Origin of the sequence: Streptomyces sp. NBC_01451, from assembly GCF_036227485.1 — a bacterium.
In the GTDB taxonomy this organism is placed as follows: Bacteria; Actinomycetota; Actinomycetes; order Streptomycetales; family Streptomycetaceae; genus Streptomyces.
In genome coordinates this window covers 8,418,700-8,475,460 of record NZ_CP109479.1, presented here as the reverse complement: position 1 = coordinate 8,475,460, position 56,761 = coordinate 8,418,700, and the positions used below count along the sequence as shown (strand labels likewise).

General features: G+C 71.3%; 51 protein-coding genes and 1 pseudogene (2 of these 52 running past the window's edge). 22 read left to right on the top strand and 30 right to left on the bottom strand.

From position 1 onward, the window contains the following. On the top strand, nt 1–177 hold the 3' portion of the coding sequence (locus OG595_RS37310) for a hypothetical protein (RefSeq protein ID WP_329279946.1). It extends 903 nt beyond the left edge of the window; the window shows 177 of its 1,080 coding nt (coding positions 904–1,080); the start codon falls outside the window, past its left edge; it ends in the stop codon at nt 175–177. A 37-nt stretch (nt 178–214) separates the two neighbouring features. Here OG595_RS37310 and OG595_RS37305 read toward each other — a convergent pair whose 3' ends face one another. Then, nucleotides 215–649: a hypothetical protein gene (locus tag OG595_RS37305; protein ID WP_329279945.1), complete on the bottom strand. Its 435-nt coding sequence runs from the start codon at nt 647–649 to the stop codon at nt 215–217. A gap of 601 nt (nt 650–1,250) precedes the next feature. Here OG595_RS37305 and purB point away from each other — a divergent pair. Beyond that, nucleotides 1,251–2,693: an adenylosuccinate lyase gene (purB, locus tag OG595_RS37300; RefSeq protein WP_329279944.1), complete on the top strand. Its 1,443-nt coding sequence runs from the start codon at nt 1,251–1,253 to the stop codon at nt 2,691–2,693. Further along, the gene (mug, locus tag OG595_RS37295; RefSeq protein WP_329283499.1) at nt 2,690–3,232 is read left to right on the top strand and encodes a G/U mismatch-specific DNA glycosylase; all 543 of its coding nucleotides are present in this window, start codon (nt 2,690–2,692) and stop codon (nt 3,230–3,232) included. The genes purB and mug overlap by 4 nt, the downstream gene beginning before the upstream one ends. Before the next feature lie 27 nt (nt 3,233–3,259). Here the strand turns inward: mug and OG595_RS37290 are convergent, their stop codons facing one another. Both OG595_RS37290 and OG595_RS37285 read right to left on the bottom strand, forming a co-directional pair. Then, a complete protein-coding gene (locus tag OG595_RS37290) occupies nt 3,260–3,985 on the bottom strand; it encodes an ABC transporter permease (protein WP_329279943.1) in 726 nt (241 codons plus the stop codon). A gap of 2 nt (nt 3,986–3,987) precedes the next feature. Then, complete coding sequence (locus OG595_RS37285; RefSeq protein WP_329279941.1) at nt 3,988–4,923, bottom strand: ABC transporter ATP-binding protein; 936 nt, start codon at nt 4,921–4,923, stop codon at nt 3,988–3,990. Between the two features lie 108 nt (nt 4,924–5,031). On the opposite strand from OG595_RS37285, the gene OG595_RS37280 reads away from it, so the two are divergent. From OG595_RS37280 to OG595_RS37270, 3 genes are all read left to right on the top strand, one after another. Continuing rightward, nucleotides 5,032–6,255: a sensor histidine kinase gene (locus OG595_RS37280; protein WP_329279939.1), complete on the top strand. Its 1,224-nt coding sequence runs from the start codon at nt 5,032–5,034 to the stop codon at nt 6,253–6,255. Between the two features lie 14 nt (nt 6,256–6,269). Next, entirely contained in the window at nt 6,270–6,944 is a 675-nt protein-coding gene (locus OG595_RS37275) for a response regulator transcription factor (RefSeq protein WP_329279937.1), read from the top strand. A 100-nt stretch (nt 6,945–7,044) separates the two neighbouring features. Next, nucleotides 7,045–8,202, top strand: coding sequence for an ROK family transcriptional regulator (locus tag OG595_RS37270; RefSeq protein WP_329283497.1), 1,158 nt, complete (start codon nt 7,045–7,047; stop codon nt 8,200–8,202). Nucleotides 8,203–8,298: 96 nt separating this feature from the next. Here OG595_RS37270 and OG595_RS37265 read toward each other — a convergent pair whose 3' ends face one another. Then, a complete protein-coding gene (locus OG595_RS37265) occupies nt 8,299–9,060 on the bottom strand; it encodes a GntR family transcriptional regulator (RefSeq protein ID WP_329283495.1) in 762 nt (253 codons plus the stop codon). Between the two features lie 111 nt (nt 9,061–9,171). Then, nucleotides 9,172–10,074 carry an RNA polymerase sigma factor SigJ gene (gene sigJ / locus OG595_RS37260; protein WP_329279934.1) on the bottom strand — a complete coding sequence of 301 codons (903 nt, stop codon included), beginning with the start codon at nt 10,072–10,074 and terminating at the stop codon, nt 9,172–9,174. A 160-nt stretch (nt 10,075–10,234) separates the two neighbouring features. Between sigJ and OG595_RS37255 the strand changes: the two genes are divergently transcribed. Continuing rightward, nucleotides 10,235–11,077 (top strand): alpha/beta fold hydrolase, encoded by an 843-nt coding sequence (locus tag OG595_RS37255; RefSeq protein WP_329279932.1) that lies wholly within the window; start codon nt 10,235–10,237, stop codon nt 11,075–11,077. Nucleotides 11,078–11,167: 90 nt separating this feature from the next. Here the strand turns inward: OG595_RS37255 and OG595_RS37250 are convergent. Then, nucleotides 11,168–11,977: pseudogene (locus tag OG595_RS37250) on the bottom strand (EamA family transporter); the annotation flags it as partial. Between the two features lie 47 nt (nt 11,978–12,024). Between OG595_RS37250 and pdxR the strand changes: the two are divergent. The 5 genes from pdxR to OG595_RS37225 all read left to right on the top strand — a co-directional run bounded on the left by pdxR (nt 12,025) and on the right by OG595_RS37225 (nt 19,503). Next, on the top strand, nt 12,025–13,470 hold the full coding sequence (pdxR, locus tag OG595_RS37245; protein WP_329279930.1) for a MocR-like pyridoxine biosynthesis transcription factor PdxR: 1,446 nt from the start codon (nt 12,025–12,027) through the stop codon (nt 13,468–13,470). Between the two features lie 129 nt (nt 13,471–13,599). Next, on the top strand, nt 13,600–15,189 hold the full coding sequence (locus OG595_RS37240) for an alkaline phosphatase D family protein (RefSeq protein ID WP_329279928.1): 1,590 nt from the start codon (nt 13,600–13,602) through the stop codon (nt 15,187–15,189). A gap of 111 nt (nt 15,190–15,300) precedes the next feature. After that, nucleotides 15,301–16,620 carry a GNAT family N-acetyltransferase gene (locus tag OG595_RS37235; RefSeq protein ID WP_329279926.1) on the top strand — a complete coding sequence of 440 codons (1,320 nt, stop codon included), beginning with the start codon at nt 15,301–15,303 and terminating at the stop codon, nt 16,618–16,620. A 136-nt stretch (nt 16,621–16,756) separates the two neighbouring features. Continuing rightward, entirely contained in the window at nt 16,757–18,448 is a 1,692-nt protein-coding gene (locus OG595_RS37230; protein ID WP_329279924.1) for a DUF885 domain-containing protein, read from the top strand. Between the two features lie 236 nt (nt 18,449–18,684). Then, nucleotides 18,685–19,503 (top strand): ATP-grasp domain-containing protein, encoded by an 819-nt coding sequence (locus OG595_RS37225; RefSeq protein WP_329279922.1) that lies wholly within the window; start codon nt 18,685–18,687, stop codon nt 19,501–19,503. A gap of 22 nt (nt 19,504–19,525) precedes the next feature. On the opposite strand, the gene OG595_RS37220 is transcribed toward OG595_RS37225, so the two are convergent. Next, nucleotides 19,526–20,008 (bottom strand): rhodanese-like domain-containing protein, encoded by a 483-nt coding sequence (locus tag OG595_RS37220; protein ID WP_329279920.1) that lies wholly within the window; start codon nt 20,006–20,008, stop codon nt 19,526–19,528. A 139-nt stretch (nt 20,009–20,147) separates the two neighbouring features. Between OG595_RS37220 and OG595_RS37215 the strand changes: the two genes are divergently transcribed. Further along, the gene (locus OG595_RS37215) at nt 20,148–20,594 is read left to right on the top strand and encodes an Lrp/AsnC family transcriptional regulator (protein WP_329279918.1); all 447 of its coding nucleotides are present in this window, start codon (nt 20,148–20,150) and stop codon (nt 20,592–20,594) included. A gap of 46 nt (nt 20,595–20,640) precedes the next feature. On the opposite strand, the gene OG595_RS37210 is transcribed toward OG595_RS37215, so the two are convergent. The 5 genes from OG595_RS37210 to OG595_RS37190 all read right to left on the bottom strand — a co-directional run bounded on the left by OG595_RS37210 (nt 20,641) and on the right by OG595_RS37190 (nt 26,893). After that, nucleotides 20,641–23,625 (bottom strand): SMC family ATPase, encoded by a 2,985-nt coding sequence (locus tag OG595_RS37210; RefSeq protein WP_329279916.1) that lies wholly within the window; start codon nt 23,623–23,625, stop codon nt 20,641–20,643. Between the two features lie 37 nt (nt 23,626–23,662). Continuing rightward, entirely contained in the window at nt 23,663–24,826 is a 1,164-nt protein-coding gene (locus tag OG595_RS37205; RefSeq protein ID WP_329279913.1) for an exonuclease SbcCD subunit D, read from the bottom strand. An 88-nt stretch (nt 24,827–24,914) separates the two neighbouring features. Further along, on the bottom strand, nt 24,915–25,553 hold the full coding sequence (locus OG595_RS37200) for a YigZ family protein (protein WP_329279911.1): 639 nt from the start codon (nt 25,551–25,553) through the stop codon (nt 24,915–24,917). A 69-nt stretch (nt 25,554–25,622) separates the two neighbouring features. Then, nucleotides 25,623–26,168, bottom strand: coding sequence for a SixA phosphatase family protein (locus OG595_RS37195; RefSeq protein ID WP_329279910.1), 546 nt, complete (start codon nt 26,166–26,168; stop codon nt 25,623–25,625). Then, nucleotides 26,165–26,893, bottom strand: a complete 729-nt coding sequence (locus tag OG595_RS37190) for a hypothetical protein (protein ID WP_329279908.1) — start codon at nt 26,891–26,893, stop codon at nt 26,165–26,167. Before OG595_RS37190 ends, OG595_RS37195 begins: the two co-directional genes overlap by 4 nt. A gap of 344 nt (nt 26,894–27,237) precedes the next feature. Here OG595_RS37190 and OG595_RS37185 point away from each other — a divergent pair, with 344 nt between their 5' ends. Continuing rightward, on the top strand, nt 27,238–28,698 hold the full coding sequence (locus OG595_RS37185) for an MFS transporter (protein ID WP_329279906.1): 1,461 nt from the start codon (nt 27,238–27,240) through the stop codon (nt 28,696–28,698). Nucleotides 28,699–29,142: 444 nt separating this feature from the next. Here the strand turns inward: OG595_RS37185 and OG595_RS37180 are convergent, their stop codons facing one another. The 6 genes from OG595_RS37180 to OG595_RS37155 form a co-directional block, all read right to left on the bottom strand. Then, on the bottom strand, nt 29,143–30,060 hold the full coding sequence (locus OG595_RS37180) for an SDR family NAD(P)-dependent oxidoreductase (RefSeq protein ID WP_329279904.1): 918 nt from the start codon (nt 30,058–30,060) through the stop codon (nt 29,143–29,145). A gap of 69 nt (nt 30,061–30,129) precedes the next feature. Next, complete coding sequence (locus tag OG595_RS37175; RefSeq protein WP_329279903.1) at nt 30,130–31,368, bottom strand: cytochrome P450; 1,239 nt, start codon at nt 31,366–31,368, stop codon at nt 30,130–30,132. Between the two features lie 70 nt (nt 31,369–31,438). Continuing rightward, nucleotides 31,439–31,633: a ferredoxin gene (locus OG595_RS37170; RefSeq protein ID WP_164324347.1), complete on the bottom strand. Its 195-nt coding sequence runs from the start codon at nt 31,631–31,633 to the stop codon at nt 31,439–31,441. 19 nt (nt 31,634–31,652) lie between these two features. Continuing rightward, on the bottom strand, nt 31,653–32,873 hold the full coding sequence (locus OG595_RS37165) for an NAD(P)/FAD-dependent oxidoreductase (protein ID WP_329279900.1): 1,221 nt from the start codon (nt 32,871–32,873) through the stop codon (nt 31,653–31,655). Between the two features lie 157 nt (nt 32,874–33,030). Continuing rightward, complete coding sequence (locus tag OG595_RS37160; protein WP_329279897.1) at nt 33,031–33,771, bottom strand: SDR family NAD(P)-dependent oxidoreductase; 741 nt, start codon at nt 33,769–33,771, stop codon at nt 33,031–33,033. Between the two features lie 83 nt (nt 33,772–33,854). Then, nucleotides 33,855–34,247 carry a carboxymuconolactone decarboxylase family protein gene (locus OG595_RS37155; protein ID WP_329279895.1) on the bottom strand — a complete coding sequence of 131 codons (393 nt, stop codon included), beginning with the start codon at nt 34,245–34,247 and terminating at the stop codon, nt 33,855–33,857. Nucleotides 34,248–34,425: 178 nt separating this feature from the next. On the opposite strand from OG595_RS37155, the gene OG595_RS37150 reads away from it, so the two are divergent. Beyond that, entirely contained in the window at nt 34,426–36,084 is a 1,659-nt protein-coding gene (locus OG595_RS37150; protein ID WP_329279893.1) for a flavin-containing monooxygenase, read from the top strand. A 70-nt stretch (nt 36,085–36,154) separates the two neighbouring features. Here the strand turns inward: OG595_RS37150 and OG595_RS37145 are convergent, their stop codons facing one another. Together OG595_RS37145 and OG595_RS37140 are read right to left on the bottom strand one after the other, a co-directional pair. Then, a complete protein-coding gene (locus OG595_RS37145) occupies nt 36,155–36,562 on the bottom strand; it encodes a nuclear transport factor 2 family protein (protein ID WP_329279891.1) in 408 nt (135 codons plus the stop codon). A gap of 37 nt (nt 36,563–36,599) precedes the next feature. Continuing rightward, nucleotides 36,600–36,998, bottom strand: a complete 399-nt coding sequence (locus OG595_RS37140; RefSeq protein WP_329279888.1) for a nuclear transport factor 2 family protein — start codon at nt 36,996–36,998, stop codon at nt 36,600–36,602. 162 nt (nt 36,999–37,160) lie between these two features. On the opposite strand from OG595_RS37140, the gene OG595_RS37135 reads away from it, so the two are divergent. Together OG595_RS37135 and OG595_RS37130 are read left to right on the top strand one after the other, a co-directional pair. Next, entirely contained in the window at nt 37,161–38,207 is a 1,047-nt protein-coding gene (locus OG595_RS37135) for a cyclase family protein (protein WP_329279886.1), read from the top strand. A gap of 82 nt (nt 38,208–38,289) precedes the next feature. Continuing rightward, entirely contained in the window at nt 38,290–39,507 is a 1,218-nt protein-coding gene (locus tag OG595_RS37130) for an IS30 family transposase (protein WP_329279883.1), read from the top strand. Between the two features lie 95 nt (nt 39,508–39,602). On the opposite strand, the gene OG595_RS37125 is transcribed toward OG595_RS37130, so the two are convergent. Continuing rightward, nucleotides 39,603–41,615 carry an alpha-ketoacid dehydrogenase subunit alpha/beta gene (locus OG595_RS37125; RefSeq protein WP_329279880.1) on the bottom strand — a complete coding sequence of 671 codons (2,013 nt, stop codon included), beginning with the start codon at nt 41,613–41,615 and terminating at the stop codon, nt 39,603–39,605. 215 nt (nt 41,616–41,830) lie between these two features. On the opposite strand from OG595_RS37125, the gene OG595_RS37120 reads away from it, so the two are divergent. Then, nucleotides 41,831–42,538 (top strand): TetR/AcrR family transcriptional regulator, encoded by a 708-nt coding sequence (locus OG595_RS37120; RefSeq protein WP_329279878.1) that lies wholly within the window; start codon nt 41,831–41,833, stop codon nt 42,536–42,538. A 95-nt stretch (nt 42,539–42,633) separates the two neighbouring features. On the opposite strand, the gene OG595_RS37115 is transcribed toward OG595_RS37120, so the two are convergent. From OG595_RS37115 to OG595_RS37105, 3 genes are all read right to left on the bottom strand, one after another. Next, entirely contained in the window at nt 42,634–43,788 is a 1,155-nt protein-coding gene (locus OG595_RS37115) for an acyl-CoA dehydrogenase family protein (protein ID WP_329279875.1), read from the bottom strand. A 1-nt stretch (nt 43,789) separates the two neighbouring features. Beyond that, a complete protein-coding gene (locus OG595_RS37110) occupies nt 43,790–44,848 on the bottom strand; it encodes an alcohol dehydrogenase catalytic domain-containing protein (protein ID WP_329279873.1) in 1,059 nt (352 codons plus the stop codon). A gap of 105 nt (nt 44,849–44,953) precedes the next feature. After that, nucleotides 44,954–45,745, bottom strand: a complete 792-nt coding sequence (locus OG595_RS37105) for an enoyl-CoA hydratase/isomerase family protein (protein WP_329279871.1) — start codon at nt 45,743–45,745, stop codon at nt 44,954–44,956. 213 nt (nt 45,746–45,958) lie between these two features. Here OG595_RS37105 and OG595_RS37100 point away from each other — a divergent pair, with 213 nt between their 5' ends. Then, nucleotides 45,959–47,491, top strand: a complete 1,533-nt coding sequence (locus tag OG595_RS37100) for an acyl-CoA synthetase (protein WP_329279870.1) — start codon at nt 45,959–45,961, stop codon at nt 47,489–47,491. A gap of 2 nt (nt 47,492–47,493) precedes the next feature. After that, entirely contained in the window at nt 47,494–48,264 is a 771-nt protein-coding gene (locus OG595_RS37095) for an SDR family NAD(P)-dependent oxidoreductase (protein WP_329279868.1), read from the top strand. 137 nt (nt 48,265–48,401) lie between these two features. Here the strand turns inward: OG595_RS37095 and OG595_RS37090 are convergent, their stop codons facing one another. The 4 genes from OG595_RS37090 to OG595_RS37075 form a co-directional block, all read right to left on the bottom strand. Further along, entirely contained in the window at nt 48,402–49,190 is a 789-nt protein-coding gene (locus OG595_RS37090; RefSeq protein WP_443073282.1) for an IclR family transcriptional regulator, read from the bottom strand. A 188-nt stretch (nt 49,191–49,378) separates the two neighbouring features. After that, on the bottom strand, nt 49,379–50,392 hold the full coding sequence (dmpG, locus tag OG595_RS37085; protein WP_329279866.1) for a 4-hydroxy-2-oxovalerate aldolase: 1,014 nt from the start codon (nt 50,390–50,392) through the stop codon (nt 49,379–49,381). Then, nucleotides 50,389–51,348: an acetaldehyde dehydrogenase (acetylating) gene (locus OG595_RS37080; RefSeq protein ID WP_329279864.1), complete on the bottom strand. Its 960-nt coding sequence runs from the start codon at nt 51,346–51,348 to the stop codon at nt 50,389–50,391. The genes dmpG and OG595_RS37080 overlap by 4 nt, the downstream gene beginning before the upstream one ends. Next, complete coding sequence (locus tag OG595_RS37075) at nt 51,345–52,193, bottom strand: 2-keto-4-pentenoate hydratase (RefSeq protein WP_329279863.1); 849 nt, start codon at nt 52,191–52,193, stop codon at nt 51,345–51,347. The genes OG595_RS37080 and OG595_RS37075 overlap by 4 nt, the downstream gene beginning before the upstream one ends. Before the next feature lie 275 nt (nt 52,194–52,468). On the opposite strand from OG595_RS37075, the gene OG595_RS37070 reads away from it, so the two are divergent. Then, nucleotides 52,469–54,070 carry an FAD-dependent oxidoreductase gene (locus OG595_RS37070; RefSeq protein ID WP_329279861.1) on the top strand — a complete coding sequence of 534 codons (1,602 nt, stop codon included), beginning with the start codon at nt 52,469–52,471 and terminating at the stop codon, nt 54,068–54,070. A gap of 123 nt (nt 54,071–54,193) precedes the next feature. On the opposite strand, the gene OG595_RS37065 is transcribed toward OG595_RS37070, so the two are convergent. Together OG595_RS37065 and OG595_RS37060 are read right to left on the bottom strand one after the other, a co-directional pair. Next, complete coding sequence (locus OG595_RS37065) at nt 54,194–54,802, bottom strand: TetR/AcrR family transcriptional regulator (RefSeq protein WP_329279860.1); 609 nt, start codon at nt 54,800–54,802, stop codon at nt 54,194–54,196. A 58-nt stretch (nt 54,803–54,860) separates the two neighbouring features. Further along, nucleotides 54,861–55,730: an alpha/beta fold hydrolase gene (locus tag OG595_RS37060; RefSeq protein WP_329279859.1), complete on the bottom strand. Its 870-nt coding sequence runs from the start codon at nt 55,728–55,730 to the stop codon at nt 54,861–54,863. A gap of 159 nt (nt 55,731–55,889) precedes the next feature. Between OG595_RS37060 and OG595_RS37055 the strand changes: the two genes are divergently transcribed. Next, a protein-coding gene (locus OG595_RS37055; protein WP_329279858.1) for a VOC family protein crosses the window boundary here: on the top strand, nt 55,890–56,761 show its 5' portion. The gene runs 1 nt beyond the window's last position; only the first 872 of its 873 coding nucleotides appear in the window; its start codon is at nt 55,890–55,892; the stop codon is cut by the window's right edge — 2 of its three bases fall inside, at nt 56,760–56,761.

Genomic DNA, 56,761 nt, shown 5'->3' with positions numbered 1-56,761 from the left:
GAGGGACGCCGCCTGCTCGTGCTCGACGAGCCGACATACCGGCGCAGTTGGAACGCCGACCGGTTCTTCCCGCATCTTCCGGGCACGGCCGAGGTGACCCGCGTCCTGACCGCAGACGAGTCACGGACCTGGTTCGCCCGCACGTCACCGGCCAACGGGAGCCGCCGACCGTCCTGACGCCGGAGACCAGGCCGGAACCGGCTCGGGTGGGCACCTAGTCGGCGAGATCGCGCGCTTCGTAGCTGACGAGACCGGCAGGCAGGAGGGCGGGGACCAGGGCGTTCACGTACCAGGCGATGTCGGTGAGCCCCGGTGCCCCCGGAAGGCTTCGCCGGTCGATCGTCGGCAGGAAGCAGCACTGCGAACGGCCCGCCAGAAACAGCAGTTGGCCACCGGTCCCGGCTCCCGGGTGGTAGACGCAGATCGCGACGTCGAACGCACGATTCTCCCGGGCGTCCAGCAGGGACAGGATCTCATCGGCCCGGTCGACGGATGTCGCCCGCCAGTCGAACATGCCGTCGTCGTTCACCATGTAGGAGAGCCCGAGCGGCTCCTCCAGCGACCATCCCGCTTCCGCCAGGGCATGCACCACGGCCCCCACGGTGACGGCACGCGCAAACACAAGGTCCACGTCTGCGGTCCTGGACACGCCCGGCTCCTGGTCTGAGGCCCGATCGGCAACGTTGGCTACGTTGGAAACTTTCGAATCATCGGCAACATTCGAGTCATCGGCAAACAAGCGCATCCTCGCCGTCCGAGTCGCCCGTTGTCGACCCGGTTCCCCCGTACCGGCCAGAACCTCGAATTCGCGAGGGTGCCCATGCCGAGAGCCGGGGCGGGCCGCTCGGCAGGACCGCGCGTGGCATGTCCGGCATCCTCGTGCGGCTGGTCGAGTCGATCGTTGGTCGTCTCCGCCTGGCAGTACGCGGCCACACGGGTGCGGACCCAGGGCTACGGGACCGAGCGGCGCTCCCAGGACCCGGGCGACCCCTCCGGCCGAAACGACCCTCGCCGACCGCCAGGACAGGAACGGCCACGGTCGCCCCCGTTCGCCGGCCGTCGGCGCACCCCGCCCCATGCCCACGTCAACGACCGGACACGCGGCAGTCCCATGATCGACCGGACAGGTCGCGGCCGGCCATGATCGATTTCCGTGGCGCTCTCCGTGGCGTTCTCCGTACCGCCGGTAGCCGCACCAGGAACGGGACCCTGGCGCTGGCCTGCACGAAGCGCCAGTAGAATCCGTCCACGTGACCGCCGCACCCGCAAAGCCCCGCATCCCGAACGTCCTCGCCGGACGTTACGCCTCCGCCGAGCTCGCCACGCTCTGGTCGCCCGAGCAGAAGGTGAGGCTGGAACGGCAGCTCTGGCTCGCCGTGCTGCGGGCCCAGAAGGACCTCGGTATCGAGGTGCCCGATGCCGCCCTCGCCGACTACGAGCGGGTCCTGGACACCGTCGACCTGGCGTCCATCGCCGAGCGCGAGAAGGTCACCCGGCACGATGTGAAGGCGCGGATCGAGGAGTTCAACGACCTCGCCGGGCACGAGCAGGTCCACAAGGGCATGACCTCGCGCGACCTCACCGAGAACGTGGAGCAGCTGCAGATCCGGCTCTCGCTGGAGCTGGTGCGCGACCGTACGGTGGCCGTGCTGGCGCGGCTCGGGAAGCTCGCGGGCGAGTACGGCGAACTGGTCATGGCCGGCCGCTCGCACAACGTGGCCGCGCAGGCCACCACCCTCGGCAAGCGGTTCGCGACCGCCGCCGACGAGCTGCTCGTCGCGTACGCCCGGGTCGAGGAGTTGCTGGGCCGCTACCCGCTGCGCGGTATCAAGGGTCCCGTGGGCACCGCTCAGGACATGCTCGACCTGCTCGGCGGGGACGCGGCCAAGCTCGCGGAGCTGGAGCAGCGGATCGCCGGGCACCTGGGCTTCTCCACCGCCTTCACCTCCGTGGGCCAGGTCTACCCGCGTTCGCTCGACTACGAGGTAGTCACCGCGCTGGTGCAGCTGGCGGCGGCGCCCTCGTCGACCGCGAAGACGATCCGGCTGATGGCCGGGCACGAGCTGGTGACCGAGGGATTCAAGCCCGGCCAGGTCGGCTCGTCCGCGATGCCGCACAAGATGAACACGCGTTCGTGCGAGCGCGTCAACGGTCTCATGGTGATCCTGCGCGGCTACGCCTCGATGACGGGCGAGCTGGCGGGCGACCAGTGGAACGAGGGCGACGTGTCCTGCTCGGTGGTGCGCCGGGTGGCCCTCCCCGACGCGTTCTTCGCCCTTGACGGGCTGCTGGAGACCTTCCTGACGGTCCTCGACGAGTTCGGCGCCTTCCCGGCCGTCGTCGCGCGCGAGCTGGACCGCTACCTCCCCTTCCTCGCCACCACCAAGGTGCTGATGGGCGCGGTGCGCGCGGGCGTCGGGCGTGAGGTCGCGCACGAGGCCATCAAGGAGAACGCCGTCGCCTCCGCGCTCGCCATGCGTGAGCAGGGCGCCGAGCGCAACGAGCTCCTCGACAAGCTCGCCGCCGACGAGCGCATCCCGCTGGACCGTGCCCAGCTCGACGCGCTGATGGCCGACAAGCTGTCGTTCACCGGCGCGGCGGCCGACCAGGTCGCCGCCGTGGTCGGCCGGATCGAGGAGATCACCAAGCAGCACCCCCAGGCCGCGGCCTACACCCCCGGAGCGATCCTCTGACCCGCTTCACCCAGGCCGAACTGGAGGCCGCCCGCGACCGTCTCGTACCGGACGTCGTCGCGGACGGCCTCCATGTCCTGTTCTGCGGTATCAACCCCGGCCTGATGACGGCGGCGACGGGCCATCACTTCGCCCGCCCCGGCAACCGCTTCTGGCCCGTCCTCCACCTCTCCGGGTTCACCCCGAGGCTCATGAAACCCGCCGAGCAGGGCGAGTTGCTCTCGTACGGGCTCGGCATCACGAACGTCGTCGCGCGGGCGACCGCCCGCGCCGACGAGCTGTCCCCGGAGGAGTACCGCGAGGGCGGGCGGCTGCTGGCCGGGAAGGTGACGCGGCTGCGGCCCCGCTGGGTGGCCGTGGTGGGCGTGACGGCGTACCGGGCCGCGTTCGACGACCGCAAGGCCCAGGTGGGCCCTCAGGAGCGGCAGTTCGGCGACACGCGCGTGTGGGTTCTTCCCAACCCGAGCGGTTTGAACGCTCATTGGACCGCGGCGACCATGGCCGAGGAGTTCGGGCGTCTGCGGGAAGCGGCTTCCTAGCCTGCGTACGGGGGCCCTGTACGACCGTCACGCGTCCCGGCGTCGCACGCTCCACGCCCCCGCGAGCAGCGCGGCGGCCGTCCACAGAGCGGTCACCGCGAGGCCTGTCCAGGGGCCGAGGGAGCTGTCGGACGTCTCGTGCAGGATCACCTGGCCCGCACGGTCGGGCATGAGGTCGGTCAGCCCGCCTGCCACGTCTCCGACCACGAAGGAGATGATCAGGACGAACGGGATCAGGATGCCGAGCGCGGCCACGCCGCTGCGCAGCAGGGCGGTGAGTCCGGCCGCGAGGAGTGCCATCAGCATGAGGTAGATACCGCAGCCAACGACACCACGCACCTGTTCGCCCGACGTGAGTCCGCTCGCCTCGTCTCCCAGACCGGCCTTCGCGGCGGCGAGCGAAGCGGATCCGGTGACCAGGCCCACCAGCAGGACCGGGACGCCGACGGCCGCGGTCTTCGCCGCGAACCACCGTCCGCGCTGTGGGACCGCGGTCAGGGAGAGCCGCAGTCCGCCGCCATGGAACTCGGACGAGACCGCCGTCGCTCCGAAGGCGACGGCCGCTATCTGGCCGGGCGCCACTCCGGAGAGCGCCATGAACAGCGGGTCGAACTCGGGGTCGGACGTACCGGAGACCCCGGCGAGCGCGGAGAACGCCGTGGAGACGGCGAACACCGCCGACAGCGCGCCGCAGAGCGAGCGGAGCGTACGGATCTTCAGCCACTCGGAGCGCAGCACGGGTGCGAACGGCATGGTCAGGCCTCCTGAGGCTGCGCCAGGGACCGCTGGGCGGCGAACTCGGTTTCGGACATCGTCAGATCGAGGTAGGCCTGTTCCAAGGTGCCTTCCTCCGTGGCCAGTTCGAGGACCGGCGCCCCGGCGTCCGACGCGAGCCGCCCGATGTCGTCCACCCGGGCGTGGTGGACGGTCAAGTGCCCGTCCTCGTGCTCGGCGGCCTCGTATCCGTGGCGTGCGAGGGCCTCCTTGAGCGCGGCGCCTCTCGTCGTGCGCACCCGCACACGTGGCTGTACGCGCGCGTGGATGAACTCCCGCATCGGGGTGTCGGCGAGAAGGCGACCCCGGCCGAGCACCACGAGGTGGTCGGCGAAGGAAGCGGTCTCGTTCATGAGGTGGCTGGACACGAGGACCGCCCTGCCCTCGCCGGCCAGGCGGCGCAGCAACTCCCGGATCCAGATGATGCCTTCGGGGTCGAGTCCGTTGGAGGGCTCGTCGAGCAACAGCACGGGCGGATCGCCGAGGAGGGCCGCCGCGATACCCAGGCGTTGGCGCATGCCGAGGGAGTACGTCTTCACACGGCGCCTCGCGGCGGTCCCGAGCCCCGTTTCCTCCAGGACCTCGTCCACCCGGCGCTCCGGGATGCGGTTGCTCGCCGCCAGCACCCGCAGATGGTCACGTGCGGTGCGTGAGCCGTGCGCGGCCCGCGCGTCGAGGAGGGCGCCCACGTGGCGCAGTGGTTCGTCGAGCGTGGCGTAGGCGTGCCCGCCGACCGTGGCGGTGCCGGACGTCGGCCGGTCCAGGCCGAGCACCAGCCGCATGGTGGTGGACTTCCCGGCTCCGTTGGGGCCGAGGAAACCGGTGACGCGGCCGGGCCTGACGCTGAAGGTGAGGTGGTCGACGGCTCGCGTCGTGCCGTACTCCTTGGTGAGGTTCTGGACGTCGATGCTGGTCATGGCAGCAGCCTGGCCGTCGGCCCGGGGCGGGCGCCTCCCCCGCCGGAGGGTTCCGTCTCCCCCGCCCGGGGGAGGCCCGTTGTCAGTACCGCCTGTCACGATGTCGGGATGGTCCGCATCCTGCGCCCGTTCACCCGGGCGGTCACCTACACGCGATGGCTGCATCTGTTCATGGCCATCGTGTGGCCGGCCATGTGGCTGTTCATCGAGGACGCGTGGTGGATCTGGTTCCTGTCGGCCGGGCTGCTCGGACTCGCCGGGCTCGTGCCCGCGATGCGGACCGTGGAGGGCCTTCAGGCCGGACTGCTGCTCACCGGCCACCGCCAAGCCGGCACCAGTGCCAGTGCCGGCCTCAGTGACCGAGACAGAGACAGAGACAGGGACAGCCGGTATTCGGAGATTGTCGCCGTCTCGTCCGTCACGTGGGGCGACCGGGGCCGTACGGTGCTCTGGCTGGAGGCCCGGCTGGTGCTCGGAGGTCTCGTCTCGATGCTGACCGTCCAACTGCCCATCACCACCCTGGCTCTGGTGACGACCGCGTTCGGCGACACACCGGGCGACGGTACGTTGCTGCGCATCGAGAGCCACCACTGGTGGCACGCGCTGCTGGCGCCGCTGCCCCTGATCCTGCTGGCCGCGGTCGTGGTCGGCTCGGGCGAGCTGATCACCCGGCTGGCGCTGCGTCTGCTCGGTCCCTCCCCCACGGAGCGGCTCGCCGCCCTGGAGGAGCACACCGAGCAGCTCCTTGAGCGCAACCGCATCGCCCGTGAGCTGCACGACTCCATCGGGCACGCGCTCACGGTGGCGGTGGTGCAGGCGGGCGCGGCCCGTGCGGCTGGGGATCCCGCGTTCACCGAGCGGGCGCTGGACGCCATCGAGGAGACCGGCCGGGCCGCCCTGGAGGACCTGGAACGCGTCCTCGGCGTGCTGCGCGAGTCGGGCAGGCCCGCGAGCAGCCGCCCGGCCCTCACCGAGGCCGACCGTCTCCTGGAGTCCGCGCGCTCCTCCGGGGCGAAGGTCGACATGGCGGTGACCGGCCCTCTCGACGGTGTGCCGGGCCCGGTGTCCCGCGAGGGCTACCGCATCCTCCAGGAGTCGCTCACCAATGTGCTGCGCCACGCGGGGGCCGTACCCGTCCGGGTCCGTATCGGGGTCGCGGACGACACCCTCGCCCTGGAGGTCCGCAACCCGCTCACCGCCGGGATACCCGGCCCCGGCCGGGGCAGCGGCCTACGGGGCATACGGGAGCGCGCGGCGCTGCTGGGCGGCCGTGCGCGTACGGGGCCCGACGAGGGTGACTGGCAGGTGCACGTCGAGCTGCCGCTGCGCTGATCTACGCTGACCGGATGCCCATCACCGTGCTCCTGGTCGACGACGAGCCCCTCGTACGGGCCGGTCTGCGGGCCGTGTTGGAGGCTCAGCCCGATATCGAGGTCGTCGGGGAGGCGGCAGACGGGGCGGCCGTCATTCCGTTGGTCAGGCGTTTGCGACCCGATGTGGTCGCCATGGATGTGCGGATGCCGCTGATGGACGGCATCGAGGCGACGCGCGCGTTGCTGCGGACCGTACCGGAGCCGCCGAAGATCCTGGTGGTGACGACGTTCGAGAACGACGAGTACGTGTACGAGGCGCTGCGGGCCGGTGCGGACGGGTTTCTGCTCAAGCGGGCCCGGCCGGCCGAGATCGTGCACGCGGTGCGGCTGGTCGCGGAGGGCGAGTCGCTGCTGTTCCCGGCCTCGGTACGGCGGTTGGCGGCCGAGTACGGGAACGGCGACGATGAGGACGGCGGGAACCGGGCGGCCCGGGCGCTGCTGGAGCGGGCGCGGCTGACCGAGCGGGAGGCGGAGGTGCTGCGGCTGATGGCGCGGGGGCTGTCCAACGCGGAGATCGCCGCCCGGCTGGTCGTCGGGACCGAGACCGTGAAGTCGCATGTCAGCGCGGTGCTGGCGAAACTGGGGTCCCGGGATCGTACGCAGGCGGTCGTCGTGGCGTACGAGTCCGGGTTCGTGGCGCCCGGATGATCCCGGCCCGTCGGACAGGTCGGGGGTGTCCGGCTCTCGCCCGGGTGCTCCGCGCCGAGTACGATCCGCCCCACACGTGCACGAGCTGGGAGGACGTACGTTGGGGCAGCTGACCGGTGGGGATCCCTCGTTGCTGCGAAGGATCAACTCCGCGGTGGTGCTGCACGCGCTGCGTGCCACGGACTGCGCGACACTGACCGAGATCACCCGGGTGACAGGGCTGTCCCGGCCCACCGTAGAGGGGGTCGTCGAGGGGCTCATCGAGGCCGGGCTGGTCGTCGAGAAGGCCGCCGACGAGAGCGTCGCCCGGCGGCAGGGGCGGCCCGCGCGGCGGTTCCGGTTCCGGGCCGAGGCCGGGCATCTGCTGGGGCTGGAGATCGGGTCCCATCGCGTTGCCGCGCTGCTGTCCGACCTCGACGGGCGGCTTCTGGGGTCGATCTCTAAGGACGTCGACGAGGCGGCACCGGCGGACGAGCGGCTGGAGCGGCTGCGCTCCGCGGTCGCCGAGTTGCTGCGCCGGGCCGGGGTGGCCCGTGACTCGCTGCGGGCCGTGGGCGTGGCCACACCCGGGATCGTGGAGGCCGACGGGGTCGTACGGCTGTGCACGGCGCTGCCCGAGTGGACCGGGCTGCGGCTCGGTGAGCGGCTCAGCCGGTCCTTCAAGTGCCCTGTGCTCGTCGAGAACGACGCCAACGCGGCTGCTGTCGCCGAGCACTGGAAGGGCGCGGCGATCGACTCCGACGACGTCGTGTTCGTGCTGGCCGGGCTGAGTCCGGGCGCCGGCTCGTTGATCGGCGGGCGGCTGCACCGGGGCTACGGCGGGGCGGCCGGGGAGATCGGCGCGCTGCATCTGCTGGGCCGGGAGGCGCCGCCGGAGGCACTGCTGTCGACCACCGGCGAGCCGCTGCACCCGCTGGACGAGGTGGCGGTGGCCAAGGTGTTCGGTCGCGCCCGCGAGGGCGACGAGCAGGCTCGCGCGGCCGTCGACCGCTTCATCCAGCGGCTCGTCCACGACGTGGCCGCGCTCGTGCTGGCCCTCGACCCCGAGTTGGTCGTCGTGGGCGGCTGGGCGGCGGGGCTGGACGGCGTACTGGAGCCGTTGCGCGACGAGCTGGCGCGCTACTGTCTGCGACCGCCGGGCGTGACGCTGTCGCTCCTCGGCGAGGCGGCCGTGGCGACGGGTGCGCTGCGGCTGGCCCTCGACCATGTCGAGGAGCAGTTGTTCGCGGTGGAGGGGACCGTGACTGCCCGGCGTTGAGCGCTCAGGGGGGTGGGTTGTGTCGGACACTGCGGGTCCGTGGTGGCTGGTCGCGCAGTTCCCCGCGCCCCTTCGGGGCGCGGGGCTGTACGTCGGTCAGGACGCCTGGCGTTCCGGGCCGTGGTGGATCTCCACTCCTCCGGTGTCGCCGAAGGTCAACCGGCACGTGTCAGCGCGATAGGTCGCCACGGAGAGTGCGGCCGTGCGGCCCTGGGCGAAGAAGCGGGTCGTGACGACGAGGACGGGAGCCCCGGGGAGGCGGTCCAGCTCCTTGGCGTCGTCCGCGCGGGCCGAGCCGAGCTCCACGGCGCGGTCCTGGCCCTCCAGTTCCAGGCGCTGGAGTTCGCGCAGCACCGCACGCGCGCGTGCCGCGCCGGACGGGGCGTCTATCGCCGACAGGTCGGGCACCGAGGCGACCGGGACGTAGAGCAGCTCGGCGGCGACCGGCTGGCCGTGCGAGACGCGCGAGCGGCGCACGGTGTGGACGCGCTCGTCCCGGCCGGTCTCCAGGGCGGTGGCCACGGACACCACAGGTACGGTCAGCGCGCTGTCCACGGGCTGCCAGGCGTCGCCCGCCGCGCCCGGCCAGGAGTGCTGGGCCGTGCCGACGGCGACGCCCATGCGCGGCGGGGCGACGGTCGTACCGACACCGCGGCGGCGCTGGAGCCTGCCTTCGAGTTCGAGCTGCTCCAGTGCCTGACGGAGCGTGGCACGGGCGACGCCGAAGCGAGCCGCGAGATCACGCTCGTTGGGCAGGATCTCGCCCACCGTGAACTCGGAGTCCAGTGCCTCACTGAGCACGGTCTTCAGATGCCAGTACTTCGGCTCCGGCACCGTTTCCAACTGCGTGGTCCCCACCATGTCCTCCGCAATCGCCGTGGTCCGACGGCTTTTTGGCGCCCTTGTTTATTAAAGGTTGTTGCACTTTCCTGCGACCATAGGGCGGCCCTGAGGCTTGGTCAAGACCAATCAGCCTTCCTGGGGAAGGGCCAGGGAGCGCACCTTGTCCGGGTTGCGGATGATGTACACACACTGGATACGGCCGTCCGCCACATCCATCTGGAACACGGCGTCGGGCTTGCCGCCGTCCAGGATCAGCACGGCGAAGCCGCCGTTGACCTCCAGGAAGCGGAACGACGCGTCGACGAGGCCCTTGCCCGCGGTGCCGATGACGAAGCGGCCCACATGGTCGGCCGATTCCAGGATCCGGCGCGGCGCCCGCGCCAGGCCGCCGCTGTCGGCGACGAGGCAGACGTCCGGGGCGAGCAGTTCCATGAGGCCCGCCAGGTCGCCCTGTTCGGCGGCGACGAGGAACCGTTCGGTCAGGTCACGGCGCTGGGACGGGTCGACCTCGTAGCGCGGGCGCCGTTCGTCGACGTGCCGGCGGGCGCGTCCGGCGAGCTGGCGCACCGCGGGTTCGGTGCGGTCGAGCATGGCCGCGATCTCCGCGAACGGGTACGCGAAGGCCTCCCGGAGGACGAACACCGCGCGCTCCAGCGGCGAGAGGGACTCCATCACGACCATGACCGCGAGGGACACGGTGTCGGCGAGCACGGCCCGTTCGGCCGCGTCCGGGACGGTGCCCGCGCCGCCGGTGAGTTCGGTGACGTACGGCTCGGGCAGCCACGGGCCGACGTACGTCTCGCCACGCGCCTTCACCTGGCGGAGCCGGTCGATGGCGAGCCGGGTGGTGACGCGCACGAGATAGCCGCGCGGTTCGCGTACGTCGGTCCGGTCGGCGGCGGACCAGCGCAGCCACGCGTCCTGGACGACGTCCTCGGCGTCGGTCACCCGGCCGAGCATGCGATAGGCGACGCCCATCAGGACGGGCCGGTGCTCTTCGAAGACGTCGGTCACGGTATCGATGGTCACGGCACCATCCCAACCCGGCGCCGAGGGTGATGTCCAGCGGGTTGTCGGCCGGTGCCCACCGGGGGCTACCGGCCAGTAGTAATTACTGACAAGCTGTCTACGCAGTGCCCGTGGACAGCCACGCAGACGTGTACGACCGTGTCCGACTAGGAGCAGCCCCATGTCCTCCACCGTCACCTTCGAGGTCCCCTCTCCCTACGACCCGGAGGCCGAACCCAGGACCGTGACCCTGTCGTACGCGCGCGTGGGCGCCGGCGAACCGCTTCTGCTGCTGCACGGCATCGGGCACCACCGGCAGGCCTGGGACCCGGTGATCGACATCCTGGCCACCGAGCGCGACGTGATCGCCGTCGATCTTCCCGGGTTCGGCGAGTCACCCGCGCTGGCGGACGGTTTCGCCCACGACCTGCCGACGATGACCGCCGTCTTCGGCGCCCTGTGCGAGGCGCTGGGGCTGGACCGGCCGCATGTGGCGGGCAACTCGCTGGGCGGCCTGCTGGCCCTGGAACTCGGACGCGAGAAGCGCGTACGGTCCGTCACCACGCTCTCACCGGCGGGGTTCTGGTCGCAGGCCGAGCGGCGGTACGCGTTCGGGGTGCTGCTCGCGATGCGGCGGGCGGCGCGGAGCATGCCGGTACCACTGGTCGAACGGCTGTCGCGCTCGGCGGCGGGGCGGAGCGTCCTGACGAGCACCATCTACGCCCGCCCCGGCCGCCGTTCACCCGAGGCCGTCGTCGCCGAGACGCTCGCCCTGGCGAACGCCCAGCGGTTCACCGAGACCCTCAGGGCCGGCCGCGACATCCGCTTCACGGACGACGTCCCGGGCATCCCGGTCACCGTCGCCTGGGGCAGCCGGGACCTGCTGCTCGTACGCCGCCAGGGCGTCCGCGCCAAGCAGGTCATCCCCAAGGCCCGCCTGATCCGCCTCCCCGGCTGCGGCCACGTCCCGATGAACGACGACCCGGCGCTGGTCGCCCGCGTGCTCCTCGACGGCAGCCGCTGACCGGCGCACGAGAGTGAACGCGCCCGATCCCAGGACGACTCCGGCGCCCACGAGGGCGCTTCCGGCGGCCTGTGCGGCGCCGTAGGAGCCGGTACCGACGAGTGGGGCGGTGCAGGCCGCGGCGACGGGGATGAGGCCGGAGAAGAGCGTGGCGCGTTCCGCGCCGATCCGCTGCACGCCGATGTACCAGCACACGAAACCGACGACGGTGACGACCGCCGCCTGCCACAGCAGCGCGGCGGTCTCGGTGGCGTCGGGCGGGCGCAGCCAGCCGGTGCCGTCGAGGAGCACCCCGGCGAGCGCGGACTCGGCGGCGGCGAGGCCGCACACGGTCGCGGACAGCAGCCGGGGCCCGAGGGGCCGTACCAGGGGCACGGCGAGCACCGCGAACCCGACCTCACCGGCCAGCGCGCACCCGGAGAACACGAGGCCGGCGCCGTCCGTACGGCCCCAGCCCTGGACCGCGAACGCGCCCGCCGCGACGGTCAGCGCCCCGTGGACCACGGCCCGCCTGGGCCGCCGCCCGTCCAGCAGGGGCACCAGGACCGCCACGACCACGGGCGCGCAGCCCACGAACACCCCGGGCACCGCCGGTTCCGCGCCGCGTTCGGCGGCGATGACGGCCAGGTTGAAGCCGACCATGCCGACGGCGGCGAGCAGCGCGAGCCGAATCCACCGGCGGGCGGTCAGCGTCCGCAGCGGAGCGGCCCCGCCCCTGCCGACCAGGGGCAGGAGCAGCAGACAGGCCAGGCCGTAGCGCAGGAACTGGCCGCCCGCGTACGGGTATTCGCCGAGGACGCTGTTGGCGGTGAAGGAGCAGCCGACGAGGACGGCGGCGAGGGCGGTGAGGATGGCCCCGCGCGCGGGAGTGATGTCGGCGGGACCGGCGGTGGCGTTCATGGAGGTGACGCTAGGGAGCCCGGCGGTCCGGTTTAAGGTCCACTTCCATGACGTCATCGGGGACCAGTCCGGGCGGCCTGCCGGGCTCCGCCGCCTGGGAGTTGCTGCTCCCGGCCGCTGCCGCGCCCGCACGCGCGCGTGGGCGTTCGCTTCAGGAGGCACTCCGGGAAGCGGTCCGCTCGGGGCTGCTCGCCTCAGGGACGCGGCTGCCGTCGAGCCGGGACCTCGCGGCCGACCTGGGGGTGTCGCGGGGGCTGGTCACGGAGGCGTACGAGCAGTTGACCGCGGAGGGGTATCTGCGCAGCGGGCGCGGGGCCGGGACCTGGGTGGGCGGTGCCGCCCGGGCCGCCCGTCCGCGCGCGCGGGACCTCGCACCGCGCTCCCCCGGCGCCCGGGCCGACTTCCTGCCGGGCACCCCCGACCTGTCGCTGTTCCCGCGTGCCGCGTGGGCGGCCGCCCAGCGCGCGGTGCTCGCGGAACTCCCCCATCACGCCCTCGGCTACCCCGATCCGCGCGGGCTGCCCCGGCTGCGGACGGCGCTGGCGGAGCTGCTCGCGCGGCGCCGGGGCGTGGTCGCGGACCCGGAACGGCTGATGGTGGTCTCCGGGGTGGCGCAGGCGACGACGCTGCTCGGACACGTGCTCCACGCGCGCGGGATGCGCCACATGGGCGTCGAGGACCCCGGGAGCCCGGAACACGGCTCCCTCTACGCCTCGGCCGGCCTGGACGCCGTACCGCTGTCCCTGGACGAGGAGGGCCTCGGCCTCGACGCGCTGCGGGCCAGCGGGGTAAGGGCGGTGACGACCACGCCCGCCCACCAGTTCCCCTCCGGGATCGCCTACTCCGCGGGCCGCCGCGCCGGACTCCTCGACTGGGCCCGGTCGGCCGACGGGCTGGTGATCGAGGACGACTACGACGGGGAGTTCCGGTACGACCGTGCTCCGGTGGGTGCGCTGCAGGGGCTCGACCCCGAGCGTGTCGCCTACACGGGGTCCGTCAGCAAGTCGCTCGCGCCCGGGCTGCGGCTCGGCTGGCTCCTCGTGCCGGAGTCGCTCGCCGAGGAGGTCGTCGAGCGGAAGCGGACGATGGACCTGGGCCATCCGGCACTCGACCAGGAGCTGTTCGCGCGGTTCGTGGAACGCGGCGACTACGACCGGCATCTGCGCCGCTGCCAGCGCGCGTACCGGGAACGGCGCGATGCCCTCGTAGCGGCGCTGGCGGAGCACTTTCCCGGGGCGGGGGTGTCGGGGATCGCGGCCGGTCTGCATGTGATCGCCGCGCTGCCGGAGCGGTACGGGCCGCAGGACCGGTTCCTGGAGCGGACGGCGGCGGCCGGGATCGCGGTACGGCCACTGACGGACTTCGGGCACGCGCGCGTGCCCGACGAGGGCGTACAGGGTGGGGGCGTACGGCTGGTGCTCGGGTACGCGCAGTCGTCGCCCGCGCGGATCGGGGCGGGGATCCGGCTGATGGCGGAGGCTCTCGCTCCCTGACGCCGGCCCGCGCACCGGTTTCCGTGCCCCCGCCGGCAGTTGTTCACTTGTGGTTTGCGTGAGCGCTGCGGTGTCCCAGTAGTTGTGGCTGTGCACACTCGCCGGACCCTGTCCCCGGAGGCACGCCCCATGTCAGCTTCTCCCCTGCCCGCTCGTCGCAGCGTGCTGCGCGGTTCGCTCGCCGCTTCGGCGGCCCTGGCCCTGCCCGCAGCCGTCGGTGCGGCGGCCCCCGCGTTCGCCCTGTCCGGGCGGCCGAAGGCCGGGTGGGGGGTACAGACGGGCGATGTGACCGCCGACTCGGGGCTGGTGTGGGTGCGGTCCGACCGGCCGGCCCGGATGGTCGTCGAGACGTCCGCCACCGAGTCGTTCCGCAACCCCCGCCGCTGGCACGGCCCGCTGCTCGGCACGGACACCGACTTCACCGGCACGACCCGGCTGCGCGGGCTGCCGCCGGGCGAGCAGATCCACTACCGCGTACTGCTCGCCGACCCGGACGACCCGCGTCGCACCGGCGAGCCGGTGACCGGCACCTTCCGTACGGCGTCGGAACGGCGGCGCGACGGAGTGCGGTTCCTGTGGTCGGGGGACCTGGCGGGGCAGGGCTGGGGCATCAACCCGGACCTCGGCGGCTACCGGATCTACGACGCGATGGGGAAGCTCGACCCCGACTTCTTCCTGTGCAGCGGCGACAACATCTACGCCGACGGTCCGATCGCCGCGACCGCGACCCTGCCCGACGGCAGCACCTGGCGGAACATCACGACCGAGGAGAAGGCGAAGGTCGCCGAGACGCTCGCCGAGTTCCGCGGCAACTTCCGCTACAACCTGCTCGACGAGAACCTCCGGCGGTTCAACGCCCAGGTCCCGTCGATCATCCAGTGGGACGACCACGAGGTGCGCAACAACTGGTATCCGGGGGAACGGATTTCCGACTCGGACACCCGCTACACCGAGAAGAGCGTCGACGTCCTCGCAGGCCGGGCGCGTCGGGCCTTCAGCGAGTACTTCCCGGTCTCCACGCTCCGGCCGGGCGCCCGGGAGGGCCGCGTCAACCGCGTGCTGCACCAGGGTCCGCTGCTCGACGTGTTCGTCCTCGACATGCGGACGTACCGCAACGCCAACTCTCCCGACGACCAGACCGTCGACCCGCAGGGCATCCTCGGCGCCGAGCAGCTGGAGTGGCTCAAGCGGGAGCTGTCGTGCTCGCGTGCGGTGTGGAAGGTGATCGCCGCCGACATGCCGCTGGGCCTCGTCGTGCCGGACACCACCGAGGGCAGGGCCAACATCGAGGCCGTCGCGCAGGGCGACCCGGGTGCGCCGCTCGGGCGTGAGCTGCAGATCGCCGAGCTGCTGCGGTTCATCAAGCACCGGAGGATCACCGGCACGGTCTGGCTGACCGCCGACGTCCACCACACCTCGGCGCAGCACTACCAGCCCGCGCGGGCCGCCTTCACCGACTTCGAACCGTTCTGGGAGTTCGTGTCGGGCCCGCTGAACGCCGGTGCGTTCCCGGCCAGCGCGCTCGACAGCACGTTCGGTCCGGAGCGGGTCTTCGTGAAGGCGCCGACCGCGGCGAACGTCTCGCCCGCCGGCGGCTACCAGTTCTTCGGCGAGGTCGACATCGACGGCGGCAGCGGGGAGCTGACGGTACGGCTGCGCGAGCAGGACGGGACCGTGCTGTTCACGAAGGTGTTGCAGCCGGGGCGGGTGGGGCAGTAAGGGCGCCCGCCAGTAATCGTGCAAGAGTAAACAAAAGGGACGGAATGCAACTTAACCCTTCGGTCACAGTCCGTTCGTGATCACGCAACACCGTTGGCGCATGGTGGCTGCATGACTCGAAAAGTATCTGCGGAAACCCCTGCGGCGGACAGCCGCCCGGTACGACAGTGGCGGCAGGACGTCGTCGAACTCGCCGCACTGCTGCGCACATGGTGGGCAAGCCGCCACGGTCACGCACCGCCGGACGACAACGATGCCGGGGCCGATGCCGGCACAGGCATCGGTACGGGCATCGGTGCCGACATCGGAACGGATGCGGGTACGGATACGGAGACCGGCCCGAGCGTGCTGTGGCGGATGCGGACGACGGTGCAGGACCAGCCGGGATCGCTCGCCGCCCTGTGCATCGCCCTCGCTGGGCGGCGAATCGACATCCTCAGCCTGCAGACGCATCCGCTGGCCCGGGGCACGGTCGACGAGTTCCTGCTGCGTGCCCCCGGTGACCTCGCCGCCGCCGAGATCTCCGGGTCGGTGTCCCGGGCGGGCGGCGCCGGGACGTGGATCGAGCGCGCCGACACCCACGACCTCGTCGACGCGCCGACCCGGGTCCTGGGCCTGGCCACCCGAACGGCCCTGGACGCTGCCGAACTCCCGCTCGCACTGCGCCAGTTGCTCGGCAGGTGCACGATCCGATCGCTGCCCGGCGGGCACTCGGCGGCGCGGGAGGGCGTACCGGTCGAAGGGGCTCTGGAGGAGACGGACACGGTGATGCGGCTGCGCGCGCCGGAAGGCGGAGTGATCACCGTGGAGCGGCCGTATCTGCCGTTCACCCCGACCGAGTTCGCCCGGGCCCGGGCGCTGGTGGAGCTGGACGCCCGGCTCGGTCCCCGTGTCCCGCACGGCCAGGACGTGCTGACCCTGCCGCGGGGCAACGCCATCACCGTACGGCGCGCCGACGCGAGCGACCTGGACGCGGCGAAGGCGATGCACGCACGCTGCTCGCCGCGCACCCTCTCGCTCCGCTACCACGGCCCCATGGGCGACGCCGACCGCTACCTGGGCCACCTGCTCAGCCCTCGCTACGGCCGCACGCTCGCCGTGCAGACGGCGTCGGGACGGGTCGTCGGCCTCGGTCACCTTCTCTGGGACGGTGACGAGACCGAGATCGCGCTGCTCGTCGAGGACGATTGGCAGCGGCGCGGCGTCGGCGGCGAACTCCTGCGCCGTCTGGTGTCGATGGCGCGCGAGGCGAACTGCGAGCACGTGTACGCCGTCACGCAGTCCTCCAACACCGGCATGGTCGCCGCGATGCGCGCCCTCGGCCTGCCCCTCGACTACCAGATCGAGGAGGGCACCCTCGTCATCACGGCCCGCCTGGACGCGAACCCGGTCGCTTCCCCCAGGTCGTTCGACCACAGCGCGCGGGACTGATCCCGTACGGATCCCGTACCGAACGTCCCCCGCGACCGGCCCGGCGGCCTCCGCCGGGCCGGTCGCACGTTTCCGGTCGCGCGTTCCGGCGCGAATCCACGTGACGCCGGCCGTCGTCGCATACGAGGATGAGCGCATGTCAGACATCAAGAGCCCGCTGCCCCGTGAGGTCGCCGACACCTACGTCGACGAGCTCATCGCCCTCGACCCGGTCACCGGTACGTACCTCGGCGTGAAGGAGAGTTCGAGCAGGCTTCCGGACACCTCGCCGGCCGGCCAGGAGGCCCTGGCGGAGCTGGCACGGACGACGCTGGCACGGCTGGACGAGGCCGAGCGCCGGCCCGGCGCGGACAGTGACATCGAGCGGCGCTGCGGGCGTCTGCTGCGCGAGCGACTCACCGCCGAACTCGCCGTGCACGAGGCCGGCGAGGGCCTGCGCTCCGTCGGCAACATGCACACGGCCGCGCACTCGGTGCGCGAGGTGTTCACCGTGACGCCGACGGAGACGGACGAGGACTGGGCGGCGGTCGCGGAGCGGCTGCGCGCGGTCCCGGCCGCGCTGCGCGGCTACCGGGAGAGCCTGACCCTGGGCCTGGAACGCGAGTTGTACGCGGGGCCGCGTCCCACCGCCACGTTCATCGGGCAGCTCGGCGAGTGGTCCGGCCCGGAGGGCAAGGGCGCGGGCTGGTTCACGGACTTCGTGTCGGCCGGCCCCGAGGCACTGCGCACCGAGCTGGACGAGGCGGCCCGGGGCGCGGACGAGGCAGTCGTCGAACTGCGGGACTGGATGCGGGACGTGTACGCGCCGGCCGTCGAGGGCGCGCCGAACACGGTGGGCCGCGAGCGGTACGCGCGCTGGTCGCGCTACTGGAACGGCACGGATCTGGACCTGGACGAGGCGTACGCGTACGGCTGGGCCGAGTACCACCGGCTCCTCGGCGAGATGAAGCTGGAGGCCGAGAACGTCCTGCCCGGCGCCGCGACGCCGTGGGTGGCGCTGGCCCATCTCGACGAGCACGGCAAGCACATCGAGGGCGTCGACGAGGTCCGCGAGTGGCTCCAGGGTCTGATGGACCAGGCGATCGAGGCGCTGGACGGCACGCACTTCGAACTCGCCGAGCGGGTGAAGAAGGTGGAGTCCCGCATCGCACCGCCCGGCGGTGCGGCGGCGCCGTACTACATGTCCCCGTCGGAGGACTTCTCCCGCCCGGGCACCACCTGGCTGCCGACGATGGGCCAGACTCGCTTCCCGGTGTACGACCTGGTGTCGACCTGGTACCACGAGGGTGTCCCCGGCCATCACCTCCAGCTCGCGCAGTGGGTGCACGTCGCCGAGAACCTCTCCCGCTACCAGGCCACCGTCGGCGGTGTCAGCGCCAACTGCGAGGGCTGGGCGCTGTACGCGGAGCGCCTCATGGACGAGCTGGGCTACCTCACGGACGCGGAACAGCGCCTCGGTTACCTCGACGCCCAGATGATGCGGGCCGCCCGGGTCATCGTCGACATCGGTATGCACGCGGAGCTGGAGATCCCGGCGGACTCCCCGTTCCACCCGGGCGAGCGCTGGACCCCGGAACTGGCCCAGGAGTTCTTCGGCGCCCACAGCAGCCGCCCCGCGGACTTCGTGGAGAGCGAGCTGACGCGCTATCTGACCATCCCCGGCCAGGCGATCGGCTACAAGCTGGGCGAACGGGCCTGGCTCCTGGGCCGGGAGAACGCCCGGCGCCGCCACGGCGACGCCTTCGACGCGAAGGCCTGGCACATGGCCGCGCTGTCGCAGGGCTCGCTCGGTCTGGACGACCTGGTGGACGAGCTGTCCCGGCTGTGAGGTAGCCCGACGAGAGCAACTCAACTGCGTGGCAAGGGGGTTGTGGGGGTCGGGAGTCGGGGGGACACCCCACTGCTCCCTGCTCCTGCCCCCGCGGCACGTCAGTACGTCAGTACGTCAGCAGCCGGGGCGAGCGCTGCCGGGACCCGGGCCGGCAGTCCGTGGCGACCCGCCTGCGGTACGCGCCCGCATATTCGCTGTCCTCATCCCCTCCCCGTGAGCCACCCTCTACTTCCATGAACACCCGAACTCTCTTCCTCTCCCCACGTGTCACCGCTACGGGACACGCCCTGGCCGACGCGGCTCGTGGGCGTGCCATGGGTGTCGAGGTCCTGCGCGAGTGGCGTGTGCCCGAGGAGTGGCGGGCTGCCGAGGGCGCGACGCTGTACGCCGGGCCGCTGTTCGCGGACGCGGTGGCCGCCGGGCTGGGGCTCGGGCTGCTGGAGGCGGCGCCGGACTGGCTGGCCCGGCTGCCGCACGAACTCACCCGCCGGGAGATCGAGTTCAGTACCGTCGCCGAGGCCAGGCAGTTGCGGCGGCCCGTCTTCGTGAAGCCGCCCAACGACAAGAGCTTCCCCGCGCGTGTCTATCCGGACGGAAGCCGGCTGCCGGGTCCCGACGCGGTCGACGACGGCACGCCGGTGCTGGTGAGCGACATCGTGGCGTTCGCGATGGAGTACCGGCTGTTCCTGCTCGACGGTGAAGTCCGCACGGGCAGCAGGTACTTGACGCACGGCGAGCTGGATGTCGTCCCGCTCGACGAGGACCCCCGCAGGGCGGAGGTCCTGGACTTCGCGGGGCGTCTGGCGTCCCGGTATCTGCCGAGTGCCGTCGTCGTGGACGTCGGTCTGCTGTCGGACACGGAGGGCGCCGAGTGGGCGGTCGTCGAGGCCAACGCGGCCTGGGCCAGCGGGCATTACGCCTGCGATCCGGCCGCCGTCCTCGATGTCGTCCTGCATGCGGCCCGCCCGGAGGAGGAGTTCGGCCCGGCGGACCGTACCTTCCTGCGCCCGTTGCCCGAAGTCGTGCGGGACCAGGACTCGGCGGGCCGGTAGGGGGCTGCGGCCCGCTGTCGCCTCAGCAGCCGCAGTCCGCCGCGTCGACCGGGGCCGTCAGCGCGTCGGTGTCGCGGCGCCGAAGGCCCTCCCACGTCTCGAACGCGAAGCCCTCGCGCGCCCAGTACTCGAAGCCGCCGAGCATCTCCTTGACCTGGTAGCCGAGTTGGGCGAGCGCGAGGGCGGCACGGGTCGCCCCGTTGCAGCCGGGGCCCCAGCAGTACGTCACCACCGGCACGGACCTGTCGAGCAGTCGGGCGGCCTGTTCGGGGATCAGGGCCGTCGGCAGGTGGAGGGCGCCGGGGATGTGGCCCTGGTCCCAGGACTCGGTGGAGCGCGAGTCGACGACCACGAACCCGGGGTCGCCGTCGGCTGCGAGGGCCGCTGCCACGTCGGACACGTCGGCGTGGAAGGCGAGGCTCGCGGCGAAGTGGGCGGCGGCCTCGGCCGGGGAGGCCGGGGCGACGCGCAGGACGGGGTTGACGACGCTCGTGCTGACGCTCATGGGCTGCCTGCCTTTCCCTGGTGGAGGCCCGGGCCGGGACTCCGTGGCCAGAAATCTACGGCCGGCGTTCACTCACCTGAAGGTGTGATCCACGGGCTTCCGCTTGTTCAGCCGGGGATTCCCCTGCTATTCCTCGGGTATGAGCACGTTTTCCCCGGACAGCACCGACTGGTGCATCCTCGATGTCCTTCAGCGCGACGGCCGCGCCACTTTCGCCGAGCTGGCACGCGCCGTCGCGATGTCCCCGAGCGCGGTCACCGAGCGGGTGCGGCGGCTGGAGGAGGCCGGTGTCATCCAGGGGTACTCGGCGGTCGTCGACCCGGAGCGGCTCGGCCTGCCGATCCTCGCCTTCGTCCGGCTCAGGTACCCGAACGGCAACTACAAACCGTTCCACGACCTGGTCGCCGTGACACCCGAGATCCTGGAGACGCACCACGTGACGGGCGACGACTGCTTCGTCATCAAGGTCGTCGCACGGTCGATGCGGCATCTGGAGGAGGTGTCGGGGAAGATCGGCGCGCTGGGCTCGGTGACCACGAGTGTCGTCTACTCCTCGCCGCTCCCCCGCCGCGCCGTCGGCCAGTGAGCGGCTGAGCGTCCCCGACCGCTCCGACCGGTCCAGCCGGGCGTCCTCACCCGCCACCCCGCTGCCGCACCACCGACCCCGATCTCCCCTTCACCACCTCCAGCTGGGCGTGGATCCGCCGCCGCAGGTCGGGCACATGGCTGACGATGCCGACGCTGCGGTCGCGTTCGCGCAGCGAGTCGAGGACGTCGAGGACCTCGTCCAGTGTCTGGTCGTCGAGGCTGCCGAAGCCCTCGTCGATGAAGAGGGTGTCGAGGCGGACCCCGCCGGCCTCGTCCGTGACGACGTCCGCGAGGCCGAGGGCGAGGGCGAGCGAGGCGAAGAACGTCTCGCCGCCGGACAGGGTCGCCGTGTCCCGCTCCCGGCCGGTCCAGGCGTCGACGACATGCAGTCCGAGGCCGCTACGGCCCCGCCCGGCCCGGTCGTCGGAGTGGACGAGGGTGTAGCGCCCGGACGACATGCGGCGCAGCCGTGCCGTCGCGGCTGCGGCCACCTGTTCCAGGCGGGCCGCGAGGACGTACGACTCCAGCCGCATCCTGCGTTCGTTGTCGGCCGAGGTGCCCGCGGTGAGGGTGGCGAGGCGGGCCACCCGGTCGTGGGCGGCCCGCAGCGGCGCGAGGCGGCGTACGGCGGTGGCCGAGCGGGCGGACAGGCGGTCGAGTTCGGTGCAGCGACTCGCGGCCGCGTCGCGCGCGGAGGCGGCTTCCCGCAGCCGACGGGCCGCGGCCGAGGCCGTCTGTTCCGCGCCCCCGAGGTCGGCCGGCGGCAGCTGTGCGGCGGCCACGGTGTCGGGTTCGGCGAGGGCGGCCCGTACGGCGGCCTCCTCGGACTGCCAGTCGTCCAGGCGGCGTTGGAGTTCGCGGTGGGCCGCGTCGTCCAGCAGTGCGTCCGCCGCCGCGCGCGGGGTGTCGAACCCGGCTCGGTAGGCGGCGTCGGCCAGGCGGGCGTCGGCGTCCTTGAGCCGCTGGGCGGTGTCCTCGGCGGCGCGCGCCGCCTCGGCCGTCCCGGTGAGCAGCGCTGCCTGCCGTTCCAGCTGGGCCGCTCGCGCGGCGACACTGTCGGCGCCGCCCCGGGCCTGCGCCAACTCCTCCTCCAGCGCGGCCCGTTCAGCGTCGAGTGTGTCCCGGCGGGCGACCCGGGACGCCGTCCTGAGTGCCGCCTCCTGCTGGGCGGCACTGCGGCGCTCGCGCTCCTGCTCGGCCCGGCGCAGTTCCTCGTGCGCGGAGTGCAGCCCGGAGGCGCCCCGCCGGGCCTCCTCGTACCGCCGCTCCAACTCGTCGGCCTGTGCGGCGAGTTGATCGGTGGGTGTGTCCCCGGCCTCGGCGGTGGCAGCCGCAAGTGCCTCGCGTACGAGGCCCAGTCGGCGTTCGTCCTCGGTGCGGTGCTCGTCGGCCCGCTGGTAGGCGGCCAGTGCGCGTTCCTCCGCCTCGCGGTCGACGTGTCCGGCGACCTTCCGTGCGGGCGCCGGGTGTTCGGTGGCCCCGCAGACGGCGCAGGGTTCACCGTCGCTGAGATTCGCGGCCAGCTCGGCGGCGATGCCGTTCAGGCGCTGTTCCTTGAGGTCGAGCCAGTGGGCCTTCGCCTCCGTGGCACGCTCGCGCGAGGCCAGTACGCGGGTCTGTGCCTCGTCCGTGTCCCGGCCCAAGGTGTCGCGCTGGCGGGCCGCCCTGAGCCGGTTCTGGGCGGGTTCCCGCTGGACGGCGAGCTGTTCGGCCCTGGTGGCGGCCTCCTGGGCCGACTCGATACGCGTCTGGAGGCCCGCCTTTGTCGCCTCCCAGTCGCCGAGCCAGTTCTCCGCGTCGTGCAGGACGTCCTCGTCGGCGCGCTCCTGTCGGTCCAGGCCGGTGCGCTCGGCGACGAGTTGGGCCAGCCGCTGTTCGGCGCGGCGGGCGGATTCGAGGCCGCCCAGTTCCTCGGCGGCCCGGCGCGCGGCGGCGGCCAGTCCACCGGCTCCGGCGTCCGCGAAGGTGTCCGGCAGCAGGGCACGCGCCTGTGTCTCGGCGTCGGCCGCGCGCCGGTGCTCGGTCCCGGCGGCCTCCCGCAGCTCCAGCGCGGGTGCCACCGCCTCGGCCTTGCGGGCCCGCTCCATCCGCGCCCGGTCCTCCCGGTGGGCGTCAGCCCGCTCCTCCAGCCGCCCGGCGCGCTCCCGCGCCTCGGCGAACCGGCGTTGCAGCCGCGCCGTTTCACGTACGTCGGCCAGCGCGCCGTCCGCCGCGACCTGCGCGGACTCGGCGGCGGAGCGGGCGCAGTGGGCGATGGTGAGCAGCTCCCGCGCGGTGCAGCGGGCGACGGCGGCGGCGCCCATGATGGCCTCGGCCAGTCCCGGTTCGCCGGGCGTGAGACCGGGCAGCTCCATGGCGTCACCGGCGGCCTGTTGCATGCGGTGGGCGTCGGCCAGCAACTCCGTGTCCCCGTCGCGCACTTCGGCCTCGGCGGCGCGCCGCCGATCCGCGAGGCGCTTCTCCACCTCGGCGAAGCGGTGGGTGTCGAAGAGGCGGCCGAGGAGCTTGCCGCGGGCCTCGGCGTCGGCGCGCAGGAAACGGGCGAAGTCGCCCTGCGGCAGCAGCACGACCTGGCAGAACTGTTCGCGGCTCATCCCGAGCAGCTGGGTGACCTCCTCCCCGATCTCCTGGTGGGATCGGCTGAGGTCCTTCCAGACCCCGGCGGAGGCGTCGTACTCGCGCAGCCAGCTCTGGGCCTTGTCCAGCGTCGTGCCCGCGCCGCGCTTCTTGGGGCGTTCCCAGGGCGGCTGCCGGGTGAGCTCCAACCGGCGTCCGGCGACGGTGAGTTCGAGGGTGACCTCGGTGCGGGTGCCGGGCTCGGCATGGTCGCTGCGCAGCGAACCTCCCTGGCGGGCGCCGGGCACCGAGCCGTACAGCGCGTAGCAGACGGCGTCCAGGACGGAGGTCTTGCCCGCACCCGTCGGACCGTGCAGGAGGAAGAGCCCGGCGGCGGACAGCTCGCCGAAGTCGACCTGCTGGGCGCCGCCGAAGGGCCCGAAGGCCGTGATGTCCAGCCGGTGCAGCCTCACCGGGCGCCCTCCGTGTCCGTGCTCCCGTGAGCGCGCCTCACCGGGCCACCTCCCGTACCGTCTCGTCCGCGCGGACCGCGTCGAACACGTCCCGCAGTACGCCCCGTTCGTGGTCGTCGGCTCCCGCGCCCCGCACGTGCAGGACGAAGTCCTCCGCGATCTCCTGGTCGCCGCGCCCGGCCAGGCGCCGTGCGTATGTCACGTCCGGGTCCCCGGGTGGCCGCTCCGGATCGAAGGTGAGGCTCAGGGTGTGCGGGAACCGTTCCATGAGCCGGGCCATGGGGTCGGCGGGGCGCACCGCGTCGGTCAGTGTGGCCTCGACCCACGCGTCCTCGTGGCGGGCGAGGTCCGGATCGGCGAGCAGTTCCTCCAGCGCCCCACGGATACGGGCGAGCGCGCGCGGCACCGGGCAGTCGACGCGTTCCGCGCTGACCGAGCCGTCGTCCGCCAGGTCGACCAGCCACATGCTCTTGCGGTGGTCGGCCTCCGAGAAGGAGTACGGCAGCGGGGAGCCGGAGTAGCGCACGCGCCCGGTGATGGTCTGACAGCCGTGCAGATGGCCCAGCGCCACATAGTCGACGCCGTCGAACACTCCGGAGGGCACTGCGGCGACGCCTCCGACGGTGATGTCCCGCTCGCTGTCGCTGGCCTCGCCGCCGGTGACGAAGGCATGGGCGAGGACGACGGAACGGGTGCCCTCCGCGCGCGTGGCGAGGTCGGCGCGGACCCGGTCCATGGCGGCGGCGAGGACGGACTCGTGGCCCGCCTTCTCCACCCCGAACTCGTCCTTCACCAGTGCCGGTTCAAGATAGGGCAGTCCGTAGAAGGCGACGTCGCCGAAGGCGTCCCGGAGCATCACGGGGGTGCCGGCCGCCGACGGGTCGGTGCGCAGATGGATGCCGGCGCGGTCGATGAGCCCGGCGCCGACGCCGAGGCGGCGGGCCGAGTCGTGGTTGCCGGAGATCATCACCGTCGGCACGCCGAGACCGGCGAGCCGGTGCAGGGCGTCGTCGAAGAGCTCGACGGCGGCCAGCGGGGGCACCGCCCGGTCGTACACATCACCCGACACGACCACCGCGTCGACCTCGCGCTCGCGCGCGACGGAGACGAGATGGCCGATGAACCCGGCCTGCGCCCCGAGCATGTTCACCCGGTGGAAGGAGCGGCCGAGATGCCAGTCGGACGTGTGCAGCAGTCTCATGATCCCCGAAACTAACAGCCGGGTCTGACATCACGGGCGGTTACTCCCGTATCGGCCCGATGTGCGGCCCCGGAGGGCCTCGCGGCGCTCATGCGTCCCCGTGCACCTCTCCGTACGCCTCTCCCCCGAGCGTGAACCCGGCGGTCCCCGCTGTGGCGTCCGCCAGCCAGGTCCGGAAGGCGTCCACATCGGCGTCCGGCAGCCCGATCTCGATCGTGACGGCCTCCCCGTACCGCACGTCACGCACCTCGCGTCCGGTGGACCGCAGGTCGTTCTGGATCTTTCCGGCCCGCTGGTGGTCGACGGTCACCGTGGCCAGCCGGAAGCGGCGGCGGGTGCGGGTGCCGAGCACGTCGAGGGCTTCGCCGACCGCTCCCCCGTACGCCCGGATGAGACCGCCCGCGCCCAGTTTGACGCCGCCGTAGTAGCGGGTGACGACGGCGACGACATACCGCATGTCGCGGCGCAGCAGCATCTGGAGCATCGGGACGCCGGCGGTGCCGCCCGGTTCACCGTCGTCGCTCGCCCGCTGGACCGAGGCGTCGGCGCCGATGACGTACGCGAAGCAGTTGTGGGTGGCGTCGGCGTGCTCCCTGCGGACGGCGGCGACGAACTCCTGGGCCTCCTGCTCGGTGGCCGCGGGGGCGAGGGCGCACAGGAAGCGGGAGCGGTTGACCTCGGTCTCGTGCACACCCGCGTGGGTCACTGTGCGGTACTCGTCCGGCATCCGGCCACCCTATGCGCAGCCGGCCGCCCGGCCGGAGGCGCGGGTGCCGCCGTGCTGGATACGACCTGGTCAGCGGGTCTTCGTCCCGCGCGGCACGATCATGTCCGTGAGCAGGGCCGCGCCGGGCGCGAGGTCCTGCCAGCCCTCGCCGTGCCAGGCCAGGACGGCGATCGCGGAGGTCGGGAACTTCGTCCGTACGGTGTCCAGCGTGCCGTCGAGCGCGTCCCCGGCCAGCTCCAGTACCAGTTCCTCCAGGCCGGGGTTGTGCCCGACCAGCAGCAACGTCCCGACGGCGGGCGGGACTTCGCGTACGACGGCCAGCAACTCCGGTACGTCGGCCCCGTACAGCCGCGGATCGTGCCGGACCGGCGGCGGGGTGCCCCACTCGGCCGCCGCCAACTCCCAGGTAAGGCGGGCGCGTTCGGCGGGGGAACACAGGGCGAGGTCGGGCAGGCAGTCGGCTTCGGCGAGCGCTCGTCCGGCGGCGGGAGCGTCCCGCAGGCCCCGCGGGCCGAGGGGCCGGTCGTGGTCGTCGACACCCATAGGCCAGGCCGACTTGGCGTGCCGCAGGACGACGAGCCGGCGCAGCGGGCCCGCGTGTCGGCGGCCGGTCACGTCAACGACCCGATCTCGCGGGTGAGTTCGATGCCGAGGATCCGGTCGGCGTAGGCGTACGTCTCGAAGCGGGCCCCGTCCGGCAGCCCGTCGAGGGTCTCGACGCGGCGCAGGACGTCCAGTACGGCGGGCAGGTTCAGGTCGTCCTCCCAGGCGGCGCGCAGTTCCTGCCGTACCCCCTCGGGCACCGGACGGGACGGCTGCACCGCCCAGACGGCGACCGACCGGCGCCAGTGCGCGAGCGTGCTCCCCGTGTCGGTCAGGGCGGCCGGGGTCAGGTGGACGGGCTCGGAGCGGGGGCGGGCGAGCAGGGCGAGGCGGAGGGTGGCGGGGTCGACGTCTCCGGGAACACCCACGGCCTCGCCGGAGTCGGCCGGGGCGACATCGATCCTGATGCCGCCCGTTGCCTCGTCACCCCGGCGCACCACATGGATCAGCTGGGCCCCCGCGAACTCCGGTCCGACATCACGCCGGTCCTCGAAGGGCCGGATACCGAGAGCCGTCGCGCCCGCCCGGAGTTCGGCCACCTGTTCCCCACCGGCCAGTACGGCCCACACGGGGGTGCCGCCGATCTCCAGGGCGCGGGCGAGGACATCGGCGACCAGGAGGACACGGAGGTCGGTGGTGCCGGAGCCGGGCGCATGCGCCTCGACACGGGTCAGGGCACGGCGGGCCGGGGCGGCGACTACGGACTCGTCGGATCGGGCGTCGTAGATGCGGAGCACGGTGCCGAGCGTAACGCTCCGCCGGGTTGGCGGATCGTTCCGGCTCAGGTTGACGGTTCGTTCCGGCTCGGGTGGCCGGTTTCGGTGGTCCGGGTCGCGCCCATGCGCCGGAGCCGCCCGTCGACGCGGCTCCGCGCCCTTGGACGAGTGCTGCCGCATCCGCGCTTTCAGCCGCCGACGTCCCGCTGAGCGGGACTGGGAACGGTCGCGCGACGGCTTTACGCGCAGCTTATTGATTGTACCGACCGTTAGGTCTACTTTACGCGGCAGGCGCACCGGAGTCGCAGACGGGCACGCGCCGCATCCCCCTTCCCCATCTCCGCTCACCCCTTGGAAGGCCGCCCATGACCCAGACACAGACCGCCGCCCCGCAGGAAGCCGAAAGACCTCTTTCCACCAGGCGCAACGTGCTCGTCGTCGTCGCGCTCGTGTGGACCGTCCAGCTGGTCGCCCTCATGGCCGCGCTGTCCGGCATCGCGCAGGCCGAGGTCGCGATCCACTTCAGGACGACCGAGATCGCCTGGTTCACCCTGATGACCCTGCTGACAGGGACCTTCTTCCTGCCCTTCGCGGTCAAGGCCGCGGCGCTCTTCGGCAAGAAGAAGGTGCTGCTCGTCGCCACCGGGCTGGGTTTCGTCGGTGACCTGATCGCCGCCCTCGCCACCGACTACCGCACCCTGCTCATCGGCCGCGGCATCGCGGGCATCTACGCGGCCACCGCCCCGCTGGCCTACGCGATCACCCGCGACGTCTTCCCCCGTCGCTGGGTCGGACTCGCGAGCGGCATCCTCGCCGGCGGTGTGGGCCTCGTCGCCTTCGGCGGGCCGTTCCTGTCCGGCTGGCTCCTGGACGACTACGGCTTCCGCGGCGTGCTGTGGTTCATGGCCATCAGCACCGCGGTGAGCTTCGCACTGGTGGCGGCCTTCGTGCCCGAGAGCCCGATCCGCGCGGCGGGCGGCCGGATGGACTGGCTCGGCGGCGTCCTCCTCGGCGGTGGGATCACGGCACTTGTCTACGCCGTCGGCCAGGGCTCGCACTGGGGCTGGGACAGCGGCAGGTTCGCGACCTGGATCGCCGGGGCGCTGATCGCGCTGATCGCCTTCGTCCTCGTCGAACGCCGTGTCGCCGAGCCCCTGTTCCCGCCGGCCATGACCCGGCGTCGCTCGGTGTGGACCGTCCTGCTGGCCACATCCATCGCGGCCGGCTCGCTCAGCGCCGTCGGCGTCGTGATCCAGATGCTGATACTGATGCCGAAGATCCCCAACGTCTCCGAAGGCCTGGGCTGGTCCGGTACCCACAACGCCATCGTCACCAGCCCCATCAGCGCGATGATCATCGTGGCGGCCGTCGGCACCGGCTTCCTCGCCCGCCGGATGGACGCACGGATCCTGCTGGGCTTCGGCTCCGCGCTCACCGTCCTCGGCTACGGCATCGGCACCCAGCTGCACCACAGCGCTCCCCAGATCGTGGGGATGGGCATCATCGCGGGGACCGGCACGGGCATGGTCATGGCCATCGCGCCCATCATGATCATCGAGGTGGTCACCCCCGAGGAACAGGCGCTGGCCAACGGGGCTCAGACCCTCGGTCAGGGCGTCGCCCAGATCATCGTGTCCCAGCTGGCCTTCGTCGTGATGGCACAGCACGGGGCGATCATGCAGGGCACCCAGTTCTACCTCGACGAAGGCTTCACCAACGGGCTCTGGCTCGTCGTCGGCTGCTGCGCCGTGGGCACACTGCTCGTCTCCCTGATCCCCAAGAGCAAGCGCCTCGACGAGGTCCAGGCCGGCCAGGCAGCTGTCTGACCGACCGACTTCGGCACACGGTACGCGAGTTGGGCCCGCCGCTCTCGACGAAGCGGCGGGCCCAACCCGCGTTGCGCGTGCCTCAGCGCACGGCTCGGCGACAAGTGCGGACCGGCCAGGGGCGAGGCCCCCGGAGCACCCGGCCGCCGGCCACCACGACCACGTACGTACGAGCGTGATGACTCGCGTGCGCTCACACGGAAGCGGACGCACGCGCCCCCGCGCATACGCGTACGCACGTCGGGCGGTGGATCGCCGGTGTCGGAGCAGGCCGGTTCGTCCACGGCGGGTCGGAAGGCGGCGCCCCACACACAGCCGTAGCCGGACGGCACTGGGCCCGACCCCCCGACGGTCCCGCGACGGAAAGGTCGGGGGTCGGTGGATCGGGCCCAGTGCCGTCCGGCTGTCGCTCCGCGCCTGTGAGGCAGCGGGACGACGTCCGTCCTAGCCGAACTGGTGCTTGAGGAAGGAGCCGGACCAGGCCATCAGGTCGGAAGGCACGTAGTAGTCCTTCTCGTCGTTGATGCTGTCCCAGTTGGCCGCGACGTCCTCGACGGTCGCCGGACCGTCCTGGTGGACGTAGCCCTCGGTCGAGGCGATGAAGAGGCGCGCGAAGCGGCCGGCGCCGGCCGTGTAGATCTCCCCGCTGACCGGGCAGTTCTCGTGGGCGAGGTACGCCACCATCGGCGCCACCGCCGCCGACGGCATGTGCGGCACACCGGGGACGGGCTGCGCGTCGTCCGGCTGCTCGCCCCCGCCCATGCGGGTCATCGCCGCCGGCGCGATCAGGTTGACCTTGATGTTGTGCGGCTCGCCGGCCAGCCGGGCGCTGCGGGCCAGGCCGACCGTGCCCGCCTTCGCCGCCGCGTACGACAGGTTGTTGTCGAGTCCGAACATGCCGCTGGAGGTGGTCAGTACGGCCCGCCCGTACCCCTGTTCGACGAAGTGCGGCCAGGCGGCCCGCAGGGTGTTGAACGAACCGACGAGGTGTACGGCGAGGTGGCGTTCCAGGTTCTCCGCCTCGATCTCGGGCAGCCCGGCGTACCGGATGATCCCGGCGTTGTTGACGAGGACGTCGATACGGCCGAAGTCCTCGATCGCACGGTTGATGATCGCCTCGGCACCGGACTGCGTGGACACGTCGTTGGTGTCCGCGACGGCCGTACCGCCCGCGGCGGTGATCTCCTCGACGACCGTCTGCGCGGGGCCGACGTCCGTGCCGTCGCCCTCGATCGACCCGCCGAGGTCGTTGACGACGACCTTCGCGCCCCGCTCCGCCAGCAGACGGGCGTAGGCCCGGCCGAGGCCGCGGCCCGCGCCGGTGACGACGGCGACGCGTCCTTCGAAGCTGAACTCGCTCATAGGTGACTCCTGTTGTGCTGGGATTGAAAGACGGTCGCCGTCTGCCGGGTACTGCCAGGACTACCGGTGCTACCAGGTGACGGGCAGCTCGCTGATGCCGAAGGCCAGTGCGTCGGCCGGACGGAAGTCCAGTTCGTCACGGTCGACGGCGAGGCGCAGGGTCGGGACACGGCGGTAGAGCGTGCCGTAGACGACCTGGAGTTCGATACGGGCGAGCTGCTGGCCGAGGCACTGGTGGATGCCCCAGCCGAAGGCGACGTGGTGGCTCGCCTTGCGGGTGAGGTCCAGCTTCTCCGGCTCGGGGAATGCCTCCGGGTCCCAGTTCCCGGCGGGCAGCGCGGCGATGATGCCGTCGCCCGCCTTGATCTCGGCCCCCTCGAACTCGAAGTCCTCGGCGGCGATCCGGCGCTGTCCGAGCTGTGGAACGGTGAGATAGCGCAGGATCTCCTCGACCGCGTTGGCGACGGCCTTCGTGTCGTCGATCTCGCGCAGGTTCGCCAGCTGGCCGGGGTTGTCCAGCAGCAGGGCGGTACCCAGCGTGATCATGCTGGAGCTGGTCTCGTGACCGGCGATCAGCAGGATCATGGACAGCATGACGGCCTCGGGAAGGGTGAGGTCACCGTCCTTGATCCGCGCGGCGAAGTCGGAGAGCACGTCCTCGGCGGGCTCCTCCATCTTCTTCTGGAGCAGGTTGGCCAGGTAGCCGCCCAGCGCCGCGTTCGCCGCGTTCTGCTGCTCGACCGTCTTGTCGCTCCTGGTGGCCCACTGGGCGTGTTCCTGGAAGAAGTCGTGGTCCGCGTACGGCACTCCGAGCAGCACGCAGATCATCAGCGAGGGCAGCGGCAGCGACACCGCGGTCACGAGGTCCGCCGGCTTGGGGCCCGCGAGCATCCGGTCGATGAGCTCGTCGGTGAACTCCTGGATGCTCGGCCGCAGCGCCTCCATCCGGGGGCGGGTGAACGGGCGGGTCATCATGCGTCGGATGCGCGTGTGGTCGGCGCCGTCCGCGTTGAAGATCGTCAGCGGGTGGTGGGGGGCCGACTCCGCCATGACGTGGTTCGGGTACGGGAACCCGGGCCGCTTGTCGTCCGAGCTGACCCGGGGGTCCGACAGGATCGCCCGCTGCGCGGCATGGCCGGTGACCAGCCACGGGGTACTGCCGTCCCAGATGCGGACCCGGGTCACCGGAGCCTTCTCGTTCAGGGCGCGCAGTCCGGGCGGCGGTGCGAAGGGGCACTTGGCGTCCCGGTCGTCCTGATAGAAGTACGCCTGCTCGTCGGGGGCGAGCCGGGTCTCTGCCTCAGCCATGGATTCTCCTCAAGTGGTGGGGGCGGGCGCACACGGAACCCGGGGGTTCTCCGTGCGTCCGGCGTCCGGTCTATTCCTCGATGCGGATGGCCAGCGCCGGGCAGATCGCGGCGGCGTTGCGCACGTCCTCGGCCAGTTCGGCGGGCGGGTTCTCGTCCAGGAGGACGACGATGCCGTCCTCGTCACGCTGGTCGAACACGTCCATGGCGGCGTTCACGCACTGTCCGGCGGCGACGCACTTCTCCTCGTCGACGACAACCTTCATGACTTCTCTCCTGGTCGGTTCAGTGGGTAGGGGCGGGTACGGGGGCAGGGGTGGAGGCCGGAGTGGGTTCGGTGGCGGTCTGGAGCGCGTCCACGACTTCCTGGCGGCGCAGCCGGGTCTGCTTGGGCATGTTCCAGCCCAGAACCCCCGTGACCCGGCCCTTGACGCGATACCGGGCGACGAAGCGGCGGGCCGCCAACTCGCCCTCCACGACGTCCACTTCGGCCTCCGTCGGCAGGAAGCCGTGGACCTGGAGCTTGGCGTCGTACTGGTCGGTCCAGAAGTACGGCACGGGTAGGTAGGGCCGGTCCTCGCCGAGGATCGCGCCGGCGACCGCCATCGCCTGCTCCGTGGCGTTGGTCCGGTTCTCCAGCCGGATCGGCCGGCCCAGGGCCTCGTGGTGCCAGCGGGCCACGTCTCCGACCGCGTAGATCCCCTCGGCCGCCCGGCACCGCGCGTCGCACACCACGCCGTTGTCCAGGGTCAGGCCGCTGTCCGCCAGCCACTGAGTCGCCGGAACCGCTCCGATCGCGACCACGACCACATCGGCCGGCAGTACCTCCTCCGAGGCCAGCCGCACCCCCGTGACCCGGCCGCCCTCGCCCGCCGTCCCGACGACACCCTCACCCAGCCGCAGCGTCACCCCGCGCTCGGTGTGCAGGCCGGCCAGCACCCCCGACACCACCGGACCCACCTGCAACGCCATCGGTGCCGCCAACGGCCCGGCCAACGTCACCTCCAGGCCCAGCGTCCGCGCGGTCGCCGCGATCTCCGACCCCAGCACGCCCTCACCGACGACGACCAACCGACGGCCCGGCAGCAACTCGGCGCGCAACGCCAGCGCGTCGTCGAGGGTGCGCAGTACATGCACCCCGGCCAGTTCGTCCTGCCCGGGAAACCGCCGAGCCCGCACACCCGTCGCGATCACGACGGTATCGGCGGCGACCTCGCGTCCGGACGCCGTACGCACCGCCCGCGACTCGGCGTCCAACGCGACAGCGGTCTCCCCGAGGAGGAACTCGGCATCCAGCGCCGACAGTTGTTCCTGCGCCCGCAGCGCGGCCCGCTCCGGCTCCCAGGCGCCGGACAGCACCTGCTTCGACAGCGGCGGGCGGTCGTACGGAGCGTGCGGCTCGTCGCCCAACACCGTCACCCCGCCCACGAACCCCTTGCGCCGCAACGCCTCCACCGTAGACAACCCCGCCGCCGAGGCCCCCACCACCAGGACACGGGCCGTCATGCGATCACCCCGCGGGTGCCGTTCCTGACGTCGTCGATGCTCATGCGTGCTCCATTGCAGCTGCGGCTCGATACCTCGGTGAAAATTATACCTATCGGTCGGTACAAACAACCCTGTGCGGAGGTACGCCGTCGGCGACACCCTCCGCCCGGGCCGCTCACGCCAGATAGCGGCCGCCGTTCGCGCTGAGCGTCTGCCCGGTCACGTAGCTCGCCTCCTCGGAGGCCAGATAGGCCACCGCGTAGGCGATGTCCTCCGGGGTGCCGGCCCGCTTCATCGGCATCATGGCGGCGACCGCGTCGACGTCGACTGGACCCTGGCGCACCAGTGGGGTGTCGATGAACCCCGGCGGGACGTGGTTGACCGTGATCCCCTTCTCGATGTACTCGACGGCCAGGGCCCTGGTGAGGCCGATGACACCGCCCTTGGAGGCGGCGTAGTGCGCCATGGAGGGTGCGCCGGTCTGCGCGGACGACGAGGAGATGTTGATGATCCGGCCCCAGCCCGCCTCGACCATGTCCGGCACCAGTTCCTTGGTGACCAGGAACGGGCCCTTGAGGTTGATCCCGATCATGCGGTCCCAGGCGGCTTCACTGATGCTCGTGAAGGGCTCGTAGGCGGTCGTTCCGGCGTTGTTGACCAGGATCGCGACCGGACCGAGCTCGGCCCGGGTGCGGGCCGCCGAGGCCGCCACGGCCTCGGCGTCGGCCGCGTCTCCGCCCACCGCGATCGCCGTACCGCCCTCCTTGACGATCAGGGCGACGGTTTCCTCGGCGCCCTCGGTGTTCAGGTCCCAGACGGCGACCGCGGCCCCCTTGGCGGCGAGTACGGTGGCGATTCCACGGCCGATGCCGCGCGCGCCGCCGGTGACGACCGCGACCTTTCCCTGCAGTGTCATGCGTGCTCCTTGAGTGATGTGGGGTGCCGACGGCCGCTCACGCCCGGTCGGCGGCGATACGGGGGGGGCGACACAGCCGCCCGTCAGCCCTCCAGGGCCTCGCGGGCCGCGGTACGGGCGGCCACGGCCCGGGGGAAGCCGGTGTAGCCACTGGAGTGGTAGATGACCTCGGCGATCTCGTCCTCGGTCAGCCCGTTCGTCCGGGCGATGCGGACATGGGTCTTCAGCTCGGTCTCGGCACCGAGGGCGATGAGGATGCCCAGCGTCACCAGACTGCGGTCGCGCGGGGCCAGCCCCTCACGGCCCCACAGCCCGCCCCAGACGCCGAGCAGACCGATGTCGACGAGCTCCTCGCCGAGGCGGCCGTCCCGCAGATCGATGTCGCCTTCGGGGAACACACCCGGCAGGGCGGCACGCATGGCCTTCCAGCCTGCGGCCCGCAGATCGGCGGTCTCTTCGACACCCTTGTCGCTCATACCTGTACTCCCGTTGTGCGGTTTCACGTCCTTCAGCGAAAGTTAGATCAGACGGTCGGTACAATCAATGACCCGGCCGAGATTCACATCCATTGCCCGGACCCGCCCTCTCATCTACTCTCACTGAATATTCGACCGAGCGGTCGACATATGAATCAAGGCTCACGCGGGAGAGCACATGAGCGACACGACGAAGACCAGCCCGGACCAGGGCAGCGCGAGCAACACGGACGACTCGGTCGACGTACTGGTCATCGGTGCCGGCGTCACCGGCATCTACCAGCTGTACCGGGCCCGGGAGGCCGGGTTCTCCGTGAAGCTGCTGGAGGCCGGTACCGGGGTGGGAGGCACCTGGTACTGGAACCGCTACCCCGAGGCGCGCTTCGACTCCGAGAGCTACACCTACGGCTACCTCTTCTCCAAGGAACTGTGGGAGGAGTGGGAGTGGTCGGAGAAGTTCGCCGGCCAGCCGGAGATCGAGCGGTACTTCAACCACGTCGTCGACCGGTTCGACCTGCGCCGCGACATCTCCTTCGGCGTCAAGGTGACCGCGGCCGTCTTCGACGAGGCGTCCGGGACCTGGACCGTGCGGGGCAGCGACGGCACCGAGGTCCGGGCCCGCTTCGTCGTCGCGGCGACCGGCAACCTCTCGGTGCCGTTCATCCCGGCCATCCCGGGACGCGAGGACTTCCGCGGAGCGCAGCACCACACCAGCCGCTGGCCGAAGACCCCCATCGACTTCACCGGCAAGCGGGTGGCCCAGATCGGCACCGGCTCCAGCGGGGTGCAGATCATCTCCGCGATCGCGGACGACGTGGCGCAGCTGACCGTCTTCCAGAAGGACGCCGACTGGCTCACGCCGCTCAACAACGGGCCGATCACGCCCGAGGAGCAGGCGGAGCTGAAGGCGAACTTCGAGTCCATCCGCGAGACGCTGAACGCCTCGCCGAGCGGGTTCCTCCACCAGATCGTCATGCGTTCCGGCCTGGAGGACAGCCCTGAGGACCGCCAGGCGTTCTACGAGGAGCGGTGGAACGGCCCCGGCTTCACCAAGCTGACCGAGCACTACTACGACATGCTCTCGAACGAGACCGTGAACGCGGAGTGGTGCGCGTTCCTGGCCGACAAGATCCGCGGCATCGTCAAGGACCCGGAGACGGCGGAGAAGCTGATCCCCAAGGCCCACGGCTACGGCGGGCGCCGGCCCCCCTTCGGGACCGGCTACTACGAGACGTACAACAAGCCGAACGTCTCCCTGGTCGACATCAACGAGACGCCGATCACCCGCATCACCGAGGACGGGATCGAAACCACCGCGGGTGTCGAGGAGTTCGACATCATCATCTGGGCGACCGGTTACGACTTCGGCACCGGCGCCCTCAACCGGCTCGGGGTGCGGGGCCGTCAGGGCCTCCCGCTGAAGGAGTACTGGTCGGACGGCCCGCTCACCTACCTCGGGGTCGCGACGGCCGGCTTCCCCAACTTCTTCTTCCCCGGCGGGCCGCACGGCGCCACGGGCAACAACCCGCGGTACGCCGGTGACCAGGTGGAGTTCGTCACCGACGCGCTCGTCCACGCGCGCGAGCACGGTCACGACGTCATCGAGGTGACCGAGGCCGCCGAGGAGGAGTGGACGGACAGTGTGAACAACAGCACGATGTCCTCCTTCCTGGAGAGCAGCTACTTCTCCGGGGGCAACATCCCCGGCAAGCCGATCAAGCAGCTGCTGAACCCGAGCGGACGCTGGAACCTCCAGGCACTGATCCGCGAGGCGGTCCAGAACGACTTCCCCGCCTTCGCCTTCTCCAAGGCGAAGGAAGCGGAGAACAGGGCCTGACCAGGCAGAAAGCCGATGCTGGTGCCGCCCGACGGATCGGGCGGCACCAGCATCGGCCTTCCGTGACGCGTTACGGCAGGAAGGTCGTGACCCTCCGCTGGAACTTCCACGCGCCGTCGTGCTGGCGCAGCGTGTCGTCGTAGCGGCCCACGAGCTGCACCGCCCAGCCCGCCTCACCGCGCTGGAAGAACGCCAGGTTGCTGACCGCCGTGGCCTCCTCATCGGTGTACGAGGTGACCACCGTGTTGGCCACCAGGTGCAGCTGCGGCTGGGTCGGCGCGAAGGCGGCGAAGCCCTCGCGGATCGCGTCCCGGCCCTCGAAGGTCGCGATACCGGCGATCTCGGCGACACCGTCGGGCACGAACAGTTCGGCGAGGTCGGCGGTGCGGTTGGTGTCCAGCGCCTGCGCGTAGGCGGCGATGGCGGTGTGCACACCGGTGGTGACCGACGCCTCGGCGTCGGCGGAAGTGGTGCTCATCTCTCTCCAAGGTCAAGTCGAAGGGGGTGACACGTGCTCAGACCTGGTACGTCGTCTTCCTGCGCCGGAGCAGCCAGGTGCCGTCGACCCGGGTCAGCTCGTCCTCGTAGTGCCCGACGACCTGGACCGCCCAGCCCGCCTCGCCGCGCTGGAGGAATGCCACGTCACTCGTGGCCGTCGCCTCGTCGTCGGTGGAGGAGGTGACGACCGTGTTGGTGACCAGGTGCAGCTGCGGCTTCTCCGGCGCCCAGCCCTTGAAGGCCGCGCGGAGGGCGTCATGCCCCTGCAGGGGGTCCGTGCCCGGCAGTTCCAGGACCCCGTCGGTCGTGTACAGCGCGACGATCTCGTCGGTGCGTCCGGCGTCCTGAGCCTGGGTGTGCGTCCCGATCACGGAACGTACGCCGGCAGCCACCCACGCCTGTGTGGATTCGCTCATCATCTCCCCAACAGTCGATGTTTCGACCACTGAGTCTATTGCTGAACGCAAGACAATATAAAGAGCTGCGACGGAACAGTTCTGGTTGTTGACCGACCGGTATAATCTAAATAGCATGCCGACGACTGTCGACGAGGACCGTCGCGTGAGGAGACGTTAGTCATGACGAAGCGTTGGAAGCAGCGTCCGCCGGGCTCGACCTGGGGCGACTGGGGCGAGGACGACGAGCTGGGCCGGATCAACCTGCTCACCCGGGAGAAGGTCCTCCAGGGCGTGCGCGAGGTCGAGCACGGCATCGCCTTCAGCCTCAGCCTGCCGCTGGACCATCCCGGCGGTACGGCCATGAACCAGCGCCGCTACCCGCCGATCCTGCGCCCCACCGAGGACCTCCAGCACAACCAGGACGTCTTCTACAACATCAGGGCCAGCGAACACTTCTCCCCCGACCTCATCGACGTGTGGTCCGACGACGTGGTCACCCTCTGGCTCCAGTACTCCACCCAGTGGGACGCCCTCGCCCACCAGGGCGCCGAGTTCGACGCCGACGCCGACGGCGTCGCCGAGGCCGTCTACTACAACGGCTACCGCGCCGGCACCGACCTCGTCGGACCCCAGGACGACGCCAAGGGCGACGGCAGCGGCAGCCTCGGCTTCGCCCGCCACCTCGGCCTCGAACACATGGCCCAGCACGGCGTCCAGGGACGCGGCGTCCTCATCGACATCGCCCACCACCTCGGCACCGGCTACCAGGCCGTCAACCACCAGCAACTGCGCGAGATCATGGACGCCGACAACGTCACCGTCGAACCCGGCGACATCGTCCTGCTCCACACCGGCTTCGCCACCCAGATCCTCGCCTGGAACAAGAACCCCGACCCCGTCGCCATCCACCGGACCGCCGCCTACCTCGACGCCCACGACCCCGCGATCCTCCAATGGATCACCGACTCCCAACTCGCGGGTCTCGTCGCGGACAACTACGCCGTCGAGGGAGTGGGCGTCGGCAACGAGACCGGCCCCCACTCCCTCCTGCCCATCCACCACCTCTGCCTCTTCAAACTGGGCATCCCCCTCGGCGAACTCTGGTACCTCGACAAACTCGCCACCTGGCTGCGCCAACACAACCGCAGCCGCTTCCTCCTCACCGCACCCCCACTCAACCTCCCAGGAACACAAGGCAGCCCCCTCACACCGATCGCCACCGTCTGACACGGACTCCCCGAGGGAGAGGGCCCCAGGACTTTGCCTTGGGTTCTAGGAGTCGTCGCAACACCCCAGCTCAAGGGGTGCGATGGAGTTCGAGATCCGCAAGGTGCGGACGGTGGCGCAAGGGCGTAGGCAGCTGGTCCGTGAGCGGGAGGAATACTTCCGGCTCATGGATCAGGGCCTGAGCAGCTTGGAAGCCTGCCGACGCGTCGGGATCAATATCCGGACGGGCAAGCGGTGGCGCAACGGCCGCAACCCGTCGGGCAGGCACAAGGCGGCGCCACCGGTCAAAGCGGTGGCGCCGTCTCCCGGTCCGTCCCGGTATCTGCGTGAGGCCGACCGGATCCACATCGCCGACCGGCTGCGGGAGAAGGCCACGGTCCGCACGATCGCCGCCGAGCTGGGTCGCAGCCCGTCCACCATCAGCCGGGAGATCTGCCGCAACCGGCACCCCGGCAACGGCCAGTACCGGCCCTTCGCCGCCCAGGCCCGCGCCGACTCCCGCCGGCCCCGGCCCAAAACCGGCAAGATCGGCCAGAACCCGCAGTTGCGGGACTTCATCCAGAACCACCTGGACATACGGTGGAGCCCGGAGCAGATCTGCCAGGCTCTGCGGGCACAGTTCCCCCGGCGGCCGGAGATGCACGTGGTCCACGAGACGGTCTACCAGGCCCTCTACGTCCAAGGACGCGGCGAACTCCGCCGCGAACTGGCCAAAGCCCTCCGCTCGGGCCGCACCCGCCGCAAACCCCGCCGCCAGGCCCAGCAGCGCCAGCCGCGGTTCTCCACCCCCATGGTCATGATCAGTGAACGCCCCGCCGAAGCCGAGGACCGGGCCGTTCCCGGCCACTGGGAAGGCGACCTGATCATCGGCAAGGACGGCGCCTCCGCCATCGGCACGCTGGTCGAGCGCGCCACCCGCTACGTGATGCTGCTGCACCTGCCCGACGGCCGAACCGCCGAACATGTCCGCGACGCCCTGGTCGAAACCGCCCAGACCCTGCCCGCCCACCTGGTGCGGTCACTGACCTGGGACCAGGGCTCCGAGATGGCCGCCCACGCCTCCTTCACCCTGGCCACCGACATCCCGGTCTACTTCTGCGACCCGGCCAGCCCCTGGCAGCGCGGTTCGAACGAGAACACCAACGGCCTGCTGCGGCAGTACTTCCCCAAAGGCACCGACCTTGCGGTCCACACCCGCGAACGCCTGGACGCCGTCGCCGCCGAGCTCAACGGCCGCCCACGCAAAACACTCGACTGGGAAACCCCAGCCGAGCGCCTGCATAAACTGCTCGCGGCCTGATCAACCGACCACGTGTTGCAACGACCCCTCGAATCCGCCTGCTCCTGGGGGCCTCTCCCTTTTCCCTGCCCGTTCTCGTGCGGCCGTTCGTGTGGTCAGACCGCCGCGATCCGGCGCAGCGTCTCGGCGATCGTGTCCTGCGACGGCAGCCACACCCGCTCCAGGGAGGGCGCGTACGGTGCCGGCACATGCGGCGGGGCCACGCGTGTCACCGGAGCGTCCAGGTGCCAGAACCCCTCGTCGACGGCGAGCGCGGACAGTTCGGCACCGACGCCGAAGTCCCGTACGGCCTCGTGGGCGATGACCAGACGGTTGGTCTTGGCGAGGGAGGCGAGCACGGTCTCCCGGTCCAGCGGGGCGACCGTGCGTAGGTCGATCACCTCCACGCTCACTCCCTCGGCGGCCAGCACATCCGCCGCGGCCAGGCAGTCCTGGACCATCCGGGACCAGGAGACCAGGGTGATGTCGGTGCCCTCGCGGATCACCTTGGCCTTGCCCAGGGGGATGAGGTGGTCGGCCGGCGGACGCGGGCCCTTGAGTCCGTACTGGAGCCGGTTCTCCACGAAGACCACCGGGTTCGGGTCCTGGATGGCGGCGCGCAGCAGGCCGTACGTGTCGGCCGGGTTGGACGGCATCACCACCGTCAGGCCCGGGATGTGGGCGAGCAGCGCCTCCAGGCTCTGCGAGTGCTGGCTGCCCGAGGAGCGGCCCGCGCCGAACTGGGTGCGGACGACGAGCGGCATGGAGGCCCGGCCGCCGGTCATGAAGCGCAGCTTGGCGGCCTGGTTGAGCAGCATGTCGAGGGCGACGCCGATGAAGTCCATGTACATGATCTCGACCACCGGCTTCATCCCGGCCATGGCCGCCCCGACCGCCGTGCCGAGGATGGCGCTCTCGCTGATCGGCGTGTCACGGACCCGGCCGGGGAAGGCGTCCGCCAGGCCCCGGGTGAGGCCGAAGACGTTGCCGCCCGCGCCGATGTCGATCCCGGCGAGGAACACGTCGGGGTCGGCGGCGAGTTCGTGTTCCAGGGCGAGGCGTACGGCGTCCATGGAGCGGAAGACCTCGCCCTCGGCGGGGGCCGGCTCGGGGATCGTGGAGCGCGGCGCCGAGACGAAGTCGTACAGGGTCTCGGGGGCCGGCTCGGGCAGGCTCCTGGCCCACTCCACGGCCGCCTCGATCTCCTTGTCGATCTCCTCGTCGACGGCGTCGGCCAGCACGGCCGGGACACCGGCCGCGGCCAGGTGCCGGCGGGCGACCAGCAGCGGGTCGCGCTCCTTGGCGGCGGCGACCTCCTCGGCGCTGCGGTAGCGCTCGGGGTCCCCCTCGTAGTGGCCGTGCCAGCGGTAGGTCTCGGCCTCCACGAGGACGGGGCCCGCGCCGCCCCGCAGGCGTTCCACCACGTCGTTCATCAGCCCCGCCACCGCGAGGACGTCGTTGCCGTCGACGTGCGCGTAGTCGATGCCGTACCCGGCGGCCCGGGCGGAGAGCGAGGCGCGGTGCTGTTCGGACGCGGGCGAGAACTCGGAGTAGTGGTTGTTCTCGCACAGGAAGACGACAGGCAGGTCCCATACGGCGGCCAGGTTGACGGCCTCGTGGAACATGCCCTGGGCGACCGCGCCGTCCCCGAAGAACGCCACGACCACGTCTCCCGCGGCACGCAGCTTGGCCGCGGTGGCCACTCCGGTGGCGATCGGCAGACCGGCGCCGACGATGCCGTTGGCGCCGTAGATGCCGAGACCCGGGTCGGCGATGTGCATCGAACCGCCGCGACCGTGACAGGTCCCGGCCTCCTTGCCCATCAGCTCGGCCATCATGGACGCCGTGTCGAGGCCCTTGGCCAGGACGTGGCCGTGCCCCCGGTGGGTGGAGGTGATTCCGTCGCCGGGGCCCAGCGGCCAGCAGGCGCCCACCGCACTGGCCTCCTGACCGATCGACAGATGCAGGAAGCCCGGGATCTCCGTCGCCTTGTACAGGACGGACGCCCGCTCCTCGAAGCGCCGGATGCGCCGCATCCGGCGGTACATTTCCAGGAGCTGTTCCGCGTGCGCGGAGCCGGCGAAACCGGCGGAACCGGTCGTTGTCTGGTGGGGTGCCTCGGTCGTCATGCGCGTCCTCGCAATGATCGCGCGGGCGGTACAAGGCCGCGCCGCCGGAGTCCATCTTTTAATGTACCGTCTGGTCTAGCAAACTGGTCAAGCACAATAGAACGAGGTCCCGGACCCGCTTCCCCCCGGATGTGCCAACGGCCACCCGGACGCGAGCCCGGGACCATGTCTCATCGGCGCGTCGAAATGTCGACGCATCAGGCGGGGAGAACCACATGCCACGACCACCGGGCCACGGGCCGGACTACGAGGTCCGACGCCAGAAGATCATCGACACCGCGGCGACCCTCTTCGCCCGCTATGGCTACGCGGCGACCTCCATCAACGAACTGGGCCGTGCGGTCGGGCTCGCCAAGGGCGCCCTGTACTACTACATCGGGTCCAAGGAGAACCTGCTGATCGAGATCCAGTCGCGGGTGATGGACCCGCTGCTGTCCCGCGCCCGGGAGATCGCGGGCCTCGACGCGAATCCGCTGGTGCGGCTGCGGCTGCTGTCGGAATCGCTGCTGACGATCATCTTCCGCAGGCTCGACCACATCTGGGTCTACGAGCACGACTACCGGAGCCTCACCGGCGACTACCTCGACACGCTCCTCGGCCAGCGCGCGGAGTTCGAGCAACTGGTCCGGGGACTGCTCACGGAGGCCGTGGAGCAGGGCACCTTCCGCGCCGTCGAACCGCACCTGGCCACCCTGCAGTTCCTGAATCTGCACAACCACACCTACCAATGGGTGAAGCCGGACGGCAACTGGGACGCCTCGTATCTGTCCAGCGAGTACTGCGACACCCTGCTGCGCGGGTTCGGAGCACCAGGCGTCGCCCTGCCGGACGTGGAGGAGGAGGCCGCCGCCTTCAAGCGTGACCGGCCGGACCTGCCCCTCGACCCCGAGGCCGTGTGGCAGCCCGCCGCCCTGGCGAGCTGAGCCGGTCGCCACAGCTCGTACGACCGGTACGACCGGCGAAAGGGCCCGCGGCATCCGCCGCGGGCCCTTTCGCATCCCGGGCCCGCCGGCTCGTGTCACGCCTGCTTCAGCAACGCCCGGGCGATGACGTCGCGTTGGATCTCGTTGGTGCCCTCGCCGATCTCCAGGATCTTGGCGTCGGCGTAGAACCGTGAGATCTCCGACTCCCGCACATAGCCGTAGCCGCCGTGGATCTGCACCGCCTGGGACGCGGCACGGTTGGCCACCTCGGAGGCGTAGAGCTTGGCCATGGCGGCCTCCGTGCCGTACGGACGCCCCTGGTCGGCGAGCGCGGCGGCCCGGTAGACCATCCAGCGGGCGGCCTGGAGCTCCGTACCGATGTCGGCGATCTTGTGGGCGACCGCCTGGAAGGCGGACAGCGGGCGGCCGAACTGGTGGCGCTCCGTGGCGTGTTTGACGGCCAGCGCGAGCGCCGCCCGGGTCAGTGAAAGACCCAGCGCGGCGACGCTGACACGGCCCTTGTCGAGGACGGCGAGGAACTGGCGCAGCCCGTTGCCCTCTTCGCCGATCAGATGGTCCTCGGCGATCCAGCAGTCCTCGAAGACCAGTTCCCGGGTGTCCATGGCGTGCCAGCCGAGCTTCTTCAGCTTGGCGCCGCAGCTGTAGCCGGGCGTCCCGGTCGGGACGTAGAACGTGGCGAACCGTTTCCGCCCGTCCTCGTTCCTACCGGTCGTGGCCAGCAGGGTGACGCCCTGGCTGATGTCGGTACCGGCGTTGGTGATGAACATCTTGGTGCCGTTGATCACCCAACCGCCGTCCGCCCGGCGGGCCGTGGTGGTGATGCCGGCCGCGTCGGACCCGGCGCCGGGCTCGGTCAGGCCGAACGCCCCGATGGCCTCGCCCCTGGCGAGCGGAGCGAGCCAGCGCTGCTTCTGTGCCTCGGTGCCGTAGGTCAGGAGCGGCAGCGTGGCGATGGTCGAGTGCGCGTTCCAGGAGGAGGCGACCGACTGGTCGGCGGCGCCGAGTTCCTCCATGACCGCGACGTAGGAGACCATGTCGGAGCCCGCGCCGCCGTACTCCTCGGGCACGAGCATGCCCATCAGGCCGAGTTCGCCGAGCTTGGTGAAGATCTTGGTCGGGAACGTCTCGGTCTCGGACCACTGCGCGGCGTTCGGAGTGATCTCCTTGGCCGCGAACTCGCGGACCATCTCCTGGAGGTCCCGGGTCTCCTCCGGCAGGTCGAAATCCATGTCACAGTCCCTTCGGAGTCAGCAGCACCTTGAGATGCCCGGCCCGGTCGGCGGCCAGGTCCGCGAAGACCCCGGCTCCGTCCGCGAGCGGAAAACGCCCGGTGACCAGAGCGGAGGCGTCCAGGCGCCCGGTGCTCATCAGGTCGATCACCCGGGGGATGTCGAAGTTGTAGCCGAGGGTGCCGACCACCGAGCGCTCGTAGAAGACGAGTTGCCCCATGTCGAACTCGACGCTGCCGTGCCCGACACCGGCCAGCACGACCCGTCCACCGCGGCGGACCGTGGCGACGGCCTGCCCGGCCAGCGCGGGCACACCGGTCGCGTCGATGACGACGTCGGGGCCGATGCGTCCGGTCTTCAGGAACACCTCGCGGCGTACGTCCGTCTCGCGCGGGTCGAAGGCCTCGGTGACGCCGAGACCGAGCAGCAACTCGCGGCGCCCGGCGAGGGGTTCGCTCACATAGAGCCCTGCGGCACCGGCGATGCGGGCCGCGAGGACCACGGCGACGCCGATCGGGCCGCCGCCGACGACCAGGACGTTGTCGCCCGGGCGCACTCCGGCCCGGGTGACGGCGTGCAGGCCCACGGCGAGGGGTTCGGCGACGGCCGCCATCTCGTCGCTGACGTTGTCGGGCAGCCGGGTCAGCCCGCCGAGCGGCACGGTGACGCGGTCGGCGAAGGCGCCGGGTGAGGCGAGGCCGACGGAGCCGCTCCTCGGACAGATGTGGTACTCGCCGCGGGCGCACCAGAAGCAGACACCGCAGCTCCAGACGGGGTCGGCGGTCACCCGGTCGCCGATCGCGATGCCGGGTGTCTCCGTGCCCAACGCGACGACTGTGCCGCTGAGTTCATGGCCGAGGGCCAGGGGTGGGGCAGCGCCGGTGAGGGGGTGCGCGCCGTCGCGGATCATGTGGGGGCCTTCGAGGAACTCGTGCAGGTCCGTGCCGCACACTCCGCACCAGCTCACTTCCACGACAGCCTCGTGGGGTGCGGGGTCGGGGAGGTCGGGGACCTCCTCCAGGCGCAGGTCTCGGGCGCCGTGCCAGCGCAGGGCCTTCATGCTTTCCCTCCTTTCGTGTCGTGGTGGTCGGTGCGGGTGCGTTGCACGCTGCGGGTTGGGTGGGGGCTGGTCGCGCAGTTCCCCGCGCCCCTGCAAGGCGACCCCTTACGGGGCGCCTTGCCCGGGGCTCTCGAAGTGGGCCTTGCCCGGGCCGTGGGCCAGGAACGACCGAAGGCCCGTGGCCGCGTCCTGCGTGCCGAACACCCCGGTGAACAGGGAGCGTTCGAGGGCCAGGCCGGCGGACATGGAGGTGTCGGTGCCGTGGTTCACGGCCTCCTTGATGGCCTCCAGCGCTGCCGCCGGGCCCTCGGCGAGGCGGTGGGCGTAGCGCAGGGCGGTGGCGTGCACCTCCGACGCCGGAACCACCTCGTCCACCAGGCCCAGCCGCAGGGCCTCGGGCGCGTCCACGCGGCGGCCGGTCATCAGCAGGTTCTTGGCGCGGGACGGACCGATCAGGCGGGTCAGCCGCTGGGTGCCGCCCGAGCCCGGGATGATTCCGAGCAGCACCTCGGGCTGGCCGAGGAGCGCGTCGTCGGCCGCGATGCGGTGGTCGGCGGCGAGGGCCAGTTCGAGGCCGCCGCCGAGCGCGTACCCGGTGATCGCCGCGACGACCGGCATGGGCAGCCGGGCCACCTCGTCGAAGGTGCGTTGCAGGGCCCGGTTCCAGCCCCGCACCTCCTCGACATCCATCGCGGCGAGCGCCTTGACGTCCGCACCGGCGGCGAACAGCCGCTCGCCGCCGTAGAGCACGACGGCCCGCACCCGGGGCGAGTCGGCCAGTTCGCGTACGCGCGTGGCCAGTTCGTCGCGCTGGGCGGTGTCGAAGGCGTTCAGGGGCGGGTGGTCGAGGCGGACCGTGACAACGGTTCCGTCGGTGTCGAGACGGATGCGCGGCACCAGGGCCTCCTCATCGGGGGAAACAAGGCGAACTCACCGGCGCGCAGATGGTTGTCGATGGGTTCGTGTCGTCGTACAGTTCGACCAACAAGTTTTATAGACCAAGAGGTACACTAAATCATGGTAGCGGGCAACCAACCGGCCGGAACCCGCCTTTCCGTATGAGCGGTGGCAAGAAGCATTCGCCGTGCAGACACAGAGCGAGAGAGACCCGTGCACAATTTCGCGAGCATCCTCGATTACCACCTGACCCAGCGGCCCGAAGCCGTGGTCGTCACGCAGGAGGACCGCCGCCTGACGGTGCGCGAACTCCACGACCGGGTCAACCGGCTGGCCGCGGGCCTGACCGAGCTGGGCGTACGGCGCGGCGACGTCGTCGGGCTGCTGCTCTACAACCGGCCGGAGTTCCTGGAACTCGTCTATGCGGCCAACCGCGTCGGGGCGGTCTTCCTCCCGCTGAACTACCGCCTGTCCGAGGAGGAGTGGGCATACATTCTGGGCCACTCCCGGGCGAAGGCGATCATCACCGAACCGGAGTTCGTTCGAGCGGCCGACCGGATCGCCGGGAAACTCACGGATCTGGAGCACCGCGTCCTGGTGGACGGTGAAGCGGAATCGGACGAGTGGACCAATTACGAGGCGCTGCTCGACCGCCACGCGGGCGCCCGGGTGGACCCCGTCGAGGTCGGGCCGGACGACCTCCAGCGGCTGATGTACACCTCGGGCACCACCTCGCGCCCCAAGGGTGTGCGCATCACGTACGGCAATCTGCACGCGAAGAACGTGTCCCAGATCGTCCACTTCGGCCTCACCGCGGCGGACACCACACTCGTGGCCGGGCCGCTGTACCACGTGGGCGGCCTGGACATGCCGGCCCTGCCGGTGCTGTACGCGGGCGGCGGCGTGGTCCTCCAGCGCAAGTTCGACGCGCCGGAGGTCCTGCGGGCCATCCAGGAGCACGGGGTCACCAACGCCTGGCTGGCGCCGGTGATGGTCAACGCCGTCCTGGAGGTGCCGGACCGGGAGTCGTACGACACCACCTCGATGCGCTTCATCGTGGGCGGCGGCGAGAAGACCCCCGAGCCGGTGCTGCGGCGCATCATGACCGCGTTCCCGAACGCCTGGTTCGCCGACGCGTACGGCCTGACCGAGACGGTGTCGGGCGACACCTTCCTCGACCGCGCGCACGCCCTGTCCAAACTGGGCTCGGTCGGCCGTCCCGTACCCCACACCCGGATCCGGATCGTCGACGACACCGGCAAGGAGGCCCCGGCGGGCGAACTCGGCGAGATCACGCTGCGCGGCCCGAAGGTCTTCGCGGGCTACTGGCGCGACGAGAAGGCGACGGCCGCGGCCCTGCGGGACGGCTGGTTCCACACCGGCGACATCGGACACGTCGACGAGGAGGGCTTCCTCTACATCGACGACCGCAAGAAGGACATGATCGTCTCCGGCGGCGAGAACATCGCCACCCCCGAGGTCGAACGGGTCCTGTACGAGCACCCGGCCGTCCTGGAGGCCGCGGTCGTCGGTCTGACCCACCCGCGCTGGGGCGAGGTCCCGCGCGCGTTCGTGGTGTTCCGGCCGGGCACGGACGCCGGCGTCGACGAGCTGCGGGAGTTCTGCCAGGAGCGTCTGGCGAAGTTCAAGGTGCCGGCCCGTTTCGACGTCGTCGACGAACTTCCCCGCACCCCCTCGGGCAAGGTCCTCAAGCGGACGCTGCGCGACATCCCCGCGGGGGGCTGACCATGGCCGACGTCAACACCGACCTGCGCCTCGACGGCCGTACCGCCTGGGTGACCGGTGCCGGGAAGGGGCTCGGCCGGGCCGTCGCGGTCGCCCTGGCCCAGGCCGGGGCGAACGTGGCGGTGACGGCCCGTACGGCGGCGGACCTGGACAGTCTCGAAGTGGAACTCGCCGAGTACGGCGGCAAGACGCTGGTGCTGCCCGGCTCCGTGGACGACTCCGCCGCCGTACGGGGCATGGTGGAGGGTGCCGTCGGGTGGGCGGGCCGGCTGGACGCGGTGATCAACTGCGCCGGGGTCAGTCCGCACTTCAGCCGGAGCGAGTGGGTCACCGACGAGGACTGGCAGCGCGTGATCGCCGTCAACCTCCAGGGCACCTTCTACTGCTGCCGCGAGGCCGGGCGGGTCATGCTGGAGCAGGGCTCCGGGTCGATCGTCAACATCTCCTCGGTGCACGCGAGCACGGGCTTCGAGCGGATCGCCGCGTATGCCGCCAGCAAGGGTGGGGTCGAGGCCCTCACCAGGTCGCTGGCCGTGGAGTGGGCGGACCGGGGGGTGCGGGTGAACGCGCTCGCGCCCGGATATTTCCGTACGGACCTCAGCGCCGGCCTGCTGGACAGTCGCTGGGGTGAGCGGATTGTGCGGGGCACGCCTCTGGGGAGGGTGGGGGCGCCCGAGGAGCTTGGCGGGGCGGCGGTGTTCCTGGCTTCGGACGCGTCGCGGTTCGTGACGGGGACGACTGTCACGGTGGATGGGGGCTGGACGGCCTGGTGAGGTGGCCCCCGGCGGCCCGCGGTGGACACACAACGGGGTTGTTCGTCGGCTGCGGGTCCATTGCGGCTTGTCGCCCCACGCGGCGGAGCCGCACATCGATACAGCCCCGCGCGTCTGTTGGGGCGCGCGCGTCTGCTCTAGCCGATTCCGAAGAGGTCCTCGGAGACCGCCTTCACCGCGTTCACCACCAGGGGGGCCACCAGTTCCAGGGAGGAGCTGCCGTCGCCGACGACCGAGATCGCGCCGATCGGGCCTTCGGGGCCGCGCAGGGCGAGGCCGACGCAGCCGAGGTCGGGGAAACACTCTCCGCGGTCGATCGCCAGTCCGTTGCGGCGGCGCACAGTTCGGAGTTCGCTGTGCAGGTGGTCGAGGTGGCCGATGCTGTGGTCGGTGCGGCGCTCGATCAGGTGTGCGTACCGCGCGTCGATCTCCTCGGGGCTCAGCCAGGCGAGCATGGCCTTGCCGAGCCCGGTGCAGTGGGCGACCGCGCGGCCCCCGACCTTCGACGGGATGTCGAACGCCGCCCTGCCTCCGACCTTGTCCAGGTAGTAGATCTCGGGCCCGTCGAGCACGGCCAGGTGGACGACCATCCGGGTACGGACGGCCAGGTCCAGGAGGTGGGGCGCGGCGGCCGACCGCAGTGCGCTGTGGCCGATCTCCCGGCCGCCCAGGCCGAGCGCCCGCTGCCCCAGGGTGTAGCCGGCCACCGTGTGGCGCAGCCAGTCCAGGCGGACCAGCTGGTCGAGTATCCGGTGGGTGGTGGAGCGCGGAAGATGGGTCCGGCGCGAGACCGTTTCGAGTGTCAGATGGGTCTGCGGACGTTCGAATAGGTCCATGATCAGCGTCACGCGCTCCATCATCGACGGCGGCAGTGCCTGCCCGACGACCTCGGAGGGTCGCGGGTCCAGGCGAAGGGCAGACGTCATCGTCGGTGCCTCTCTGCTCAAACTGAAATCAATTCTAGTTCGGCTTCGGCGTCAAGGTACCAATGCCATGGGCCGTAGAGAAAGGGTCGTGCACCGACTAATTGGGGCGCTCGGTCTAATATTCCGGGGACGCAAAAAAGTGCCGCTCCCCGGAAGACTTCTTCCGGGGAGCGGCACGTCGGTCGTTGTCAGCCCTGGGTGAGATCCAGGGCGATGTCCACGATCATGTCCTCCTGGCCGCCGACGAGCCCGCGCCTGCCGACCTCCTGGAGGATCGTGCGGGCGTCGAGGCCGTAGCGCTCCGCCGCCGCCTCGGCGTGGCGCAGGAAACTGGAGTAGGCGCCGGCGTAGCCGAGGGTGAGTGTCTCCCGGTCCACCCGCACCGGCCGGTCCTGGAGCGGGCGGACCAGGTCCTCGGCGGCGTCCTGGAGGGCGAACAGGTCGCAGTCGTGCTTCCAGCCCTGGAGGTTGGCGACGGCGATGAACGGCTCGATCGGGCAGTTGCCCGCGCCGGCGCCCTGTCCCGCGAGCGACGCGTCGACCCGGGCCACCCCTTCCTCGACCGCCACCACCGAGTTGGCCACCGAGAGGGACAGGTTCTCGTGCGCGTGGATGCCGATCTGGGTCTCCGGGTCGAGCACGTCCCGGTAGGCGCGGATACGGTCGCGCACCCCGTCCATGGTCAGCCGGCCGCCGGAGTCGGTGACGTACACGCAGTGCGCCCCGTACGACTCCATCAGCTTCGCCTGTCCCGCGAGGACCTCCGGGGACGCCATGTGAGCCATCATCAGGAACCCGGAGACGTCCATGCCGAGTTCGCGGGCGGTGGCGATGTGCTGGGCCGAGACGTCCGCCTCCGTGCAGTGCGTGGCGATGCGCACCGAGCGGACCCCGAGGGCGTAGGCCCGCTTGAGTTCGACGATCGTGCCGATGCCGGGCAGCAGGAGGGAGGTGAGGGTCGCGCGCTCGATGACGTCGGCCGCCGCCTCGATCCACTCCCAGTCGGTGTTGCTCCCCGGGCCGTAGTTGAGGCTGCCGCCGGCCAGACCGTCGCCGTGGGCGACCTCGATGGCGTCCACACCCGCCTGATCGAGGGCCTTGGAGATCTTCGCCACGAACTCGGGGGTGATCCGGTGCCGGACGGCGTGCATCCCGTCCCGGAGGGTGACGTCCTGGACGTAGAGCCTGGGGGTGGCGGTCACTTGGTCACCTCGGTGGAGAATCGCTGGGCGATGCGCTCGGCGACGCGCAGGGCGGCCGACGTCATGATGTCGAGATTGCCTGCGTAGGCGGGCAAGTAGTGGGCGGCGCCCTCCACTTCGAGGAAGACGGAGACCTTGGTGGTCGCCTCGGAGGGGTCGCCGGTGAACAGTGTGTGCACCGGGTCGCCCTCGGGGACCGTTGTGAACTGGACCTGCTGCTTGAGCCGGTAGCCCGGCACATATTCGGCGACCGCCGCGACCATCTCCTCGACGGAGGCACGGATCGCGTCGTGGTCGGCGTCGCCGATCAGGCAGTACACGGTGTCCCGCATGATCAGCGGCGGTTCGGCCGGGTTGAGGACGATGATCGCCTTGCCGCGCCGGGCGCCGCCCACCTTCTCGATCGCCCCGGACGTCGTCTCGGTGAACTCGTCGATGTTGGCCCGGGTGCCGGGCCCGGCCGACTTCGAGGCGATGGACGCGACGATCTCGGCGTAGGGCACGGGGGTGATCCGGCTGACCGCGTGGACGATCGGAATCGTCGCCTGGCCGCCGCAGGTGACCATGTTCACGTTGTCGACAGCGTTGTCGGCGGCGTTCAGGTGCTCGTCCAGGTTCACCGGCGGCACCACGAACGGGCCGATGGCCGCCGGGGTGAGGTCGACGAGGCGCTTGCCGTACGGGGCGAGCTTCTTGGCGTTCTCGACATGGGCCTTCGCCGACGTGGCGTCGAAGACGATGTCGATCTCGTCGAAGCCGTCCATCCGGATCAGTCCGTCCACGCCCTCGTGCGTGGTGGGAACCTTCAGCCGGGCGGCGCGCGCCAGCCCGTCCGAGTCCGGGTCGATGCCCACCATCGCGGCCATCTCCAGGGTGTCGGACAGGCGCAGCACCTTGATCATCAGGTCGGTGCCGATGTTGCCGGAGCCGATAACGGCCACCTTGGTCTTCGTCATCCGTGCTCCTTGGATTCCTTGCGTTCCCTGGTGGAGAAGATCGCTGTCACCGGTCCCAGGCCCGACATCTCGGCCCGTACCGTGCTGCCCGGCGGGGTGGGGACGAGCGGCCCCAGGGCGCCCGAGAGCACGACCTGGCCGGCGCGCAGCGGATCGCCGAACTCCCGGGCGGTACGCGCCAGCCACAGCAGCGCCGCGAGAGGGTCACCGAGGCAGGCGGCCCCGGTGCCCTCGGACGCGAGCTCGCCGTCGGCGTACAACCGCATGGTCACGTCCCGCGGTTCGAACTCCTTGAGGCCGACGTGCTCGGCGCCGAGGACGAACAGGCCGCTGGAGGCGTTGTCGGCGACCGTGTCCGTGATCGCGATGTCCCAGTCGGAGACCCGGCTGTCCACGATCTCCAGCGCGGCCACGGCGTGTCCGACCGCCGCACGGACCCGCTCGATGTCGAGGTCGTCGTCGTCCAGGTCGGCGGCGAGCACGAACGCGATCTCCGCCTCGACCCGGGGCTGCAGCAGCCGTGCGCTGGGGACCTCCGGCAGCCCGGAGACGTCCATGTCGTCCAGCAGGACCCCGAAGTCGGGCCGGTCGACGCCCACTTGGCGCTGCACGGACTCTGACGTGAGCCCGATCTTGCGGCCGACGACTCGTGCTCCGGCGGCGATCCGGTCTCCGATGACGCGTTGCTGGACGGCGTACGCGAGGCCGATGTCGCTCGCGCCGAGCAGGTCCCGCACGGGGGCGCACGGCCTGTGGTCCCGGGCCGCGCCGGTCAGGCGCGCGGCCGCCTCGGCGACGACGGCGGCGCGCCGCGCGACGGCCGTCGGTTCCCCAATGTCTGTCATTCGCATCCTCAGCTCGTACCGGGTCTCCAGCCTGAGCGGCGCCGGGGCACGGCAGGCACGGACGTTCCGCTGAGCGGGACTGGGGTGTCGACCGGGGCGTCTCGGTGAGCGAGATGTCCGAACGCCGGTGCGGCGGTGGCTCGTTACGGTCGTCCGGCGAACCGCTGAACGGCTGGTGGCGAGGGCGTGCACGCCTCCGTCCGACGTCCCCCGCCTGTGGTCGCGCTTCCCCACATCCCCCACCGAGAACGTCGGCATTCATGCATGAGGAGGTCATGGTGAGCATCAACGAAGATGTCTACGACGTGGTCGTCGTAGGGTCCGGCGGAGGTCTGGTCGGGGCTTATGTCGCGGCGTCGCGCGGTCTGCGCACGCTCGTCATCGAGAAGACCGACCGGGTGGGCGGCACCACCGCCTACTCCGGGGCCGGGCTCTGGTTCCCGGGCTCGGCACCGCTGCGGCGGGCCGGCGTCGACGACGGGGTCGAGGGCTCCCGGAAGTATCTGCGCACCATCGTCGACGACCCTTCCCGGGAGAAGCGCCAGGACGCCTATCTGCGGGCGGGCGCGCAGCTGATCGACGAGCTGGAGGAGAACGAGTGGTTCCGGTCGTTCGTGTACGCGCCCGTGCCGGAGTACTACGCGGACGTCCCCGGCGCCTCCCCCGCGGGGCACACCATCTTCCCGCCGGAGATTCCCGCAGCCGAGCTCGGCGAGCACGCCCGGCTCGTGCGCGAGCCCGTCTCGATGGAACGGTGGGGCGTCGACCAGGGCCCGGTGCTCAACGGTGGCCGCGCGCTGATCGGCAGGGCGCTGGCCGCGTTCCTGGAGACCGGCAACGGCACGCTGAAGCTCGACACCGCGCTGGAGAGCCTGATCGTCGAGGACGGCAGGGTCGTCGGCGTGAACGCCGTCAGCGAGGGTGAGCCCGTCCGGATCCGTGCCTCGCGGGGTGTGATCCTCGCCGCCGGCGGCTTCGAGCGGGACGCGGACCTGCGCAGGAAGCACCAGCCACCGCTCACCGGCGAGTGGTCGCACGGTGCCCCGGGCAACACCGGCGACGCGCTGCTGGCGGGGATGGCGATCGGTGCCGCCACCGACCTGCTCGACGAGGCCTGGCTGGTGCCGGGCCTCGTGTGGCCGGACGGACTGCCCGTCTTCCACACGGGTACGCGGGGCGGGATCTGGGTCAACGCCGCCGGTGAGCGCTTCATGAACGAGACGCGCCCCTACGACCAGGCCGGGCACGAGATCCTCCGCCTGCACAGGACCACCGGTGTCTCGCACATACCCGCCCACTGGATCATCGACCAGCGTCAGCTCGACCGGGACAGCTTCGGCGGCCCGGCCGACGAGCCGGTGCGCCCCGAGTGGTTCGAGTCGGGCGCGCTGAAGAGGGCCGACACCCTGGAGGAGGTGGCGAAGCTGATCGACGTACCGCTCGACACCCTGCGCGCGACCGTCGAGGAGTTCAACGGCTACTCGCAGACCGGGGTCGACGAGAGGTTCCATCGGGGCGAGTCGCCCTGGGACCAGATCGCCCACCACGTGCTGGGCTTCCCCGCGCTGCCCGCGCTGAACTACCCGGCGCCGCCCACACCCGACTGGCCGAACCCGCTGTTGCTGCCGCTCGACACCCCGCCGTACTACGTCGCGACCATCCTCCCGGCCGACATCGGCACCAAGGGCGGCCTGAAGACCGACGAGAACGCGCGGGTGCTCCGGCCGGACGGCAGCCCGATCGAAGGGCTCTACGCGAGCGGGAACACCATGGCGGCGATGTCCGGACGGGTGTACCCGGGTGCGGGGGCCCCGATCGGTTCGAGTCTCGCCTTCTCCTACCTCGCGGTGCTCGACATCGCCGGCGCGAAGGACTGACCCCACGACTGTGCCCGGGACACCTGCCGTGTCCCGGGCACAGTCGCGCCTTCGTGTTCGTGTTCGTGTTCGTGTTCGTGTTCGCGCTCGCGCTCGTGTCGGTATTGGTGTCCGTGTCCGTGTTCAGGGTGCGGCGATCAGTCGCACGGCCAGGTGCAGGTCCGCCTCCGCCTGCTCGGTGCTGATCTCCTCGGTCAGCATGGCCACGAACAGACCCCACCAGCTGTAGACGAGCAGCCGCACCCGGCTGCGCGCGGTCTCCGCGTCCGCGCGGCATCCGAGCAGGTGCAGGAGCCGCCGTCCCAGGGCCCGCTCGACGATGTCGAACCGGGTCGGGACGGCGCTCGCGTACTCGTTGAACGACGACAGCGCCACCGCCGACGCCAGCAGGGGGCTGGCCAGCAGCTTCCCGCTCAGCGCGACGAGCGTGCGGGCCACTTCCGCCGCCGGGTCGTTCCCGTCGGCGGCGGAGGAAGCGGCGTCCCGGCCCCCGAGGAACTCCTCGATGTGCCATTCCAGGACGGACAGGAACAGGTAGGGCTTGGACGGGAAGTAGCGGTACAGCGTGGCGATCGCGACGCCGGCCTCCCGGGCCACGTCCTGCATCTGCACCCGGGCGAGCCCCTCGCGGGCGCCGAGTTCGGAGGCGGCGCGCAGGATGCGTACCTGTCGGGCGGCCTGGCGGCTCGACACCGGAGCGGCGGGTTGCCGAACCTCTGCGGGTCTCGCCACGTATCCGGCCCCCCAGGTCGCATGTCGTCGAGTCTCCCCGCCGCGTCGCTCGGGAGGCTCAGGAGGCGTCCGGGCGGGTCAGGAACGCCAGCACCGCGCTCTCCCAGGCAGCCTTCTGCTCGATCATGGCCCAGTGCCCGCAGTCGGGAAGGACGTGCAGCTCGGCCTTGGGGATGGTGCGCATCGGCAGCAGCGCGTTGTCCAGCGGGGTGACCCGGTCGTCGCGGCCCCAGGTCAGCAGGGTGGGTGCGGTGACCTTGTGGAGCGCAGCCCAGACGGGCTGGTCGGAGTGGGCCTGGGCGGCCATCATCGCGGCCATCGCCTGCCGGCCGTAGATCCGGCGGGACGCCTCAAGGGTCGCCGGATCGGTCGCGCTCGCCCAGCGCTCCTCGATCAGTTCGTCGGTGAGGAAGGAGGGGTCGAAGACCATCGACCGCAGCCACTGCACGAGGTTCTCGCGGGTGGGGTTCTCGGTGAACTCCACCAGCAGGTTGAGCCCTTCGCTGGGCGCCGGGGAAAGGATGTTGCGGCCCACTCCCCCGATGGTCACGACCCTGCGGAACAGGTCCTTGTGGGCGACCGCGAGGCCCACTGCCACGTATCCGCCCATGGAGTTTCCGACGACGTCCACCCGGTCGAGCCCGAGGCCTTCGAGGAAGCGCAGTACGGCCTTCGGGGCCGCCACCATCGGGTTCTCGTCGGTCGGGTCGCTCACGCCGAAACCGGGGAACTCCAGGGCGAGGGTGCGGAAGTGCCGGGCGAACACCGGCAGGTTGCCCTGGTAGTTGCGCCAGCCGGTCACACCCGGTCCCGAGCCGTGCAGCAGGAGCAGCGGCGGCCCGTCGCCCGCCTCGTGGTAGCGAAGCACACCCTCGTCCGTGGGGAGTTCGCGCAGGGTGTTCTCGTACGTCAGGGAGGTGAGTGTCATGGCAGCACCGTGCCACCGGGCAGTCGGCGCCCGCCGGTGGGCTCCCGATCAGTGGGACGGTCCCGGCGGCGCGGGGCGCGGGCTGTCTAGCGTCGTGGACGTAACGATGCCGGGGGCCCTCGGGCGTCCCGGACCTGATCAATGCGAGGGGAGGACCTGATGGGTGTTCGCTCACTCGGGTACCTGCGTCTGGAGTCCAACGACATCGACAAGTGGAAGGCCTTCGGAGGCGACTTCCTCGGTCTGATGCCCGTCGAGGGCAGTGATCCCGAGTCCCTCCACTTCCGGATGGACGACTACCCGGCCCGCATCGTGGTCTCTCCGGGCGCCCAGCCCGGGATGACGGCGCTGGGCTTCGAGGTTCTCGACGAGCGGGAGCTCGCGGGGCTGGTCGCGGACGTGGAGAAGGCCGGCATCAAGGTGACGGCCGGCACGGAGGCGGAGGCCGCGGCGCGCAAGGTCACGGGTTTCGTCAAGTTCAACGACCCGGGCGGCAACCCGGTCGAGCTGTTCTACGGCACGACGCTCGACCATGTGCCGGTGCAGACCCCGCTGGTGTCGGGCTTCGTCACCGGCGACATGGGCTTCGGGCACGCGATCATCTCCGCCGAGGACGCGCGGGGCACGTTCGACTTCTACGTCAACGTGCTGGGCTTCATCGAGCGGAACACGATGCGCTCACCGGGCGGCACGACCTGGTTCATGGGCTGCAACCCCCGGCACCACACCCTCGGGGTGACGCCGATGCCTGGTCCGGGGCGGCTGCTGCACTTCATGGTCGAGGGCGCGACACTGGACGACGTGGGGCGCGCACTGGACCGGGCCGGGAAGTACGAGGTCCCGATGATGCACACGCTGGGCAAGCACACCAACGACCACATGGTGTCGTTCTACGTCTGGTCGCCGGAGAACTACGCGGTCGAGTTCGGCTGGAACGGCCTGAAGGTGCCCGAGCCCGTGCCCGTCTACGAGATCACCGACGGCGCGTTCTGGGGCCACCACTTCACACCGCCGCCGATGCCGGGCGGCTG

Bases quoted from the DNA above. Each gene is read 5' to 3' on its own strand.
- OG595_RS37290 (WP_329279943.1), bottom strand. From the start codon at position 3,985: ATGCCGTTCGCACCCGTGCTGCGCTCCGAGTGGCTGAAGATCCGTACG.
- OG595_RS37285 (WP_329279941.1), bottom strand. From the start codon at position 4,923: ATGACCAGCATCGACGTCCAGAACCTCACCAAGGAGTACGGCACGACG.
- OG595_RS37280 (WP_329279939.1), top strand. From the start codon at position 5,032: ATGGTCCGCATCCTGCGCCCGTTCACCCGGGCGGTCACCTACACGCGA.
- OG595_RS37275 (WP_329279937.1), top strand. From the start codon at position 6,270: ATGCCCATCACCGTGCTCCTGGTCGACGACGAGCCCCTCGTACGGGCC.
- OG595_RS37255 (WP_329279932.1), top strand. From the start codon at position 10,235: ATGTCCTCCACCGTCACCTTCGAGGTCCCCTCTCCCTACGACCCGGAG.
- pdxR (WP_329279930.1), top strand. From the start codon at position 12,025: ATGACGTCATCGGGGACCAGTCCGGGCGGCCTGCCGGGCTCCGCCGCC.
- OG595_RS37240 (WP_329279928.1), top strand. From the start codon at position 13,600: ATGTCAGCTTCTCCCCTGCCCGCTCGTCGCAGCGTGCTGCGCGGTTCG.
- OG595_RS37235 (WP_329279926.1), top strand. From the start codon at position 15,301: ATGACTCGAAAAGTATCTGCGGAAACCCCTGCGGCGGACAGCCGCCCG.
- OG595_RS37230 (WP_329279924.1), top strand. From the start codon at position 16,757: ATGTCAGACATCAAGAGCCCGCTGCCCCGTGAGGTCGCCGACACCTAC.
- OG595_RS37225 (WP_329279922.1), top strand. From the start codon at position 18,685: ATGAACACCCGAACTCTCTTCCTCTCCCCACGTGTCACCGCTACGGGA.
- OG595_RS37220 (WP_329279920.1), bottom strand. From the start codon at position 20,008: ATGAGCGTCAGCACGAGCGTCGTCAACCCCGTCCTGCGCGTCGCCCCG.
- OG595_RS37215 (WP_329279918.1), top strand. From the start codon at position 20,148: ATGAGCACGTTTTCCCCGGACAGCACCGACTGGTGCATCCTCGATGTC.
- OG595_RS37205 (WP_329279913.1), bottom strand. From the start codon at position 24,826: ATGAGACTGCTGCACACGTCCGACTGGCATCTCGGCCGCTCCTTCCAC.
- OG595_RS37200 (WP_329279911.1), bottom strand. From the start codon at position 25,553: ATGCCGGACGAGTACCGCACAGTGACCCACGCGGGTGTGCACGAGACC.
- OG595_RS37185 (WP_329279906.1), top strand. From the start codon at position 27,238: ATGACCCAGACACAGACCGCCGCCCCGCAGGAAGCCGAAAGACCTCTT.
- OG595_RS37180 (WP_329279904.1), bottom strand. From the start codon at position 30,060: ATGAGCGAGTTCAGCTTCGAAGGACGCGTCGCCGTCGTCACCGGCGCG.
- OG595_RS37175 (WP_329279903.1), bottom strand. From the start codon at position 31,368: ATGGCTGAGGCAGAGACCCGGCTCGCCCCCGACGAGCAGGCGTACTTC.
- OG595_RS37170 (WP_164324347.1), bottom strand. From the start codon at position 31,633: ATGAAGGTTGTCGTCGACGAGGAGAAGTGCGTCGCCGCCGGACAGTGC.
- OG595_RS37165 (WP_329279900.1), bottom strand. From the start codon at position 32,873: ATGACGGCCCGTGTCCTGGTGGTGGGGGCCTCGGCGGCGGGGTTGTCT.
- OG595_RS37160 (WP_329279897.1), bottom strand. From the start codon at position 33,771: ATGACACTGCAGGGAAAGGTCGCGGTCGTCACCGGCGGCGCGCGCGGC.
- OG595_RS37155 (WP_329279895.1), bottom strand. From the start codon at position 34,247: ATGAGCGACAAGGGTGTCGAAGAGACCGCCGATCTGCGGGCCGCAGGC.
- OG595_RS37150 (WP_329279893.1), top strand. From the start codon at position 34,426: ATGAGCGACACGACGAAGACCAGCCCGGACCAGGGCAGCGCGAGCAAC.
- OG595_RS37145 (WP_329279891.1), bottom strand. From the start codon at position 36,562: ATGAGCACCACTTCCGCCGACGCCGAGGCGTCGGTCACCACCGGTGTG.
- OG595_RS37140 (WP_329279888.1), bottom strand. From the start codon at position 36,998: ATGAGCGAATCCACACAGGCGTGGGTGGCTGCCGGCGTACGTTCCGTG.
- OG595_RS37135 (WP_329279886.1), top strand. From the start codon at position 37,161: ATGACGAAGCGTTGGAAGCAGCGTCCGCCGGGCTCGACCTGGGGCGAC.
- OG595_RS37130 (WP_329279883.1), top strand. From the start codon at position 38,290: ATGGAGTTCGAGATCCGCAAGGTGCGGACGGTGGCGCAAGGGCGTAGG.
- OG595_RS37125 (WP_329279880.1), bottom strand. From the start codon at position 41,615: ATGACGACCGAGGCACCCCACCAGACAACGACCGGTTCCGCCGGTTTC.
- OG595_RS37120 (WP_329279878.1), top strand. From the start codon at position 41,831: ATGCCACGACCACCGGGCCACGGGCCGGACTACGAGGTCCGACGCCAG.
- OG595_RS37115 (WP_329279875.1), bottom strand. From the start codon at position 43,788: ATGGATTTCGACCTGCCGGAGGAGACCCGGGACCTCCAGGAGATGGTC.
- OG595_RS37110 (WP_329279873.1), bottom strand. From the start codon at position 44,848: ATGAAGGCCCTGCGCTGGCACGGCGCCCGAGACCTGCGCCTGGAGGAG.
- OG595_RS37095 (WP_329279868.1), top strand. From the start codon at position 47,494: ATGGCCGACGTCAACACCGACCTGCGCCTCGACGGCCGTACCGCCTGG.
- OG595_RS37090 (WP_443073282.1), bottom strand. From the start codon at position 49,190: ATGACGTCTGCCCTTCGCCTGGACCCGCGACCCTCCGAGGTCGTCGGG.
- OG595_RS37080 (WP_329279864.1), bottom strand. From the start codon at position 51,348: ATGACGAAGACCAAGGTGGCCGTTATCGGCTCCGGCAACATCGGCACC.
- OG595_RS37075 (WP_329279863.1), bottom strand. From the start codon at position 52,193: ATGACAGACATTGGGGAACCGACGGCCGTCGCGCGGCGCGCCGCCGTC.
- OG595_RS37070 (WP_329279861.1), top strand. From the start codon at position 52,469: ATGGTGAGCATCAACGAAGATGTCTACGACGTGGTCGTCGTAGGGTCC.
- OG595_RS37060 (WP_329279859.1), bottom strand. From the start codon at position 55,730: ATGACACTCACCTCCCTGACGTACGAGAACACCCTGCGCGAACTCCCC.